This window comes from Halobacteriovorax sp. CON-3 (genome assembly GCF_043196995.1).
Taxonomy (GTDB): domain Bacteria; phylum Bdellovibrionota; class Bacteriovoracia; order Bacteriovoracales; family Bacteriovoracaceae; genus Halobacteriovorax_A.
The window spans coordinates 230,686-287,430 of the sequence record NZ_JBEBNA010000002.1 but is presented as its reverse complement, the minus strand read 5'-3'; the positions used below and the strand labels follow the sequence as shown (position 1 = coordinate 287,430).

Genomic DNA, 56,745 nt, shown 5'->3' with positions numbered 1-56,745 from the left:
AAGGCCATTGCAGATAGCTCTCTTGCACACAGTTTAAAAGAAGTTGAAAAAACTTTTGGTGTTGAAAGAAAGTATATCGCGGATCTTATTCGTGGTGAAACTAACGATCATGACTATTTTAAGATTGATGGTATTAGCTACTTCCCTCTTCTTCATCAACTTGTTTCAAGTGAACTTGACTGTGACCGCATGGACTATCTTCTAAGAGATAGCTACTTCTGCGGGGTGAGCTACGGTTCTTACGATCTTGATTGGTTACTTGATAATCTTGAAGCTGCAATTATTGATGGGAAAGCTACATTAGGAATTTCTGAGAGAGCTGTCATCACTTTCGATGATTTCCTGCTAAGTCGCTACCACATGTTCATCATGGTTTACTTCCACTATCGTGCAGTTTGCCTTGAAAAACTTTTACAACGTTATTTTAAAACATCTCCATATGAGTACTTAATCCCGGCCGATATTGAAAAATATATTGAGCACGATGATTATCATCTTATGAAGATTTTAAGACACTCAAATAATCCATATGCAAAGGCGATTGTTAATAATCAAACGCCAGAAAAGATTTTTGAATCTTTCAACTCTTCACAATTGGCAACTCTTGAGAAGGTTCAAGCCTACTTAGAGTCTATCAATATGGAAGTGATTCGCTCTTCTTCAACTGGACGTCTATCTAAGTACTACGCAGCAGATAGGCCAAAGAACAAGGGGCAATACACGATGAAAGTTGTAAGGAATTCAAAAATGGGTGGTAAAACAGAGTACTTCGATATTAACGAAGCAACTGACCTATTCCACAAATTTTCGAAGTCCCATGCTATTAATAGACTTCATTGTGATATGGAAAAACTAAGCAAAGAGAATTTAGCAGAAATTAATAAAATTATTTCTTCAAATTAATCTTTGATTCTTTGGACTAGGCTCGTCAAGGTCGTCTATAATAAATAGATATGAATAAGTTTTCACTTTATGTGCTATTAATTTTGCTTTACCTCGGTATATCGAAGAGTTTTTCTCCATCTGAGAAGAGAACAATCTTTGTTCCAAATGCAAATGCATACGCAAATATTTTTAAGGGCTCACCTATTTCAGTTATTCTTGAAAGAGAGTTTTCAACAGGTGCCCTCATTAAAACTTATCACCACCGCTATCAAATCATTCATGCCTTTAAGGCACCACAAAGAATTAATGTAAGAATTTCTCGTGAGTTCTTTCTTGAGAACCAAGCAAATATAGGAATGTCTCTTTTTAGAAGATATGAAAATGATGTAAGCTCAACAGTTCCTATGCCTCCTGGCTCAATTTATATTGGCTCACCTGCTTATGGAACTTGGAGAACTTCAGATTCGGGACAGAAGGTTTGGCGCTTTCACCGAACATACAAGAACTTTCCTCAGCTTTTCCACTGGGGAGACTTCACCCCAACTTATGACTTCTATCGTAGAATGATTGTTCTTGAAAAGGCAAACTCTCCATTCTATGGCCTAAATAATGAGTTCGGAACAAAAGGTTCTGTAACGACAGCACACTACGCATTTAAGAAGAAGAGCGAAAACAAAACAACACTAAAAGACATATTGAAGAAATATACTAGTTTACCTAAGTGGGAACAAAAGAATGAATGAGTTATACGATAAATTAATTATTCGAATTATTTTTGCACTAATTATTTGCTTTATTATTTATATATATAAGCAAGCTCATTTAATTCTCTTTCCATCAATCAAGCACCAAATTTTAAAAAAATTCTCTCCATCGAAAAACTCAACTGACACGATCCACCTCTTTGGACGAATTATTGGTATTGGAATTATCTATTCAAATATTGTCATCAATGTTTCTGATGGGATGTACTTTGCACTAGGACAACTTTTCTTAGAGTCGATAATGGTTATCGCCCTCTACCTCGCTTCACTCTATATCTTAGAAAGCATTGTTCTCTACAATTTTGAATATGCTGATGAAATCTTACGTCGAAAAAATTACGCCTACGCTATTATATGTTTTTCTCACTCAATCTCGTTGGCCTATATTTTAAAAACAGTTATTAAGGTATCAAATAGCTCTCTGATTATGACGCTATTCCTATGGCTTTTTGCCGTTGTTCTCATAGGATTCTGCTCTAAGACTTTTCAAATTATTTCAAAGCTCTCTTTTAACAGGCTTCTTGTTCAAAAAAGCCTAGCTGTTGCAATTTCATACATGGGATTCATCTTAGGACTTTGTACGATTATCTCTTCTTCTCTTGATCACTCTCTTCAAGATATTAAGTGGTATACAATTCAAGTGATTCTAAAGATCCTACTTTCAATTATCATCATCCCTATTATTAGAAAGGGTCTTATTCTGGTCTTCTCAATTCAAGACGATCTACAAATTAAGAAAGACGATACTGACGATGCAAACCTAAGCGTAGAACTCGGTTATGGAATTTATGAAGGTGCTATTCTTTTCACTTCATGCTTCTTAACAACGGTTATCACTGGGAATATTTATTATGGAAATTTTTACCCGCTCTTCTAATTAGGGCCCGTTTTCTCATTGCTCCTCTTGTTTATCCGATATGGAGTTTGAACGAGGAGGAATTTCGTGGATTTAAAATATTTTCAAATGCTTGATTTTATCAATACTAGACTAACTAATATTGAACGCAACCTTGCAAAGATTGACGAAAAAGTCGACTTCTCAGTTTCACTTCAAAGAAATCATTTAATTCGCGTAAAGAACGGTGAATTCATTGATGATAATATGATTCTAATGGGACTCCCATATAATGACCTATCTCCTCGTAAGGCATTTGATGTCTATGAAGATAAGGACATGGATTATATTATTTTAGATATCACTCCAAAGGATTATGAAAAGCCTGTTAAGCTTGAGGGTGCAATTCATATTCCTTATGAAGATCTCGATCACCGCTATGTTGAGATCACAAATAAGACAACGCCAATCTTAGTTATTAGCGAAGATGGACTTAAGTCAATTCAAGCATGTGAAAAGCTGGTAAAGAAAGGCTTCTTTAACGTGAATAACGTTTCAGGTGGCTACAAGTTTTGGCCAGCAACACAAGGTTCCGTTGTTGTAAAAGTAGCTTAAACTATTTATTAAAAATCGAGTGATAGGTTGAGTTGAATTCTCGACTCTAATGTATGCCTTTCAACATTATTTAATTTGTTGTGCATATTCTCTAGAGTTGATTGAATTCTTTCAAGCTCAACCTCTCCAATTCTTCTCGAATAATTTCCTTCAATTAACTCAAGAACATCAAAGAGAGAGAACTTAAACTTCTCACCGTACTCAGTTAAATAAACGCGTTGTTCACGCTTATCAACTTCAGAAGACTTGCGAATGATATAGCCACGTTTTTGTAACTCATTTAAGTGACTCGTCATTGTTTGCTTCTTTAGGCCGCAAGCAGAACCAATCTCTTTGATTGTTGGGCCTTCGTTTTCACAAATATAAATAAGAATTTCAAGAAAGCTCGGCCTTAAGTCTGTAAAGCCTTTCTCTTGTAGATAACTAAGAATGTGATTACTGTAGATACGATAGATCTTCTTCAGTAAACTTCCAATTGCAGATACGTTCTTCATTGCATACCTCACTAACACGAATATTGTAGCGAGAGTAAAAAGACATAGTCAAATATTAGTACTATTTTAATCAAATCTTAAAATGAGCGCTCAAATCGATGAATTAATTCATAAGGCACTGATTTCACAAGTAACTGTCCCTGCTCCATCTCTCCACCTTCATGAATGGCGTCAGTATTTGGTAATTTAAGATCAGCAGTATGCACATATTCAAAATCTAACCCTAGATTCCACATATCTTCCTTTAGACGATCGAATAACTCGAATTCACTACCAAAGCCGGCCCCAAAAGCCTGTGGTGCGGATAGTAATAAGACAAGTGTTAAAAGTTTGATCATCTTTTTTGGCATATTTGCTCCATATTAAGGTGTATTACCTATATTGATGCATTATCGATGCCAAAAGCCCCCTTTTTTAAAAGAAGCGCCTCGTGTTCGAAATTGAAGTCGCGACCCCTATACAAACCCCAAAGGTTAAAAGAGATGAACCTCCATAGGACATTAGAGGTAGAGGCAGCCCTACAACAGGAAGTAGTCCCATTACCATCCCCATATTGATAAAGGTGTGCCAGAAGAAAATACTCATAACTCCAATAATGGTGACGGACTCAAATATTCGGCTGACGTTAACGGAAAGCCAGACAAATCGGAAGAATAAAAAGAGATAGAGTCCGATGAGAAGGATGGCCCCAAAGAACCCATGTTCTTCGTTATAAATTGAGAAAACAAAGTCAGTGTGATTTTCTGGAAGATAGTTAAGAGAAGCCTGAGACGACTTTCTTAATCCTTTACCAAATATCTTTCCTGAACCGATTGCAATTTTTGATTGAATGGCATTATATCCAGTCCCCTTTGCATCAGCTGTCGGATTGATGAATGTTCTAATACGATTTCGTTGATATTCTTTTAGGCCAAACTGATACATCACACCCCCACTCACAAGGCCCACAAGAGCGAGAATAAGAAGAGTCTTCCACTTTAGTTTTCTAAAAAATACCATTGTAAAGAAGATCAGAAGGATTAGGAGCCCTGTTCCTAAGTCTGGTTGAACGATAATCAAAATCGTTGGGATAAAAGCTAGGATGGCAGGCTTAATTAAGTCTTTTAGTCCTAATTCATTATCTGGAGCATAATTTCTAAAGTATCTTGCTAAGACGAAGATCACTGATATCTTCATTAACTCAGAGGGCTGAAACCTAATAGGCCCAATCATTAGCCAGCGTCTTGCCCCCATCCCTTTATGACCAAGAACAATTACTAAGATGAGTAAAACGATATTAAATAGGTAGATAGGCCAAGCAAAGCGATAGAGGTTTTGAGGGTTAATAAAGCTAATAACAAAAGCAATTACAATTGAAAGAGCATACCAACCGATCTGCACCTTAAATAAATTAGCATGCGCAGTCGAAGCAGATGCGTGAGTTGCCGAATAGAGATTTAGAATTCCGAAGAAAAAGATAACCGTACTTAAAAGAAAGAACGAGAAATCATACCTTTTAAAAAATTCTTTAATATTAGATAAATCCATTAAGCTCTCACTTTTTAATCTTCCGTTTGACCTTCATCATCGCCGTCAGACTCTTCATTCTTTTTTTCTTTTTCAGCTTTTAGCCTTTCAGCTTCTTGTCTCTTCTTTCTTCTATCAGCAAAGAAGTCAGACATAATCTTACGATCTTCCTTAGCGTAAATCTTATGAAGATCTGGCATATACTTTTTCATATATGTTGTCAGGACATTACGAACAATTGGCCCTGCAGCACCTGAACCTGAACAACCGTGTTCAACAACGGCCGCAACTGCAACACGTGGATTCTCATAAGGAGCAAAGGCAACAAATAAACCGTGGTGTCTTTGATTATATGGCTTATCAGCACATCGAGAGAAAAGCTCAGTTGTACTCATTGAAATAACTTGTGACGTTCCAGACTTACCGGCCATCTTAACTCCAGTACCTCTTACCCACCAACCGGTACCTCTTGGATGGTTAGCAACTTCATAAAGTCCTTGCCTTACATCAACTAGAGTTTGTTCACTTACTTTGGCCGTTTGAACAAGGTCTTCTTTAAAGCTTTTAATAATATCACCTTTATTATTAAAAACTTCTCTTACGATTTGTGGTTTATAGACTTTCCCACCATTAGCAATGGCCGCATAAGAAACAGCTAACTGAAGAGGTGTCGTTAACATATAAGACTGACCGATTACACAACTTACAGTTTCACCGTCTTGCCACTTCTCTCCGAAACGTTTTTCTTTCCACTCACGAGTTGGAATTAATCCCGTTGTTTCTCTAGGGAGAGCAATTCCAGTTTTTTCACCAAGGCCAAACATTCTCGAGTATTTTGCAAGAATATCAATATCAAGCTCAACCGCAATCTTATAATAATAAACGTCTACAGATCTTCTTAAAGATTTATATAAGTCAGTAATTCCGTGACCTGATCTTTTCCAGTCATTATATGTACGACGGCCTAGGCGAAAGCGAGGGCCACACATAACTTCATCTTTGGCCTTAATAATGCCTTCTTCTAAAGCAGCAATTGCTGTAAAGACTTTAAATGTTGAACCTGGTGCATAGTGATCTTGAATCGTACGATCGCGAAGAGGACGATCAGGATTATTAATGAGAGAGTTCCAATACTCTGAAGTTAGACCTTTTGAGAATTGCCCTGGATCGAAAGAAGGACGTGAAACCATCGTAAGAACTTCACCATTTCTAACGTCCACGGCCACAACTCCACCAACTTTCCCCTCAAGAGACTTATAGGCCGTCTTCTGCATATCACGATCAATAGTCAGCCTTAAGTTATTTCCAGGCGTCGCCTTTTTATTTTCAATTCCGGCAAGAATATTACTTGTACCAATTGAGCGACGCATACGTCCTCTGGCATCAACTTCCATAATTTGATAACCATCTTCTCCACGTAGATCGCGATCAAATCTTTCCTCAACACCAGCTTGTCCGATAAAGTCTCCAAGCTTATAGTCGATATTATCTCTTTTGCGATAGCGTGGAAGCTGGTTTTGAGAAATCTCACCAATATACCCTAATAAGTGAGAGCCTACTTCCTTGTCTCGATATTCACGTGAAATAAATGTTTCAACCTGAACACCTGGAAGCTTTTCGTTTTCAGTCTCAATAATTGCAACTTCTTTATTAGAGATATTCTTCTTAATACGAACAGGACGATAGCGCGCCTGTCCACGATACTTTTTTAAAGTCGAATGAATTTCTTTCTCACTCATATCAAGAATCTTAGAAAGCTTTTTAATCGTCTCTTTTCTATTATCAAGATATTGAGGAATGATAACTAAGTCGAAGCGAGGAACGTTATCAACTAGTAGTTGATTATTACGAGAAAAAATCATTCCCCTAGGGGCCTTAACCGTTTCTTTTCTTAGTCGGTTTTGAATTGAGTATTGATACAGAAGATCACCTTGGTAAATCTGTAAGTACCATAAACGTATTAAAATAACCGCGAATGCAAGTGTGATTAATGTAAATAGAATGTCGGCCCTAGTCTTATGGGACCGAACTACTTCTTCTTCAGCAAACATTAGACATTATTCCCCATGAGGCCTTCACTCTTCGTTCTCCATACCTTATCAAGTAGTGAGAAGAAAATTGGAGCTAATAAAGATAAGATAATACTCTCAGGAATAAAGCGCCAAAATTTCTGTACAATATAATCGAAGCTATCAAACTTTAAGTAAAGTAATGATGAACTAATTAAAAACCAAAGTACTTGGAAGAGAAAAACTGTAAGCATTGTAATAAAGCTACTTGTAAAATGTAGAAGGTCTCTTAAGTAACCAATAACAATACAAATCAGAATTCCTGAAATCGTTCCATACTCCCATCCTTCAATAGAGAATAGAGAGTGTGTTAACTGAAGAATTAAAATGATAATTGCAAGGTATGGAGTCTCTAATTTAAAACCAATATACAGAACAAGAAGTACATTAAATGGAATCATATATTTGTTAAGGCCAAATAGCGGTAAGAACGCACTGGCCAGAACTTCTAATACAATAAGGATTAATACAGTAATCAGTAATCGAATTGGGATATCTGAAGACTTAATCATCTCCCATCTCCTTGTTGGGCATTATTCTCTAGAGCTTCCCACTCCACTCGCTTCTTATCTTGATCCTCAGAAGGAACAAGAACAGCAACTTCTTCTAGTTTTGAAAAGTCGACAGTAGGAGTTACCTCAAGGTGTTGAGTAATCCCATAACTCTCTCTTTCAATCTTTGTGATAATCCCTACTGGAATTCCGCGCGGATAAATATTTCCAAGACCGGAAGTAATAACTAAATCATTTAGACGAACAGGGTCCGTACGAACCACATATTTCATCACAGTTCGCCAACCAGAATACCCTTCTAAGATACCGTATGAGCGAGTGCGATTTACAATGACATCAACGCGGTTACTTGGATCAAGAATTGTTAAAATATCTGCAAAGTGATCTGTGAGACGATAAACGTAACCAACAATCCCATCAGAAGTGACAACTGTTGATTGCAACTTGATCCCATCTTTAAAACCTTTATCGATACGAATAACTCTGAAGTCACTTGATGAATCCCACGCAACGACTTGGGCAGAAATCATCTCGTGTTTGATTTTTTTACCAAAATTTAAGATTTGACGCAGACGTTGATTTTCTTGCTCTAATTGCTTTAACGCAAAGACCTCTTGCTTAAGAGAACCAATTTGTTCTTTAAGAGAGACATTTTCTTTCGACGCATTAACATTGAGCATATAGTCTTCAAAGAATGATGCAACATTCTTGTATGCATTTGAAATACCTCTTTGAAGAGGGGCCAAGGTGTCCATCATAACATTTTCAAAAATAGAGGCTTCTTTATAAGGGGCCTTACGCTTTGACACGCCGTAAAATGCAAGTGATAGGACAACTAGGTTAATGATTAATTTGGTTCGAGATCCTTCCGATGCAATTAGCTTCATTCTAATCCTAAGTTGCTATTTTTTTTTATATTAAAAGAGTACACAGGATTATTTAAACTGCCAATATTCTTTACGGAGTAGCATATTTAAGTGATAATAACGAAAATTAAAATTACATGGAGTGGTAAAATGTCATCTAATTTTCAGAAAAAATCATCGCAGATATTCCTGACTCTTTTTATCGGAATTATCGTTATTTCATTCATGGTTTCAGGCCCTTTCTTCAACACAGGTACACCAGACTCAATTGGTAGTGTTGCCGGTCATGATATCAAGGTACGTGACTTCAATATGGAAGTTCAAAGACAATCAGATTTTTATTCTAAGTTTATTGGTGGGGGACAACCTCTTACTTCTCAACAAATGAGCCAGTACAAAGTTTACGACAACGCGATCAGAAATTTAGTATTCCAAAAACTAAGAGTTGTTCTTGCTGAAGACCTTGGTGTTCTTGTTTCAAAAGATGAAGTAATTAACGACATTAAAAATACTTCATACTTTCAAACTAATAAGCAATTTGACATCAATAAGTACAAGACTCTTCTTTCATACAATAAATTCACTCCAGAAAATTATGAAGAAGAAACAAAAGAAAGAATTGCACAAAGAAAACTTCAAAATATTGTTCAACATGTACCTGTTTCAAAGGCACTTACTGAAGAACTGAACAAATTATATAATGAAAAGAGAAATGCAAAGATTATCACAATCAAAAATGCAAACGTTAGAAAGCTTGTAACAATCTCTTCTTCAGATATCACTGAGTTCTTAAAAGAAGAAGCTAACAAGGCAAAAGTTGAGTCTCTATTTAAAGACAAACTTCCACTACTAAGCCAACAAGAAGAAGTAAAAACAAGACATATCTTAATTACTTTTGAAAATGGTAATGAAGCAGATGCACTAAAAGAAGCAAATAAAATTAGAAAAGAAGTTAATAAGAAGAACTTCGTAGCACTTGCAAAGAAGTACACGCAAGAGCCACAAGGAAAGGCCAACGGTGGAGACCTTAACTGGGTTAAGCGTGGTCAAATGGTTCCAGAGTTTGAAAAAGCAACTTTCACACTTAAGAAAGGTGAAATCTCTCAGCCAGTTAAAACTTCTTATGGTTACCACATTATCTACGCTGAAGATCGCAAAGAAGCTGTTACAGCAAAACTAGCGGATCACCAAAAAGATATTGCAAAAGAAATTCTTCAAAAAGAAAAAGATGTTGCTCCTCTAATGAAGAAAGCAATCACAGAAGTACAAAAAGCTGCTTCAAACTCAAAAGCACTAAGTGCACTTGAAAAGAAGTACGGACTTGGTATTAAAGAAATCAATATCAATAAACTTGAAGGTGCTGGGCCAACAGGTGAACTTGATGAAAAACAAGTTGCTGAAGTTTTCACAAAAGACTCAGGTCTATTTACTTTTGAAGATGCAACACAAACAACAATTGTTGCAACGACACCTGCTAAGTCAACAGATTCAAAGGGTTATGATGTAAATTCACTTACTAATATTAGTGCTCAACAAACTCTAAAAACTCTGCTAGATAAGTTAGGTAAAGAATATACTTTCAAGCAAAATAAATACGCACAATTACCACAGTAATTTTAAATAATTTGGAGAAGTGAGATGGCCGACAAAAGCGCAAAATTTGATCAAAATGTAGATGGAAAATTCTATGTTGATGACCAATGCATCGCCTGTGATGCTTGCGTTATGGAGGCCCCTCGCTTCTTTGAAATGAATGACGATGAAGGACACGCCTTCGTAAAACTTCAACCTTCAAACGATGCAGAACTTGAAGAATGTATGTCAGCTCTTGAGGCATGCCCAGTTGAAGCAATTGGTGAGGACGGTTAAGTCCTCAATTTCTTTGCAACAACCTCTCCTCTCACCTCCTCCTAAACCACTAAAATCACATTAAATTAAATCAAATTGAATTAAAGTTATCTGCCTAAATAACCGAGTAGTATAATATGGTTATGAGGTTAAAAACCCTATTTATTCTTACTAGCTTAAGCCTTAGTGCCGTTGCCAAAAATAGCAACGACAATGCGGAGGCACGCTACCTTCAAGTTCTAACAAGTCAAAACCCAATGTTTGAAAGTGCCATGAGTGTACCAGGCGTTCAAGATATGTACTCTGAATGCTATCGATTGGAATCTGAAAAGAACACCTTTAGTGGAGTTGATCTTGGTAATTGTCTTTGGGGAAGAATTCAGGCCGATGAGGGAACCCTTAAACAAATCAATAAATTAGTTGAAAAGCAAAGTGGTAAGAAAGGCTCTGGCCGTTACCGCACAACGATGGATACAACGAAAGGAACATCTAAGGGACTTGAAACCTTAAAACAATTTCTTATCGAAAAACTAGAAAAGGCACTCTACGGGGAATTTGATAGTACAAAAGGTAAGTTTGATAAAATTGCCAGCCAGAAAACTTTCTTTGAATTATACAAAACACAATTAGGTAAGAATATTATCTCAGCGGCCACAAGCTACTGTATCGAATCAAAGAACTATGGCTACCCTCTTATCTCTGAAGATGAAGCAGAAAGAGAAAGAATCAAAAATGAAAACCTTGCAGGCCTTAATCAAACAGTTGTTAAAACAGACCCAAACACAGGTGAGCAGAAACAAGTTCTTAAATCGGCCAGTAATTGGGAAGCTTGTATTGGAAATATTAATGCTGTCTGCTACGCAGGTGCGGCCGGAGGTGAATTCAAAGTCTTCAGCCCCGACCCAAGTAACGCTCAAGGTGGGCGCAAGGTCGTTCGTGCAGATATCGTCAATGAATGTGCCAAACATGTTAAAGGCAAAGACAGTGATGAAAAAGTTGATAAGTGTGATTCCCTCGTTCGCTACTCATACCCTAGAGCGTGTAATGTTATTCAATATATTGAGTTAGCAAGACAGAGTATTACGACAACTGATGGAATCGCAAAGAAGTTTGAAAAACTGCAAGGAGCAGACAGTTTATCAAACGTAAAAATGTACGACTCAAGAGAAAACTCTGACGAGAGTATTGATGCTCTCACAACAATCTCTTCTGGGGATGCGATGGAAGCAATGGCCAAAGGTCAAAAAGAAGAAATCGCAGCAATGGAAGAATGCTACAAAGACGGCAAAATTGTTGACGGCGAAGCTTGTCAGAAATTCCTTTCGTCAAATAGAGAAGAACAATACTCCTTACTTGGAGAGCTTAAGGTTCAAGAAGAAGTCACACTACAAAAACTTAAGGATATCGAAGATAATCCAGAAGAAGTTGCAAAGCTATTAATTGAAGAAGGTTACACTGAAGATGAAGCAAAGAATCTTGCTACAGTACAAGGTGTAAAGGATCAAATCGCCAAGCGCTACGAAGCGAAGAAAGATGCTATCCTTCAGTCACTAAGTGATGAAATAAAGAAGCATACAACAAAGGGTGATGAATTTAGCGAAATCGAAGACCTTGAGACAATAGCAGCACTTGCTGAAAAAACGCAAAAGAGAGCGGAGAATTTTTCAAAGCTCGTTCACTTCAATAATATTGTTTCTTCATACCTTGAAATTCGAAGTGGTGATGAGAACGAAGACACTCAACGAAACACTCGTGCACTTGCCATGGAAATGAAGAACTCAATTCTGTCAGAAGAAAATCGTGAAAAGTATCAAGAGATGGGAGTTGACCTAGGCTCAATTGGCTACTCTGCTGATGAGCTTAATGAAAAGTTTGCATCAACTGGTATGGATTATTCTGAATCTTCAAATGATGATGCCACACTTGATGTTGGTGACATTAACACTTATCTTTTAAGTTTATTTAAGGGTGAGTAGTTTAGGTTCCAGCAGACTTTTACGTAAGCACTGCGCTGTACCCTACTTCCAATTTAAATGGGGATTGTTGCTAACTTTCACTTCGTAAAAATGTCGCTTTTGGTTATATGAGAAGTTTTGTTGCTAACTTTAGCGAAGCTAAAGTGTCGCTAAGTACAAAGTTTTTTTTCTCCTGAGACACATCCTGCGGCAAAAGTGCCCCAAAGGGCAGTTTTGAAGCAGAGATGAATGTGACCCAAGAAACAAAGAGCATAGCTCGCGTGTTTCGGTCATGTAAGAAAGATTGTTTACTCATTTTCACTTTGTGAAAATATCGTTTTTCTTTGCGGTTTCTTTCCCATTGCTCCTGAGACACATCCTGCGGCAAAAGTGCCCCAAAGGGCAGTTTTGAAGCAGAGATGAATGTGACCCAAGAAACAAAGAGCGTAGCTCGCGTGTTTCGGTCATGTAAGAAAGATTGTTTGCTAACTTTCACTTCGTGAAAGTGTCGCTTTTTTTGCGACATCTTTCCCATTGCTCCTGAGACAACAAAGCCGGGCTTGAACCCGGCTTGTTGAAATAATTTTTTAGCTAAAGATTGGGGAGCTGGCGTAGCGTCCAATAGTTTGCCTGTGGGCAAACAATGACGCTACTCCTCATCCATAATAGCTTTAACAGATGACTTAGTTTCGAAAGCGATATCTTGATCGTCTTCTGCATCAATATCATCAACTTCGTCAAAGCTTTCATCCGCTTCGATATCCATCTCACGAAGAACATCAACGAATGACTTATCATCACTAAGATCTTTTAAGACCTCATCGATTACTTTTACAGGATATTTACCAATAATCTCTTTTACGTATTTCTGAAGCATTCCCTCTTCAAGAATAGAGATTTTGTTTTTGATCTCTTTCCAATACCCAATATAGTGAAGACGACAGAAACCAGCTGTTGTTGCAGGGTTATCACATCCCTTTGCTAAACACTCGTCTGTATCACCAAGGAAGTAGTCTAAAGTTTCAGCAAGTCTAAATACTTCTTCTACCTTCTCTTCTTCTGTCGATGGAAGTGGAGTCTTTTTAATAACAACTTCTTCTTCCTCTTCTTCAGGAACAACTTTTTCCTCAACCTCTTCGACTTCTTCAACTTCTTCTTCAAAAAGTTCAGGCTGAAGCTCAACAACTTCTTCTACTTCAACTACTTCTTCAACAATCTCTTCCTTCTTAGCTTTTGCTTTAGTTGGTTTCGTCGTTGCTTTCTTAGCAGTTGTTTTTGCAGCAGCTTTTTTAGTTGTTTTCTTTGCAACTTTCTTAACAGGTGCTTTAGTCGCTTTCTTTGCTACTTTCTTTGCTGCAGCTTTTGTTGTTTTCTTGGCTACTTTCTTAGTCACTTTCTTAGCTGCCTTTTTTGTAACTTTCTTAGCTACTTTCTTTGCTGTTTTTGGGGCAGCTTTCTTAGTTGTTTTTTTGGCTACTTTTTTGGCCGCTTTCTTAGTTACTTTCTTTGCAGATTTTTTAGCTGTCTTTTTCGTAACTTTCTTTGCTGCTTTCTTAGCTACTTTTTTTGCAGTCTTTTTAGCTGTTTTTGGAGCTGCTTTTTTAGTAGTTTTCTTAGTTGTCTTTTTTGCAACTTTCTTCGCAGCTTTTTTAGCTGTTTTCTTCTTAGTAGTTTTTTTGGCCATGCCTACTTTCTCCAAGATTTTCTTTAACATAACAAGTTAAAACCGTATCACTTCTCTTTCAATTGAACAACTATCTACTTTAAGCTCTTAAGCTCATTAGCAGCGATAACCACTCTTTGAATCTCTGAAGTCCCTTCATAAATTTCTGTAATTTTAGCATCACGGAAGAATCTCTCAACCGGATACTCTTTTGTATAACCATTACCACCACAAACTTGAATTGCTTGAGTTGTAATCCACATTGCAGATTCAGCAGCAAAAAGCTTAGCTTGAGCTGATTGTAGTGAGTATTCTTCACCATTATCTTTTCTGCGAGATGCTTCCCAAATCAGAAGACGAGATGCAGCAAGTTTTGTACTCATATCAGCAAGTTTAAACTGAATTGCTTGAAGAGCATGTAGAGGCTTTCCAAACTGAACTCTTTCATTTGAGTAGTGCTTAGCATAACGGAAAGCAGCTTCACCAATACCTAGGGCTTGAGCAGCAATACCAATACGTCCACCATCAAGAGTATTCATGGCAATTTTGAAACCTTTTTCATATTCACCAAGTAAATTCTCTTTTGGAACTCTTACTTTGTCGAATGCAATTTGAGCTGTAGAAGACCCTTTGATCCCAAGCTTTTCTTCACATTTCATAACTTCGAAACCTTCCGAGTCACACTCAACGATGAATGCAGAGATTCCTTTGTAGTTATCTGTCTTTGAAGTTTTTGCAAAAACAACTGCAATATTTGCTTCTTTACCATTTGTAATAAAGTTCTTAGTTCCAGTGATTTCATAGTAATCACCTTTATCTTCTGCATAAGTTGTTAATGAACCTGCATCTGTCCCAGCGTTTGGTTCAGATAGACAGAAACAACCAATATGCTCACCTGAAGCAAGTTTTGGAAGATATTTTTTCTTTTGCTCTTCATTACCAAAGTTTAAAATCGGGTAAACACAAAGAGATGTGTGAGCTGAAATTAAAACACCAGTTGAAGCACATGCGCGAGAGATCTCTTCAACGATAATTGAATATGAAACGTAGTCCATACCTGCTCCACCATACTCTTCTGGAACATATGAACCTAGGAAACCATTTTCACCAAGCTTACCAACAAGCTCAGTTGGAATCTTTTCATTCTTATCAATAGAAGCAGCAAGTGGTGCAACTTCACTGTCTGCAAATTTAGAAACGAGGTCTCTAAGTTCTTGGTAGTCACTTAACATCATTTATTATTCCCCTTTAAATACAGGTTTTCTTTTTTCAACAAAAGCCGCACTCCCTTCTTTCATATCGTAAGAAGAGAAAATATCACCAAAGTGGCGAGCTTCAATATCTAGACCTTGTTCAATAGTAAGGTCATTACCTTCATTCATAATTTGTTTAGAAATTGCGATAGCATTTGGTGAATTCTTAGCAATGCTTTCTAAAGTTTTCATTGCCTCATCAAGCATTTCTTGTTGTGTTTCAAAAGAGCGAACAACAAGACCAATTTCTTTTGCTTCATTAATATCTACATTACGTCCAGTGTAGATAATTTCTTTAGCACGATTGCGACCAATAAGCTTAGCAAGTCTTTGTGTTCCACCAAAACCAGGAACAAGACCTAACTTTACTTCAGGCTGACCAAATACTGCAGTATTTGTTGCATAGATAAAGTCACATGCCATGGCCATCTCGCAACCACCACCAAGTGCAAAACCATTTACACAAGCGATCACTGGAATATTTAAACCTTCAAATAGAAGCGTTACATCTTGACCAAGAGTTGAGAAGTCATGTCCTTCATCAACACTCATATCACTCATTTCTGCAATATCTGCACCAGCAATAAATGCCTTCTCACCTGCACCTGTAAAAATCATCCCCTTAAGGTCATGACCTTCACTTAGTGAAGATAGGAAATCCTTTAGCTCGTGAAGAACTTGAGAGTTAAGAGCATTATATTTCTTTTCACGGTTAACTTTTAAAACACCAAAGTCACCCATTTTTTCAAATGCGATTGTTTCGAAATTAGTATTCATAAACACCCTTTCCAACTTTACGCCCAAAACGGCCAGCTGTTACGTATTTCTTTAGAAGTGGACAAGGACGGTACTTAGTATCTCCTAGGCCATCGTGAAGAACTTCCATAATTGCTAAACAAGTATCAAGACCAATAAAGTCAGCTAACTCTAGTGGACCCATTGGCTGGTTACAACCAAGTTTCATGGCATCATCAATTCCCTTAGCTTCAGCAACGCCTTCATATAAAGTGTAGAAAGCTTCGTTAATCATTGGCATAAGAATTCTATTAACAGCAAATCCTGCTACATCGTCTGCACGTACAACAGTTTTTCCCATTTTAGTTGCAGCTTCTTCTACTGCATTAATTGTTTCAGCACTTGTCTCAAGTCCCGTGATTGTTTCAACAAGCTTCATTACTGGAACTGGATTCATAAAGTGCATTCCTGCTACTTTCGCTGGGCGAGAAGTTGCAGCAGCAATTTCAGTAATTGAAATTGAAGAAGTATTCGAAGCAAGAATCGCTTCCGGTTTTGCAATTTCATCTAACTGCTTAAAAATTTTAAATTTAATTTCTTTGTTTTCAGTTGCAGCCTCGATGAATAGGTCACAATCTTTAAGATCGTCCATATCCGAAGTTGCTGTTAGGTTTGCAAGAGTTGTCTCAACATATGACTGCTCCCACTTTCCTTTAGTAACACCTTTGTCTAATTGCTTTTTGATAAAGTTGTAACCGAACTCAAGGCCCTCGGCCGAGATATCATACATAAAAACTTTATAGTCATTCATGGCGGCAACTTGAGCAATCCCACGCCCCATTTGCCCTGCTCCAATAACGGCAATTTGTTTAATCATTGTGTCTCCTTTGTATTGGCATTGAAAGTACCTAATTTATAAGGGATCGTCCATTAAATTACTGGTAAATAGGGCCTTATTTGGTCCTATGGACCACCCAGTGCATACAATAAATTATAGTGACTTATCGTGTAAATTTAACTTTTCCCTTGCAAAAGGGCCCTTGGCAGATTATAAAAAGGGGCTTATTAATTAGATGTTGAACAAGTTAAACGTAGGAGTCGATTGTGGCAAACCACAAATCTGCAAAGAAAAGATCTAGACAATCAATTGTTAGAAACGAAAGAAATACTGCAAGAAAAACTGCTGTTAAATCAGCTGTTAAGAACGTAAGAAACGCTATTGAAGCAGGTAAAAAAGAAGAAGCATCATCTCTTCTAGTAACTGCACAAAAGCTTCTTTCTCGTCTTTCTAAGCACGGTGTTATCAAAGGTAACGCTGCTGGTAGAAAAACGTCTAGACTAGCTAGCCAAATCAACAAACTTTAATCTTTTACGAAAGTTTGAATATATAAAAAGCGGAGAGACTTCTCCGCTTTTTGTGTTTGTGCTCATTTTTCAATATTCTTAATAAATTCTTATATTTCTAAAGACCTAAGTATTCTCTTCTTAGACAGTCTCTTAGCCAAAAGTCCTTAGACTTGGCCATAATCTCAAAGTTAATCATCTTTTGCTGAAAATCGATCAATTCGTTAAAGTCCCACTTGCGAGCAGCAAGTTGAATTCCTCTATCGTACTTGCTTGGCGACTTCTTAGCTGCCAAATACGAAGGATCAATAACTTTATTCACGTGTCCCTGAAAAGAACGGAAGAAATCGAGGTAGAGTCCAAAATCATCTTCAATTAGAAGTAGGTTTAAATAAAACCTTTTAAGATTTGATTGATTGAATAAATCGGCCTGATCAAAGAAGTCTAACTTCTTAACCTTAATTAATGACTTCGCCTTTTCAAGAGAGATTGCTCCCCTTTCATCAACATGGTGAGAAAGAATATGACAACAATTGAAATAGTCACTGGCATTATCTGGAACCGACTTCTCGATAAAGTTTTTAATTTGCGGTGAGATTTGAAAACCAAAGTACTTTGCGAATACATCGAGGTATTGGCCAAAGTGCCACGGCTTTGGAGCACTTAAAGAAAGTGCAGTTAAGTCATCTTTTGGAAAACCTTTTGGAAGCCTTCCCTTCGTTATAAAAATAATCGACTCATTAATTAAATTGCGATTATTATTAAAAGTTTCGAATGCATTTGCCTTAATATCTTGAGCATCAATAATGATGAATGGGCCAGAAGGGCCAAATAAACCACCTCCAGCTAAAAGCTCTTGCTCAATAAAGTCGAGACTAAACTCATGCGGCCAAAGTTTTTTTGCTTTCTTGGCCAAACTGTCACAAATAATTTTTGAGGTAAATTCATCTGGGACACTTAAGTGGTAGACACCTTCAAAAGCTTCCAAAATAGAAACAATCTTATCAATTCCGCTAAGTTCAAAGCTTTGCTTTTTAGAAGGCATAAAGAAGTACCTCTCTAAAATCTTCTCCAAAGTCCTTCGCATCATCTGCTAGAGACTTTTTAAATGTTCCTCTATTCTTAACACTTCTTAAAGGCGCAGAACTATCGATTCCTCCAACAGTGTTTTCAATGATATATGAACTATTGATAGAGAACTTCTTTGAGAAGATACTACGTGGAAATTGAGAATGATCTAATTTATAAAATGATTCATAGAATTTAATTTCTTCAAAATTTGGTTTTTTAAAGACACTAACTTCAACTTCAAAATTATAAGCACCTTCCGTTGAAAGATAGAAGGCATTCCTATTTCCACCAAGTTGATTCTTTTGATCATCACTCATCAGGGTATCACCCTGCTCTCTTACTTCCTTACCGGCCATTTTCTTACTTGTAATTTCCGCAAGTAAAATAGCATCACTGCGATAATTCTTTCCGGTACGAACTCTTAAGTTACTAAATGAAGATAATGTTTCAACGATTTGATCGGTATAGATTTGCGAAAGGCCAGTAATTCCCGTGTGATTCTTAACAACAAAAACTGTTACACTGTGAACACCTTGTGCCTCAAACGGATTACTTGAGTCACTAAAACGATACCCCGCACAAGAGCTCAATAAAACGACGCTGATAAGTATAAGAAACTTCATATTACTAATATGCCTAGGATTAATGGAATCGTCTATTACTTTGACTGTAAGAGCCTATTTAATATATGATGCATGCTGTGAAAAACCTCAAAGACATCCTCAAAGATATTGATACTGACGGGCAATTAGCACGTTACAAGAACTATGCTCCAAAGAAAAAAGGACTTGGAAGTGTGGATCTTTTTGACTTCCTCGATCTTTCAAATTCATGGGATAAAATTGTTGGTCCGAGGCTTTCACAATTTACAATTCCACTAAAGCTTAAGCACAAGTCACTGACAATTTTAACTTCTCACCCTGTCTATGCTCAACAACTAAAATATATGGAAACAGAAATTATCAAATCGATTGGTAATGTTCTGCCACAAACAAAAGGCCATATCACAAAAGTATTCTTCCAAGTTGATAATCAATATTTCACAAAGAAGAAGTCTGCAGTTGTTAAGAAAGAGCAAGTAAAGAAAGAAGTTGAAAATAGACTGCACCCTCAATCGCCCGAATACAAGGCCATTATGCAGGCAGCAGAGAATGAGTTTAGAGATATTGGTGACAAGGACCTTAAAGAATCGCTAAAGTCTTTATACTTTCAATTACGAACGAAGAAGTAAATAGATTGAAAAGGAACTGGCCTCACTTACCTTCTCAACTTGATACTTAAGTGAAAGCTCATCAATAACTTTGATACTGTCTTTATCCTCACGGCAAACAAAGAAGAATTTTCCATTAGCAGATAAAAGCTCAACACCTCTATTCAGAAGGCCCTTTAGTTGTCCATCTTTATACTCTCGGCAAATTCTTGCTCTTTCATCTTTTGGTGAACGGCCACTGGCGTGATGAAAGTATGGAGGATTCATTACAATTAGATCAAATCGATCTTGAGACTGTTCTAAGTTTTTTAGAATGTTACAAATATTGATATTGAAATCTGTATTAGGAAAGTATTCACTTACTTGGCCAATATTATTTTCAAGGTGCTTTCTGTAATCCTCTTGTAGTTCATAGAAATCAATAGAGCTCACCTTGAGAGAAGGGTCATCCATTAATTTTTGAATAATCTCAAGAGAGATAACACCACTGCCACAGCATAGGTCTGCAACTCTTCCAGGACTAATAGAGTTTTCAATAAGATAGTTAACGACGAGATTTGCTAGTTCAATTGAATCACGTGAAAAACGATAAAACTCAGGTTGAGAATAATTAGTAATTAATTCCATGCCTATCTAAAGTTTCGAGAATACTTTGAATATCCTCACCTTCACGAATAATCTTTGCACTAAGGCCAGAGATAAATACGATTGTTGAAGATTTACCACTTGGAACTAAAAACTCTGAACTAATGAAATTAGTTTCGGGACAATGTTTTTGCCAAAAAAGATTTGCCTCATCAGTATCACTAATTGGATCTTCTCCAGTTAGATTTAAACTCGTAGAAGTAATAAAGCCGGGAAAATCCTTTATGCATTCATCTATTATTTCATTTTGAATTACTCGAAAACATATATAATTTGTTTCATCAAATGGGCCTGATGGAAAACTAATCTTCAAACTGGCCTTAGGAATACCTACCGTAATTTGATACTTAAAAAGCTCGTCAAATAATTCATCTAAGCTTTCAGATCCGCTAAAGCTTTCTACTAGATTCTGTATATCATTTGTTAAGATACTTAAGGGCTTATTTATTGAAGTTCCCTTAATTTTAGCGATTAGCTCATAAGTCTCAATTTCAAATGGGTTTCCACCAATTCCCCATACTGTATCAGTGGGATAGATAAAGATATTTTTCATAGATCGACCATTATATTCTTAATTATATTTTCGTCCCTTTGACCTAGATATAGTAAATGAAACGCAATCCAGCTACTATTTTTTTCACTTAGCCTATTGGCCAAATATGTTCTTTCAATGCTAAATATTGGCCTTTCAAAAAATGAATCTTTCTTAACAAGCTCTCTTTTAAAAACAGGATTTCTTAGTCCCACCATTAACGCCATCATCTTCTCAAAATTATAGGACTTATATGAAGTTGCGACTTTATTAATTAAATCATCTCTCTTCTTACCAATATTGGGAATATTATATTCAAAAAGAATAATCCCATAATCATCGAAGCCTTGCATAGCTGGTGTATTAAAATAACGCTCAACAAGTTTCTGCTTCATCTTAAAGTCGTCAAGCTCTTGAACCCAAAATGGAGCGAGCTTAATTCCAAATTTATAACTTGATAGATCAAACTCCAGAGCAGATCCAAATGTTTGATTAAGAAGCTGTGTTAACTTTAATCGACTATCTCCTGTCGAGATATGAGTAAATTTTTTAAAAAGCATTAATTTATAAACTTCATCTATACTTGAGCTATTTACAATATCAAACACTCTCATCAGAGCGGCCTCATAACGAGCTCTGACCTGCTTTGGAATATTATCATTGATCCATACAGGGTAAAGTTCAATATTCCTCTTTAGGAGGTCAATGATGACTCCAGTGAGCCACTCTCCCTTATTAAGAGAAGACGCTATTACAATCTCTAGCACAAGCTGATGAAAATTACTTCTTTCTAATTTTTTTAAAAACTTTTGATGAGCAATATTTTTGCTATTAAATTTAATTTTGAGGGCCTTTTCTAACTCTTCGACCTGCTTAATTGAGCGGACCTCGCTCTTATTCTGCATAATAATATCAGAATAGAATAACTCCTGACATTTGGCCTGAAACTCAATCCACTGATTTGAAGACTGACCAGATGTTGTAAAGGCATAGATTAAATTAAATTCAAACTTTGAGATATTTGAACAATTAGCTGGCGGTGATTTTACAAACTCCGGTTTATATTCAACACCACTCAAAGATAAGTTGTAAGAAATATTAACGTAGTTTAAAAATATCTTTTTTTTTTATCTGCTTGAAACTCTTGTGCCAAAACTGTTGTTGTTGGCATCTTGAATTGCATCTGAGAGAAAAGATCTTTCCCTACTAATTTCGAATAAAATTTTGAGATAAAGAAAAGTAAAATAATAAGAACACCAATGGCCACATAAACGAAGCTATAGTCACTTTTTCTTTTCTTCTTTTTGGATTTACCTGATTTTTTCTTAGTTTTCTTTTTCTTAGGTCGAGGCATTTCAACGGCCTTCATTGGCTGTATATCGTCCTCTTCTTCATTTAAAACGGGTGCTGACTTAGGTAGTTCGGCCAGTTTTTCGCTCTCAAGAGCAAGTCTAGCATCTTCAGCAATATCATCAAGGTCCGACTTAAATTCAGAATCTTTCTGCGCACTGGCCTCTGCTTCAGCTTCCGCTACTAAAAGATCAATTTGGCTACCAGTTGAAGCCTCTTCTTTAACAAGAGAGATTGTAGATTGAGTGCTACCAATATCAGGAAAATCGAGATCATCATCACTTGGTAGAACAATTTCTTCTTCCTCTTCAACATTCATGGCCTGGGCAACCTCTGACATGCTTACGCCAGTGTCCATATCCTTTAGAGGACTTGTGCTTGCAGGAGCTGCAGGAACGTCATGCTGTGGAAGAGTGTTATTGCTATAATCAATTGGCTCAGGAAAATCGAGATCACCATCTTCAGGTAATACAATTTCTTCTCCATCTTCATTTGTATTAATTGAAATTATTCCACTCGCTGAAGTTTCAACTTCTGGAGTCGCTGGAATTACCTCTTCTGAGTCTTTCATTTTATCAACGATACCAGTGGTCTTTACTAGCTTTGTTACACTAGAGGCCACTTTCGTCTTTGCTTCAGAAACTGGATTGAAATTCTGCTCTTCTTCGCCAAATAAGTAACGATTCAATAAGTCGTCTTCTTTAATCCAAAACCAATAACCATTCCCACTACAGATTTCATCTTCGTCTGTAAGTGTTCCGTCTTGAACAAATTCGATAACTTTTTGTTTCGAAAGTGGGCCAAGAATCTTATTTGATTTTGTGCGAATTAGCCAATTTCTATTGTCCATCATCATCTATTTACTACATCCTATAGAAAAATTCCTATGAATCCTTTTAAGTCCTCGTCATTAAACTTAAGCCCAAGACTGTAAACCGCATGTGGGTCATTAATTAAATCCTCACCTTCGATTTTACCATAAAGTACGTTCCAAAGTTGTAAATCTAGACCGACACGAATATTTGGCCCTACATCTTCACGATAATCAAAAACTTCTAGTGTCGATACCAGACCATAATCATCAAAATTATAATCCACAGCAAATCCACCATAAGATTCAATTAGACCACCACGGAACGTCCAATTATCAATTCGACGTCCAAGCTGAAGGTTAAGAAGAACATCATTATACTTTCTCTTCTTCTCATCAACGGTAGTTGTTGTTCCACCAACTGTTGTTTCCGTAACTTTTCTTCTCTCTGGCCCAAACTCAGCCGTTGTTACACCAAGTAAGTAGAAGCGACCAGGTGAAGGAAAGATTCTAAGTTCAGCAGTTGTGTCAGTTTGCCCTGTCCCTGTATTTGCACCAGTGTAAACAGAGAATTGAGTGCGGATACTATCAACACGTCCAATAACTTTTTGAACACTTGCTAGAGTTGTTTTAACTTCATCAGCAATCTCTTCTTCAACTAAGAGCTTACCAACAGTCCCCTTTCCATCTTTAATATCTCTTACAAGATCTTGGAGGTCGGCCATCATGCGATCTGTTTTCTTTAAGATTTCCTTCACGTCTGCTACAGCACTTTCTGGCTCATTAGCATCTGTTTGAAAAGCAATCTGATCAGAGAAGGCTTCTAAGTTATTAACAATATTTTGAATTTTTTCATTATTGCGTCCAACGATATCATTTAGCTTGGCCGTCATCTCACGAGTATTTTCTAGAGTAAGTTGAACATCGCGAATGATCTTCTTCATGGCCGGCTCGCCACCTTCAGGAACAAATGACTCTTTAATACTACCAACAAGAGTCTTCACATCATGCATAACTTCAGTTGCATCTTTTAAGAGAGTTTCAATCCCCGCTTTTTCTTCTGCAATAATCTCTGAACCATCTGGAAGTATTTCTTTTGAGTTTTCAATATAAATCTCTAGATACTTATCACCAAGGAAACCAACAGAACGAATCTTAAGCTTTGATCCTCTTGTAATCCCTACTCTTGAAAGAACTTCAAAAGTAATTTCTGCTTTATTTCCAATAAGGCGGATATCCTTGATACGACCGGCATTAATACCGGCAACCTTAATTGGTGTTTTTGGAAAAATACCAGATGCATCGCTAACTGTTGTGTAGTACTCATTATATGTTCCAAATCCCGATTGATTTGAAGTTACAACAAGTGACATGACAACAACTGCTATCATGGCAGTTAGGGCCATCAGCCCTACTTTAAATTCATTCATTTTAACCCTCTTCCCTAGGCTTAGTACTTACAGATTAATAAACTCTTGCACGAGTGGGTGCTTTGAATTTCTAAACTCTTTTGCAGGTAAGTACTCAACAATATTACCACGATTTAGGAAGGCAACGTAGTCGGAAATTTCCAGCGTTGCTTTTACATCGTGAGAAATAATAATTGACGTTAATCCTATATCTTTATGTTTATGGCTTGTATCGACGATTAAGTCGTTGACCATTTTTGTCGTAATTGGATCCAGACCAGTAGTTGGTTCATCATAGAGCATTACTTGTGGACTCAAGGCAAGTGCTCTTGCAAGACCTACCCTTTTCCTCATCCCACCTGAAAGCTCACTTGGTAATTTATCAAATGAAATTTCTTGAAGGCCCACTGATTTAAGTAAACCAAATACCTTCTCTTCAATTTCCTTAGGACTCATTTTTGTGAACTCTTCTAATGGAAAGGCTACATTTTCATAAGTAGTCTTAGAATCAAATAAGGCCGCATATTGAAAAAGCATTCCGTAATTTTGGCGAAACTTTCTGAGCTCATCTTCTTCTAAGAGAGAAAGGTCTTTACCTAAAACTTCAATCTTTCCAGAAGTTGGATGATGGAGTCCTAGGATATGTTTTAAAAGAGTCGACTTACCAGCTCCTGAGAATCCCAGAATTGTTGTAATACTTCCTCTTTCAATATCAAAGCTAAGATCATTTAAAACTGTATGCTTTCCAAAAGTCTTAGTTAAGTTAGATATTTTTACTGACGAATCTTTAAAGTGTAACATTTTACATCACCTGCACTAAAAAGCTCGTTAAGAAATAGTCAAGAACGAGTACGGAGATCATTCCCCAAACAACAGCTAAGTTTGTTCCCTTACCTACACCTTGGGCCCCTTTCGTAACAGAGAAGCCAAAGTATGTTCCAATAACAGAAATAACAAAACCAAATACAGTTGCTTTAATAACTCCTTGGAAAATGTCTGAGACATACATGAACTGACCAAGCTTTGAGAGATAAATTGCATCATCAATTTTTAGCGCAATTGTTCCGACGATATAAGAACCAATATTTCCAACGAGTAAAAAGAAAATCGAAAGAAGCGGAAGAGAAAGTGTTCCTGCAACGATTCTTGGAACCGCAAGAAATTGAACACTACTAATTCCCATAACCTCAAGAGCATCAATTTGTTCTGTTACCTTCATCGTTCCAATCTGTGCGGCCATTGCGGCTCCAGCACGTCCTGCAACGATGAGCCCTGTTAAAACAGGTGCAAGCTCTTTTGCTAAAGTAATAGCAACAACCGGTCCAACTAATGAATCAACATTAATTAACTTGAAACCGAAATAGGTCTGATAGGCCATAACCATTCCTGTAAATGATCCGGCCAAGAAAATAATGAATAAACTTTTATTGCCAATGAAGTCCATCTGCTCAAAAAATAATTTAAAGCGATAAGGCCTTCTTGTTGCCCAATAGAAAAAGCTAACGATAAAATTCATTATCGTACCAAGGCCCGCTATATTTTTAATAAAGATGCGACCTAAGTTTTCATTAAAGATTACAAAACTTCTAAGTAAATAATTCATTACTGAAATTTTAAAGGAAAAAGAGTGAAACTGCTACTTACTGTCGATAAATTTTGGGAATTCTTTCTGTTAAGTGAATGAACACTTCATAAGGAATTGTCTTAGACTCAAGGCAAATATTAGAGAAGTTCTCACCTTCCTGATCCCAAACCACAAACCTCTCCCCATTTTTTATTTCGAGGTCTTGATTATTAAACAAAATTTGTCCCATATCCATATTCACTCGTCCCACAATCTGGCCGACTTCACTACCGTGTCTTAGGTGAACATTTTGATAACGAGTTGAGAACCCATCACCATAACCGAGGGCAAATATTCCGACGACCCCATCCGTTGGACATGGAGTTGCTCCATAGCCTATTGGGGTTCCACGATCAACTTTAAAGCTATTAATAAAAGTTGTTTCGAGCCTTGAAATTAACTTTCCTTGCCAGCAGCTTAAATGACTATATTGAGGAAGAAGTGAAGTTGGCCCATACATCATAAGCCCTGGTCTTACATGAGTTTCTTCTAGACCTACTTTCTGCTCGATTGCACCAGAGTTTGCTAGTGAGGACTTATCGATTTCAATTCCTGCGGCAGTTAATTGAGATTTTAATTCTCGCCAATTTTCCTTCTGCGCAAGATTTCTCTTATTCTTTATCATTGATAAACTTGAACTCGAGAAGTGAGACATTAAATGATAAATACTTTTTCTTCCGGATGCTTTAATTAGTTTAACCACTTCATCAACTCGATCAAGCCTTAAACCAAGACGATTCATTCCCGTGTTAAATTTTAAACACAGTGGAAAGTATCTAAAGTCTTCCTGCTCTAAGAAGTACTTCAAGTTTGATTCATTAGATAAAACTGGAATGATGCGGTTATTGAGATATATATCAGCTGCTTCTTGAAGATCGAGATTCACGTCAGAGAAGACGTAAACTTCAAACTCTCCGTTTGGTATTTCTTCACGAAGCCTTAAGGCTTCACCAATACTAGCACAACCAAATTCTTTTATTCCCAATTCAAAGTATGCAAATTTAACGATAGGAACCATTCCATGGCCATAGGCATTTGCCTTAACCATAAAAAGGGCCTCATTACTTGGACAAATTTCTTTTAGTAGTTGATAGTTACTTGCAAGATTTGAGACGTTAATCTCCATGCAACTTTTTATTCTCATAACGTGCTTTCTTGAAACGATCTCTTAGTTTTCAATTTCCTTGCAGTTGTTACCATTGAGTATTGAGAATATGGAACTTCAAAAACATTTAAAGACATTGAAAGAATTAAACTCTTATCTTTACCTGAGAAATACTTTGCTAAACGGATATTCTTACAAAGATCCTTCGTTGCCGCAAAGCTCTCATCAAAGAAGTCATTTTCAACATCTAAAATAATTGATTCAAAAGAGATATTATAAATATTTGATAAATTAGTTACCTGCGATAAGTTAATCTTCATATCGCGCCAAAATGTTTCCCAATCAAAATCAAAGTCAGATCTTAATTCTAGAAGGTCTGTAATTTCAGACGTATCGACTGCAATTAAGTTTCTCCCATGAGTTGTTTGAGAAATTTGCCCTAATAGCTCAAATGGCCCTTGAGCACTTGCGACTGCTGCCGAGTGAGTATTTGCATTCACGAGTTGAGAATAAACGCCACTTAACAGAGACTCCACCACTTGCCAGTTAAAATTAAATAAATAATCGCGGTCCACTTCAAGTGCGACAACAGTTGTAATATCTTCAGCGTTAGCAGACATTGCAAGAGTGACAACAGGATTATGAACAAGGTTAGAAACAATATTCTTAACCATATTCATTCCATTCTCATTAACACCGTTTAGTTTAATATGACCTAGCCAGATATCTGGGACATTAATATTTTTCATCCCATCGTACTTAACAGCACATAATTTATTTGTTTTACGATTAAGATCAAAGACTGTAATGCTTGTTACGAATTCTTGTGGTTCAAATACATTTGCAACTAATGATTTAAAGTCACTATTATCCTTATTAAAGTTTATCGAATCACAAACTTCAAAAAAGTCCTTTCCGTATAGAGTCTTTGTTCTTTCACTTTCAAGACTAGCAACTAATGCTTCTTGCTTATGACGATACTTATCGTGGAAAGTTTCAAATTGACTCACCTGTCTCATTAGTGCTGTTTTGCGATTGTATTGATCGAGAACACCACGAACCTGAACAAGCAGATCGAGTTCTGTAAAAATTGAGCCAAGACTTTCAATTTTTGCAACAGACTTAAGGTCAGAATTTGAGGCTACGATGAACACCCTTTGAACTTTCTTTAGCTCTGGGCGATCAAATAGAGATTGGCCTTCATAGTCCACATCTTGAGCGCGCACTAAAACTAAGTCATATTCTCTTTGAATATGAGATATTAGAAATGCATTAGCATCATCAAATGAATCGATAAGAATATTAATATTTTTAAAGATTTTAGAAAATCCCTTACAATCTTCAATCATTGAAGAAAGAATGGCTACTTTTGGACTAATCATTGTCATGGCGCAAAAACTCCTTCTAAGGACATAACATCGTCTAAAATCGTATCAAAATACAAGGCTTATAGCAATTTTAAGAGCTCTTCTACTGTATTTATTTCTTGAATTTGGGCCTGAGTTAGAAATAGATCACTTTTTTCATAGCGTGGAATTCGTTTTTCATAAAGATCCTTCATGAAATCCATACCATTCTTTGCCAATGGGCGATTACCATCTTTTTTAAGCCTCTCCCAGCACTCTTCAAAAGTACTTTGAATATAAACAAGTTTTCCGCCAATTTCAGAGATAAAATCAACAACATCTTGCTCATCAAGTGCACCGGCCCCTAGTGAGATAAGGTAGTCATCTTTCATATTCTGGTGAAGAAGCTTAATCATATCAATTTCGTCTTTGCGAAATTCATCGATTCCAATGTCTTGGATATACTCAGCTAGTGAGTCATACCCAGTCCCCATGCGATTAAAGATTTCCTCATCTAAGTCAAATACTTGAAATTGATCATCCTTAGATAATTTCTCACCAAATGTTGTTTTGCCGGCTCCAGAAAAGCCCGTTAGAAAGATTCTCATAAGTAAAAAAGTACACGATTACGTTCATAATGTCCTAATTTTCTTGCCTTTTGGCCCTTCGCAATATAAACAGAGAGTTCAAATGACAGAGGATAAAATGCAAATCGTAAATAAAGATAATACATTCTTGAAAGACTCAACGATTCTTATCTCTCGTGTTGGTGACGAGTTTGAAACTTACCAACTAACTGATAAGAATAATGAATGGGTAAAATCAATTCTTGATGGCATCACAAAGGACTTCGATCCGGAAGTTAAGCCTGAAGGCTTTGAGCACTTAAATGTTGAGCTTCAACTAAAGAATGCTCGTGACTATACTTTTGGAGAGCACCTTATTGTAAAAGGAAAAGCTTCTGGAGCCTATACAGCAACTTGTGTTCGCTGTTTACTAGACACTCCACAAGAGTTTGAAACTGAATTTACATGTGCTTTCATTAATAAGAGATATGAAGACGACCCAGAGTATGAAGAAGTCGACGAAATTTATATTTCAGATGAAACGGCCGATATGTTTTTTCATGACAGAGGTAAGGCAGATTTAAGAGAAGCAGTAGCTGAAAACTGCTTTTTGGCCATAAATCACTACCCAGTTCATGACGCAGATTGCAAAGGTCTTTGCCAAACTTGTGGAGTCGACCTAAATACAGACAGTTGCGGACATAGCAATTAATTTGGCCTAACTTTTAGGCTTGTAATAATGAAGTGAGTAAGGTAATAAAGTAAGCTCATAATTGTAGTTAAAAATTGAAGTTGAATATAACGGAGTAGAAAATGGCAGTACCTAAGAAGAAGACAAGTGTTTCAAGAAAAGGCCTAAGAAGAGCTGGACAAACACACAAGCTTTACGCGAACAATGTAGTTGTAGCTGATTCAACAACTGGTGAACTAACGAAGAAAGGATGTATCTCTCCATCTGGTTATTGGAAAGGTAAGAAAGTCTTCGCTACGAAAGCAGATAGAGAAGAAGTAGAAGAATAAGATAATTTATTATTTTTCATATAAGAAAGCCCACTCGTCGAGTGGGCTTTTTGCGTTTTTACAGGGTTCCAGCAGACTTTTACGTAAGCGATGCGTTGTCTCAATAATGCCGTGCTTACGTAAAAGTCTGCTGGAACCTAATAAAAATCAGTTTGACCCATCAAACTTTCTTTTAGTATAAACTAACTACACAAACTAAGAGAGAGACACATGAGATTACTTTTAACAATTGCATTCGTTTTTAATACATTTGCACTATCACCTCTAGATGAAGCACTTTCCAAGCTCATCAAAAAACACAACTTAACTTCCCTACCTCAATCACAATTACAAAATCAAAATGAAGTGATTCTAGGTTCAAGATTATTTGCAGAGGTTCGCCTTAGTGGAAATAAAGATATTACATGCATGCATTGTCATCATCCAATGCTGGGAACAGGAGACAATATTCCATTCTCGATTGGTACAGGTGGTGCAGGACTTGGAAAAAGTCGCATTCAAGACGGTAAAGGCCTCATTATCAAGCGCCATGCACCAGCATTAATCAATCTTGGCTACGATGAAATCACAGATATGTTTTGGGACGGAAGAGTTCATGTTGACTGGACTAAGGGAGAATTCAAAACTCCAAGTAAGGAACTTAATGCTAAGACAGAATTAAATAAGAAAATTCGCAATGCTCTGGCCGCGCAAGTTATCTTTCCACTTCTTTCAGTTGAAGAGATGTTAGGAAAGAATAATGAAATCGCTTCTCAAAAAGGTGACCTTGCAAAATGGGATGCATATGTTGATCGTCTTTTAAATGGCTCTAAGAATGCCATGTACCAAAACCTTTTTAAGAGAGCATATCCGAAAGACTTCAAGGCCGGTAAAATTGATATCTCACACGTCGCCAACGCACTTGCGGCCTTCATCACAAGAAACTTCAATCTTGTTGATACGCCTTATGATGAATACTTAAATGGTGATCTTAGTGCATTAAATGATTCTGAAAAAAGAGGGCTTAAAACTTTCTTAGACAAAGGCGCTTGTATCAATTGCCACAGTGGCCAGCATTTAACAGACTGGGATTATAAATCAATTGGGTTGCCTCAGATTGGGCCAATTAGCGCAACGTCCACTCTAAATGACAAAGGACGATTTGAAGTAACAGGCAATAAAGCGGATCAATATAATTTCAGGACACCACCCCTTAGAAATATACACTTATCTGCTCCATATATGCACAACGGTGTTTACGAGACCCTAGAAGAGGTTGTTGATCACTATAATCACACTCGCCCAGCAATAAAAAACTATATTGTTAACGAAGTAACTCAAGGTCATTACGAAGAAAAAATCATTAAAGATGAAAATTTTATTAACAATAAATTGCGATATCAGTTAATAAGCGATGACGATATTAGGCGTCCTCTACAGCTAACGGAGGATGAGAAGGCAGATCTTGTTCAATTCCTAAAGACAGGATTGTCTTCACGCCGTCTACAAAGGCTTGAAGAAGCTTCTAAACTTTTAAAATGAACATAGGGCCACAAACGTGGCCTTTTTTTGTAAAATTGACCAAAAAACACACAGTGTCAAATAATAACGCCCCTGCCCTTCCCCATCATTGTTATACTCAATAAAATAGGCGCAATTTTTTATTACCAAGATTAGGAATTTAAATGGATATTAAAGTAAAAATTAAAGGAACTGGAATCTACGCTCCAAAAGAAGTTAGAACAAATGTCGATCTAGAAAGTATGGTCGAAACAAGTGATGAATGGATTTATGAAAGAACGGGAATTCGTCAACGTCATATTTGCTCAACAGAAGGCGGCGAGTGGCCAAGTGATATGGCCTACCATGCAACTCAAGATGCATTAAAAGCAGCAAACCTTGAACCGAATGATATTGATATGATTATCTTCGCTTCAGTTACTCCAGATTATAAACTTCCAAATACAGCTTGTATTCTTCAACAAAAATTAGGAATCACAAATAAGTGTGCGGCAATTGATATCGCAGCAGCTTGTTCTGGATTTGTTTACGGTTTAAATATGGTAACAGGACTGATTCGCATGGGTGCAATTAAGAATGCACTTGTTGTTGGCTCTGAAATGCTATCAAGAGAAGTTAACTGGGAAGATCGTAACACTTGTATTCTTTTTGGAGATGGTTGTGGTGTTGCTATTGTTGGTGCAAATGAAGATGGTGATGATTCAGATATCCTATCACTTGAACTAGGTGCAGATGGTGCAGGGAAAGAATTCTTTGACCAACCAGTTGGTGGAGCAGTTGATCCAATCACAGCTCAACACTTAAACGAGAGAACTCACTATATGCAAATGAAAGGTAAAGAAATGTTCCGTGTAGCAACGAGAACTCTTGCCGAAAATGCAAAGAAAGTTTTAGAAAAAGCAGGTAAAGACCTTGAAGAAGTTGATTGGTTAATTCCTCACCAAGCAAACGTGAGAATTATCGAAACAACTGGAAAGCTTCTAGGAATTAATCCTGAAAAAGTTATTGTTAATATTGATAAATATGCAAATACATCAGCTGCAACTGTTCCAATCGCAATGCACGAAGCAATTGTTGATGGAAGAATCAAGCGTGGTCAGCTATTATTGCTAGATGCATTTGGTGCAGGTTTAACTAGTGGAGCAACTCTACTTAGGTATTAATTAAGGTTTTATATTATGAAAAAAGTTGTTTTGATTTTCCCTGGTCAGGGATCACAATACGTAGGAATGGGAAAGAGTCTTGAAGGACACCCATCATTTGAATTACTTGAAAAAGCAAACAGTGCTCTTGGCTACAATCTTTCAAAGATTATGCTTGAAGGCCCTGAACAAGAGCTTACACTTACTCAAAATACACAACCAGCAATCCTAACTTACTCAATTGGTCTTTTTCAAAAAGCTAAAGAGATTTTAGATGAAGCTGGCGTTGAGGTTTCATGTGTACTTGGACACTCTGTTGGTGAGTACCCTGCTCTTGTTGCAGCAGGTGCGCTAAGCTTTGAAGATGCTCTAAGATCTGTTCACAATCGTGGTAAATACATGCAAGAAGCTGTTCCTGCGGGAATGGGAAAAATGTATGCCGTTATGAGAGTTCCTGCTGAAATCGTTGAAAAGGCATGCAAAGAAGTTTCAACAGAAGGTAACGAAGTTATGCCTGCCAACTTTAATGAGCCAGGGCAAATCGTTATTTCAGGACATGCAGATGCCTGTGACAAGGCCGTTGCTTGGATCTCAGAAAACTTCTCAGACCCACATAAGACAGTTGAATTAAAAGTTAGTGCACCATTCCACTCTAGCCTAATGAAGCCGGCCAGAGAGAATATGGCAGCATTTTTTAATGACGTAACTTTTAATAAAACGACAATTCCTTATATTGCCAATATTGACGCCAAAAAGTATCAAATTGGTACAGACGGTGAAGTTGTAAAAGAGAACCTGATCAAGCAAATTGATGGTTCAGTTCTTTGGACTCAAAGTTTTGCAAGCCTAGACGATGACACTCTTTGTGTTGAGGTTGGGCCAGGACGAGTTCTAATGGGACTAGCAAGAAAGATTAACCGTAACATCAAAGTTATCTCACTTGATAAAGAAGGTGCTTTTGATGAGCTTAAGGAAGCTTTAAACTCATAGGAGCAAATATGATTGCAACTTATAATGATTTAAAAAATAAAAGAGTATTAGTAACTGGCGCAAGCCGTGGTATCGGGCTAGATATTGCAAAATCACTAGCTGCCCAAGGTGCTCACGTAATCTTCAACTACCGTGAAGGGAAAGAAGATGTAGCTAAAGAAGTAGAGTCTCAACTTAAAGAGCTTGGTGCTTCAAATGTAACGGGACTAATGTTTGATCTTAATAATGAAGAACAAATGAAGACTGCCGTAAATGACTTCGTAAAAGAGTTTGGTCCAGTTGAAGGTCTTGTAAACAACGCTGGTGTTTCAAAAGACACTCTTCTTCTAAGAACAAGAAAAGCAGATCTTGACGCAGTAATTGATACGAACCTTAAGGGTGCAATCATGCTAACAAGTATCTGTTCACGTGGATTCTTAAAAGCTGAAAATGTATCGATTGTTAATATGAGCTCAGTTGTTGGTCTTATGGGAAATGTTTCTCAAACGGCCTATGCAGCATCTAAGGCAGGTTTAATTGGTGCAACGAAGTCAATTGCGAAAGAATTAGCTAGCCGCAACATTCGCTGTAACGCAATCTGTCCAGGTTTTATTCAAACTGATATGACTGATGCCCTTGAAGAAAAAGCGAAAGAAGCCTATATTGCTTCGATTCCAACTTCACGCTTTGGGTCAACTGAAGATGTATCAAATCTTGTGTGTTTTCTACTTAGCCAAGCGTCAGGATATATTACAGGTGAAGTTATTAAAATTGACGGTGGACTTTATATCTAGAAAAATATTAATATACTAAAATTAAATTTTTATATAAGAGAGAGAAATTGAGTTTATAACTTAATATATTTATTAGGAGACAAATATGGAACAAAAAGTAATTCAACTAGTAGCGGATCAAACAAAAATCGATATCGCAAAAATCAATGCTACAACTTCATTCGTAGACGATCTAAACCTAGACTCACTAGACATCGTTGAACTTATGATGAAAATGGAAGACGAATTTGATATTCAAATTCCAGAAGAAGATGCAGAAGGTCTTAAGTCTGTTCAAGACGTTGTTAAGTACCTAGAGTCTAAGCAATAATCAAAAATTAATTCTTAGATAAAAAAAGCCTGCGTATTGCAGGCTTTCTTTTTAAAAATTTTTACAACTTTTAATCTGAAAAGTTTTGTAATCGTACTTAATCTCAACCTTCTCTTTTGACTTAATTGCCTTTTGAAAGCACTTCGCATCTTTTTTACTCGCTCGGTAAAAGGGAGCACTCTCCACGAAGCTAACAGTAATTTCATCTTTCTCTAACTTAAAAGTTGAGACATGGTATTGTGATGTGGCCAGATTGGCCGCATAAGTAGATACAAAGCTTAGTAATGTACAAAGAATTATTTTTTTCATTTTACTTATTCCTAAAGAATTCTCTTCTCATAATTTGCTAGTAGTTCCTTAGCTGCCTTTGATCTTGCTTCACGGCTCATCATATTGGCCGCAGTTTGTGGGTGATATGATTCCCTACTAGCAATTCCAAAAGCAGTCTTACCTACACTCACAGCATCTAAACTTGGAGGAAAGCCCACATGATCGACCTTAGAAGCATCTGCTCCCATTGTCTCTAGCCACTCATTAACATGAATCGGTTTTGAAGCAATAGCAGGATCAATGATCATCTTTGAAACTCCGCCTCTTCCATTATCAACATAAACAACAGGTGCCGTATGATAACTCCAGTAAGGATATTGCTGATTAGGAATTTTAAGTTTTCCTGATGCCCAGGCCTTATCTGCGATAACACCTTCTTCTTCAAACATATTAACCATAAGTTCTGAACGAGCATAGCATCCGTCTTGTACGTACTGCCAGGCCATCCCTTCCATTGCACGGGCCTTCTTAAAAAGCTCATTTGCTTTTTGAATCGAGATAACACCACTAGCACGTGGACGATAGTCTTGAACTTTTTCATATGAATCAGCAGCATAGTAACTATCACCATCGCGACAGCTATTCTTTGGTAAGAACTGGCGATTGATATACTGGCTATTGATATTTCCGTTTACGACATCAACAAGATGAACGAAGTCTAAATTATCTCTTTCGCGCACCGATTGCCTTCCAAGGCCGATAATATCTCCCTGAATCTCTTTTGGACAATGAGGAAGAACTGTTTTTAGGTAGTCGCTAAATCCAGCATCCTGCATGCTGAAGAAAGTTGTGGAGTTGTGCCCCATCGCTTCAGGTGCCTTTCTTTGAACAGTAAGACGTGACTTCTCATACTCTTCATTTCTCTCAATAACAGCACCACCAAGAGTACGAGCATACTTGATATAACTATCGTTCTTAGTGAACTGAGCATTACCTCTCGTATCGCGAGAGTAATTGATAGGCATATACACATTACGAGCTGGATCAAAGATTATGTAGTGATTATCGCCACACTTTTTAATAGTACACTTAGTGGCCATCTCACACTGATGATTTTTGTTATTATTATCTTGGACCCACATCTTTGTGTATGCTTGAGTCACCTTTTCATTTTGATTTTCAATATCGTCTTCAACACCTTCTAAGATATTCTGTAGGCTATCCCTAATTTCTTCTTGGGAAGGATCAATATTTCTAATAAGTGAGAAGATAGATTTTTGGGCCTCATCCATTGCTTGGATACGAGCGGCCGGTGTATCAAATTCTTGTACTGCTCTTTGAGAAACAAATTGCTTACTATTGGCATTATGAAAAATAATTTCTTTTCCATCGCTAATCGTCCTAACAGGAAAAAGCTCAGTTTCCTTGGTGCTTCCATTGCGATAAATCCCAAATAGGTGACCACTTTGATTTCGCTGAAGAACGACCTGTGAGTCGCCATCTTCACAAATGACAACCGGAACTTCTGCGGGAGCATTACAGCTGTCAAAGCGCATATCATTGGCAAATTCAACGGAAACCTTTGCGCCAAAAGTGTAAACAGATAAAATTGATAAAATTAATAGGTTAATCTTTTTCATGGCAGTCTTATCGTATAAGTCGTTAAAAATATTAAGTTATTAATGATAAAAATAGATATAGCGTTCAACCTATTGAAATTGCGTTAAATATTAAACAGTAATCCTTGAAAAGCGTAAAAATTAAGACCCTCTACGCCTTGTCAAAATGCCTGCAAAATTATCAAATACTAGGAAAAAAACTTAGAAGAATTGAATAAAAAATAAAGGAAGATAAAGGAATATATATGAGTAACAGAAGTAATAAACGTGTTGTTATCACAGGCCTTGGAACAATTTGTGGTTTAGGTCAAAACACGCAAGAAGTTTGGAATGGTTTAATCGAAGGTAAGTCAGGAATCTCAGAAGCTGAAAGCTTCCCTATTCCAGACCTTGCAATCAAGATTGCCGGTGAAGTTAAGAACTTCGAATTAGATGAAAGTATCATGGAAGCTCGTGAGGCAAAGAAATATGACCGCTTCATTCACTTTGCACTTCATGCCACAGAAGAAGCGCTAAAAGACTCAGGTGCAAACCTAGAAGATTTTGATAAGTACAAAGTTGGTGCAATCCTAGGTGTTGGTATTGGTGGTTTCCCAATCACAGAAGAAACAGCGAAGACATTTGTTGAGCGCGGCCCACGTCGTATCTCACCTTTCTTCATTCCAGCAATTATTCCAAATATGGCATCAGGTGTTCTAAGTATTAGACACGGCTTTATGGGAGTTAACTACACAGTTTCTTCAGCATGTGCATCTTCATGTCACGCTATTTCAAATGCAGTTGAGGAGATTCGCTCAGGACGTCACGACCTGATGATTACAGGTGGTACTGAGGCTGTTATCTGTAACCTTGGAATGGGTGGCTTCATTAATATGAAAGCTTTCTCAAAGCGTACAGACGAGCCAACAAAAGCTTCTCGTCCATTTGATATAGATCGTGATGGTTTTGTTATGGGTGAAGGTGCTGGTGTTCTAATTCTTGAAGACTATGATAGTGCCGTTAAACGTGGTGCTAAGATCTATGCTGAGATCGTAGGTCATGGTGCAACTTCTGATGCTCACCATATTACAGCTCCACATCCAGAGGGAGACGGCGCTTATGGTTGTATGAAAAAAGCAATCGAAGACGCTGGGATAAGACCGGAAGATATTGATTACGTAAATGCACACGGAACTTCGACTCCACTTGGAGATGTTGCTGAAACTGGTGCAATTAAAAGAGTTCTTGGAGAAGAACACGCTAAAAAAATTAACGTCTCTTCAACTAAGTCAATGACTGGTCACCTCCTTGGTGCAGCAGGTGGTGTTGAAACTGTTTTCACAGCTCTTGCCCTTCACCACGGGATCATCCCTCCAACAATTAACTTAGACAATCAAGATCCAAAATGTGATCTTAACTACACTGCAAACACTGCAGTTAAGAAAGATATTAAATACGCCCTAAATAACTCATTCGGTTTTGGGTCGACTAACTCTTCACTAGTTCTGAAGAAAATTGAGGATTAATAAATGTTTCATAAAAACGCCAATAGCTTAGAAAAAATGGATGAGGAAATTTTCTCATTAACAAATAAAGAATTAGCAAGACAAGAAGAAGGATTAGAGTTAATCGCTTCTGAAAACTATACATCAAAAGCTGTCATGGAAGCACAAGGTTCTGTGCTAACAAATAAGTATGCTGAAGGTTTACCAAATAAGCGCTACTACGGTGGTTGTGAAGTTGTTGACTCTGTTGAGCAACTTGCAATTAATCGCCTTTGTGAGTTATTTGGATGTAAGTTTGCCAACGTACAACCACACTCTGGTTCTAGTGCGAATATGGCCGCATATTTTTCAATCATTGCGCCAGGAGATAAAATTCTTGGAATGGATCTTTCTGAAGGTGGCCACTTAACTCATGGCTCACCTGTTAACTTCTCAGGAAAATATTTTGACGTGAAGTTTTATGGATTAAATCCTGAAACAGAAATGATCGATTACGATGACGTAAGAAGAGCTGCTAAAGAGCATCAACCAAAAGTAATCGTTGCTGGTGCATCAGCATACCCAAGAACAATTGACTTCGCTAAGTTTAGAGAAATTGCAGATGAAGTTGGAGCATACCTAATGGTCGATATGGCACACATTGCAGGACTTGTTGCTGCTGGCCTTCACCCTTCACCATTTCCACATGCCCATATTGTGACATCAACAACTCACAAAACATTACGTGGACCACGTGGTGGGATCATCCTGACAAATGATGAAGAACTTGCAAAGAAGATTAACTTTAATGTATTCCCAGGAATTCAAGGTGGACCTCTTGAGCATGTTATTGCAGCAAAAGCAGTTTCATTCAAAGAAGCACTTGATCCACAATATAAGGATTACCAAAAGCAAGTTATTACTAATGCTCAAGCACTAGCAAAGCAACTTACTGATCTTGGAATGGAGATTGTTTCTGGCGGTACTGACAACCACCTAATCCTAATGAAGACAGACCCTGCCGGTGTAACTGGTAAGGTTGCTGAAAAGGCCCTAGAAGAAGCTGGGATTACTTGTAATAAGAATATGATTCCAGGTGACAAGAGATCTCCATTTGTAACAAGTGGGATTCGTCTTGGAACACCAGCTCTTACAACTCGTGGAATGGGTGTAGAACAAATGAAACAAATTGGAACTTGGATTGTTGAGGCACTTAAAAATGCAGAAAATGAAGCTGCCCTAAAAGACATCAAAGGCCAAGTTGAAAAACTTTGTAAAGAGTTTCCTGTTTACTAATTTCAATACTTTATGGAGGGTAGTTTCCTGCTATCCTCCTATATTAAAAAAATCTTACTAATCTTCCGATAACTAAATGTGATTTAGTATATGGGGATATTGTGAGAAAGTTTCATTCAAAATTTATTTCGGCCATTTTAGTTTCAACTCTTTTGTCGTCTTGTGCTTCAACAGTCGATCAAATTGAAATGGCGTACGATCAATACTCTGCCGCAGTTTCTCGCTATATCGCTTCAACGACAACAGATTACAATCCATCTAAGTTTGAAATCAACAAAGACAACTTGTACAAGCTACAAGAATCTGTTGAAAAGAATCTCGTGTGGCGTATGGAATTTGCTAAGGCCGAGAAGAAGAAAGGGCAGAACTCCTTAAAATTTATCTCTCCATACTTCGATTCAAATCAAAAGATCACTGCTGAACTTAATACATTTTTAAAAAATATTTCATGGGTAACTGATCCTACAACTCGCTTTGAGATTCGTACAAATCAAATGACTCAAGTTGAGCAACGTCGTGAAATTTATTTCACAGGAAATCGTAAACTAAAAAGACGTGAACGCGATGTGGACTATGCCATTGTTAACCCTTACGACCTTAAAGGGAGTGAGATCATCAAGGCCTTAAAAGTTGGTTATATTGCTAATATTGCAATCTATGAAAATCATCTTCTTTTAAAAAATAAAATTCGTGAAACACTTAAAAACGAAAAAGATATAACATTACATAAAGAATTAGGTGATTATCATAAGCGTCTCGTTCAAAAACTTGTTAAGTCCCCTTCTCATAAAAGGCTTGCTAGACTTGCAACAATTTATCGAGATATTAAAATTTTTGAAGAAGTAAAAAATAAAACGAGAATTTCTTATTATATCAATCCGCTTATTGAAGAAACACTTGTCTATAATGAATTGATTAAGGCCTATAATAAAAAGAAGAGATGGAATGAAATACAACCTTCAATCCAAAACACAATTTCTTCAATGGCCCTAAAAGATAAGAGCTACTATGTGGGTTATTTTAACAAGGCCATTAAATTTGAGAATTTAAAAGGTGGCCAGGTAACTTACATTGGAAAAACAGAGAAGGCACACTTGGCCTATCAGCTGCGACCAATGGATATTGTCTTTACCCATAATAAGAATAGCTTTAATAACGCTGTTGTAGATCGTTTTTGGGATAATGTTGGTATTTGGATTGGCTCTTGGGATGAAATTGTAAAGCTTGGCCTATCTAAACATCCCCTCGTCATCAAATATCGAAAAGAGATTCAATCTAAGAAGCTTAATTTTATTACGACAACACGAGAAGGCATTAAACTTAAAAGCATCGATTCAATGTATAACCAAGATGACCTTGCAGTTATCAGAAAGAGAAAGCTCTCTTATCAGGAAACAACACAAGGTATTGTTTTGGCCCTGAGTAATATTGGCAAGCCATATGACTACAAGATGAATCCAGCAGATACAAGTCGCGTCTCTTTTGCGCAGCTCGTCTTTGAGTCCTTTCCACAGATTAAATGGGATAAGTCTCATGCCTATAAACAAGAAGCTGTTTCTCCATATAAAATTACACAGCGCACAGGAGAGAATCAAGACTTCTTCACTGTTATGTTGTATCGCGACGGTATCGAGGTACTAGAAGATCTTGAAGATAACTTTAGGCAGATCTCTTCCCTGCAGTAATTATTCACACCTCTAAAATGAGAATATGCAATGCATTCATAATATGCTAGAAATAGATATGTATTGCCCAAGTTGCCAAACACCAAACACAAAAGTTATTGACTCGAGACACCTTTCCGATGGACTGGCAGTTCGTCGTCGTAGAGCATGTCTTAACTGTGACTTTCGTTATACGACTTATGAGAAGCTCCAGCTTCAAGTACCGGCACTTGTAAAGAACGATAAAAGACGTGAGCCTTATAACCGCGAAAAAATTTCGAAAGGGATCAACAAGGCCTGTCAAAAAAGACCTTTAACTACGGCGCAAATCAACCGATTAATTGACGATGTCGAAATGACTCTTTCGCAAATGAACAATATTGAAGTTCCTGCTAAGATCGTTGGTGAAGTTGTTATGGAAAAGCTCTATGAGTTAGACCCAGTTGCCTACGTTAGATATGCTTCTTTCTATTGGAACTTCAAAGATATTGATGGATTCATTGAGAGTTTACAAAAGAGCATCGGTCAATTTGGAAATTTAAAAGAAAAGTTTTTATTAAATAAGGATTCAACTAGTGAAAAACCAAGCATTCAACAATAAGTCAGCAGCACGTCGTTTTGCTTTTAAATTTATCTATAAATTATTTTTAAAGGACTTCAAAGCAGAGCTTGAAGAGTACAAAAATGATATTGGAAAACTGAAAGCCGATATTGAAATGTTTGAAGAATCTTATATGAAAGAAGATGAAGAACACCATGACAATGATATCAACCCAAGTGTTCAAAACTTTGGTAACAAACTTATCACTGGTGTTATTAAAAACTTTCCAGAGATCAAGGAAACTGCTTCAACTTACATTCTAAAAAGAAGCTTTGACTCTGTTGATGCTATTGAAAGAGCTATTCTTTGCCTTGGTACTTACGAAATCAAATTTGAAGAAACTCCAAATAACGTAGCAATTAATGAGTATATCAATCTTGTTAAGAGTTACGGGAAAGAAGAATCAAAAAGCTTTGTTAACGGTATCCTAGATAAGATCAGTAAAGCGCAATAACAATGGCATTGAAACACGAACTCTTCACATTGATAAATGAAAGGATTGGCGCAGTCATTTGCCTTTATGATCAACAACAAGAGAGTTCGTCCCAAGTCCTTGAGGCCATGAATCACCTCGTTGATGGCACACTAGAAGAAAGAATCTTAAAATCAAAGAATAAGGACCTAATTAAAGATGGGGCAAGTCACTTCTTCTTTTCAAAGAACTATGGTGAGCAACTCAATATCATCTTTAGCTCAATCCCTAACACTCCATCTCAAAACGAGTTAAAGCAATTTATTAGTGTGCTAGATGCTCAGAAAAAAACTCATATTGAGGAAAAAGAGATTGTCGTGATAAAACCAAAAGGACACGCCTTTAAGTTTCATCACCCATCATTTCAAGTAAATCATTTTGAATACTAGCGAATAACAACTGTCGCTTGAGAGATCTTAGACCAGAAACGCTTCTTTTCTTTAAGGTTACCATTTGGTGCTTTTCGGCCAGTAATCTTCTCTAGAGTTTCAGAAATTTCTCTGTGAATATCAGAATACTTATCTTTTTGAATCATTGATAAAAGAGGCTTCTTAGCTTTTTCAAATTTTAAATCCCCTATTGTCGTAATAATCTCTTTTACAATATGGGCCCTCTTAGTCGATTTAAGCTTTTCATTAATATGATAATTTCTCTTATCATATAACATTGCCCAAATATTTGGAGCAAGATCAGTAAGGTTCATTCTCTTCACATTCTCAAGTGCTTGATAGCGAACGATTAGAGAATTATCTTTTAAAGACTGCTTGTACACATCTTTATAGTCAGTTTGGTTTAATGCTAGAAGTGACTTTAATGCGGCCATTCTCATGACCCAATTAGGGTGCTTTGCAAACTTAGAAATAAAAGGTGCTGACTTCTTGCCCATAACTCTACCAAGTAAGAAAGTGGCCATCCAACGATTCTTCTCAGGATACTTTTCGTCTTTCATTACATTGATAAGGGCAGCAACAGACTTACCTTTAAGCTTTAGAACTTGCTTCTTAAGCTTGTCCATATCAGCTGATTTTAAATTGTATTTGAATTGTCTTTCGAGTTTCTGCGTTAGCACCGCTTGATGCGCTTTATGATTAACAGCAGAAAACGAGTTAAAACTAACAATTAATGTTGCAATAAGAAGTAGTTTTTTCAAAAGACATCCTTGTCTAAGTTATTCTATTTTTTTAAAGATTAATTTTAACCAAGCATTTTTTCAAATTCGCTCAATAGCTCTTCTGCCGACTTTTGCTCTGCCGCTTCATTTTCAGGAGCTTTCTCCCCTGCAACTTCAGCTGCAGCCGGTGCAGGAGCAGTAGCCTCTGCTTCTTCAATTGGCTCAGGTGCTGCTTCCATTGTCGCTTCTTCAATTGGCTCTTCAAAGAACTCAGGAGCTTCGTCCATTAAATTTTCAGGCGCAGGTTCTGGAACCTCAACAGGTTCAGGAGCTTCAACTGGTGCTTCATCAGGAGCAACAACTTCTTCTGGTTCAGGAGAAAGATCGACTTCAGGTTCAGTATCAGGAGTTAAGTCAATTTCAGGAGCTGGCGTCGATGGAGTTCCTCCACCTTCTGCTAATTGTGCCTTAAGTTGTTCGTTTTCTTGTTTAAACTTTCTTAGGTCAGCAAGATCACCTTCAATCATTTCATATTCTTTGAGTCTTGCCAGTAGCTCATCTCTTTCAGATGAAAGAGCAGATAATTCTGCACTACTATCACCTGCTGATGCACTTGCAGCTTTCAATGTATCAACTTGCGACTTAAGCTGGGCAATTTCAGAATTTAGATTCGTTATGATCTGAGCAGAGTCAGAATTATCTCCCGATTGCTCAACTGCACCTAGTTGTGCTTCAAGATCTCTAATAAGAGAATCTTTATTTGCGATCTGTCCATTTAGTGCAGCGATTTCAGCATTCTTACTTGCTAACTGAGCACCATCAACATTACCAGTTGGTAGGCTTCCACCAGGAACAACAGAAGGAATCCCCTCTCCTGTCTCAAGTCCACCACCTCTAAACAGAGAAGACTTTAATGCATTAGAGTTTTGAATAACTGAGTCGAGATAGCTTTTTAAAACATTCGCTGGAATTTGATGTTGTAATTCCTGCATACGTTTTCTTGTATAAAACCAATAAACGACGATGACACAAATTAAAAGTATAAGAATAGAGAATAAAATATAAAAAACGTTGTCACTAACGTACATCATTTCTCTTGATAATCTCGTGATAGAATTCGTCACTTTTTAATCCTTTTAATATATAAACCTTTGATTATTTTAACATAATCAGCGCCATTTAAAAGATATGAAAAAATAGCAAAAATGAACCTATAATGTAGGAAATAAATAGAGTCTTTTAGTCGGAAACCATTTCATTTAGCTTCTCATAAAGTGGATTTCTGCCCACAATAATTGTCTTTGAGAAGATATTATGATCATGACCATTATACTCAGTTACTTTAGCACCTGCTTCTGAACAAATGATTTTTCCTGCAGCAACATCCCAAGGAGCAAGTCCCTTTTCCCAGAAGCCATCAAAAACCCCACGAGCGACATAGCACAGATCAATCGCCGCCGAACCTAGTCTACGAACAGCAGAGATATTAACCATGACTTTTTTAAATTTTTTGAACTCATCATTGAATGGCTTTCCCTTTTCGGTAGCAAAGCCTGTTGCTAAGAGAAAACCACGGTCTCTCGAACGAGTTTTCTTAAGTCGAGTTTTTTCTTTCCCTTTAATGAGATAAGCCCCATTACCCTTTGTTGCGCAGTAGAACTCCCCTTTTTCAGGAATATAGATGACACCAACAACAGGTTGTAACTTGTAAGTTAGAGAAAGGCATACACAGTAGTGCTCTAATCCGTGGACAAAATTATTTGTTCCATCTAGTGGATCAATAACCCAAAGGTAGTCACTATCTTGATATTCTTTAAGGTGCTTATAATCACCTTGGTACTTATGGTAGAAGTCTTCTTCGGCCAGCACAGGAATATCCGCTCGAAGTTTATAGAGTTGATTAATAATATAGCCTTCTGACGCATGATCAGCTGCTGAGACTGCTCCTTGAGCATCTTTGTAGCTAATCGAAAGATTTGAAAGATCTTTTTGAAAAGGTTTTAAAATTCTTCCGGCACCACGTGCAATTTTTATTAATTCGCCTTCAATGGCAATAAGTTCACTCTTAGTAATCTTCTTCATCCTGTCTCTTTTTAATGACGGCCTCTAAGTCAGACTCAGAAAGAGGCTCCTGACTAGCAACGGTATAATTTTCTGTAAGCCACATTCCTAAATCAACCATCTTACATTTTTCACTACAAAATGGGCGGAACTCACTTGAATAATAATCAAACTCTTTTGAGCATTCAGGACATTTAACCTTTAAAACTTTTGTCACCAAATTTCTCCGTAAAACTCATTAACTAATTTTTTAATCTCTATATCTTCAGTATATGCTACTTCGTTGATAGTTGAAATATGCCTAATGCCATTAAATGAACTTGTAGTGAAACAACTATCAAACTCATGTAACTCGGCCGCATGAACACGCATCTCTTTTAGGGGGCGTCCTAGCTTTTCTAGCATGAATTTTACCCTCTCAAGAGAGATTCCATCAAGTACACCAAACTCCGCAATTGGAGTTATATAATCATCCCCTTTCTTGAGAATGATATTGGCCGTCGGAAGTTCCAAGATATAAGACTCAGGATCAAGCAAGAGGACATCATCATAGCCTTGTGCAAGACTCTCCCTTCTTAACTGAAATTGGTATTGATAATTACTGCGTTTTAAAAAGTCGGGAAAGTTTTGATCTGGATAATAGCAATGGGAATTCAACTTTAATGAACTTTTAAGCTGATCCTTTTCAACGGCCCATATCCAAAACTGTATTGCTCCAGAAAGCTCTCGATAGAAAGTAATCCTTAAGTAGGCATAAGGGATTGAACTGAAGTCTCCAAGTATTTTTGCCGTGGCAAGCTGAACTTCATCAATAATTGAGCTATCAAAATCTTTAGGCCAACAATATTGAAATGACTTTTCCAGTCTTTGACGATGCTGATCCCAAAAAATCGCCTTGCCACCTTTAACAAGAATTGTCGTAAAGAAAGAATTCCCCCAAAGATTTCCCTCATTAATTAATGCATCACGTGCAGTTAAACCTTTCTTAGAAAAATAGATTACTTCCTGTGCCATAACTTCCCTTATTGTTTCAATCCATGATATCTAATTTTTATGATGAAAAATAGTAGCGATAATATTTCTAATGATATTTTAATTATTGGTTTTGGCTCTCAAGCAAAGTCTTGGTCATTAAACCTTAGAGACTCTGGTAGAGAAGTTACTATCGGCCTACGCCAAAATAGTAGCTCAATTTCTTTAGCAAATAAAATGGGTCTACCAACAATTGATATTACAAATAGCAAAATTGCTAATTTCAAATTTATCATCATCCTTACACCAGATGATACCCATGAAGAAATCTTAACTTCTCTTCAATTCTCTGATACGAATTTTAAGCAAAGATTGGTTTACGGTCACGGCTATAGTGTTATGTACCAAGGCCTACGATCAAAGCTTCCTACACATGAGCACTTTCTTTTGGCCCCAAAGGCCATTGCAAGTGAACTAAGATTTGGTTATGAAACGAAGGCCCCTCTAACAGCAGTTGTAAATTGTGATGATGAGAGCCTCTTAGATCTTGCAAAGGATCTAGGGATTTCTGTTGGCCCAATCGTGAGTAGTTTTGAAGAAGAAACAATCTGTGATCTCTTCTCTGAGCAATCAATTCTATGCTCGGTTATTCCACAGGCCGCAAGACTGTCTTTTGAGACTCTTGTAGATAAAGGCCATTCGCCAGAGATTGCCTATATTGAATGCTGGCATGAAGTTAAACTCATTGCCGATGCCATGATTAAATTTGGACCTACAGAGTTTATGAAACTAATCTCTCCAAATGCCTTCATGGGTGGTGAAATGGCCAAGTTATTGATATTTGATGACGAGTATCAGAACAAGCTCAATAAAATCTATGAAAATATTGAAAATGGCTCATTCGCACGTGAAATTCTTCATACTGATTTCCAAAAGCAGCTCTCTCAGGTTATAAGTGAGTGGAATAACTTAGATATCACCAAAGTTTACAATAGCTTTGGAAAGAAATTGGTTCATGGGAATGAAGAAGCTAACAACTCGAAAAATTAGAAAATCAAAACTTTCTGAAACAAGAAAGTCACTTCAAGTTCTTACTTGTTACGATTATCAAACTGCTCAAATGTTAAATGAAACACAACTTGATATGATTCTTGTTGGCGACAGCCTTGGTAATGTTGTTCTTGGTTACGATACGACAGTTCAAGTTAGCCTAACAGAGATGGCCATCTTTGGAGCAGCAGTAAGAAGAGGTGCACCAAATAAATTTGTGATTGTTGATATGCCTTTTGGTACTTATACAACTTTTGACAAGGCCCTTGAGAATGCGACTAAGCTCTTCCAAGACACTCAGGCCGAGGCCCTTAAACTTGAAGGAGCCTACCCTCACCAACTTGATATCATCAAAAGATTAACTCAATCTGGAATTCCAGTCATGGGACATATTGGTCTGACTCCTCAAAGTGTTCACGAGCAAGGTGGCTACTACACTCATGGCAAAGATGACTCAGATAAAGCAAGGCTATTAGCAGAAGCAAAGCTTTTAGAAGAGGCCGGCTGCTTCTCGATCGTTCTAGAATGTGTAACAGATGAGATTGCCACAATCATTACAAGAGAGCTTTCAATCCCGACAATTGGAATTGGCGCAGGAAAGAATACTGATGGACAAGTTCTAGTTATCAATGACCTTCTGAAAATGGGGCCTGGAAAATATCCAAATTTCTGTACACCTATTGCTAATTTCTTTGATCAAAAGCTTAAGCTAATAAGTGAATATATTTTAAAGAATAAGAACGCGGATAATACAGACGATGCTGACCTACACCATTGATAGTGGTAACACATTCTTAAAAATTGGTGTATTTCAAAACAACACTCTTACAGATGTTAAGAAGTTAAGCATTCATAATTTCGATTTTACCTTTAAAGAGAATTCTTCTGTCATCTATTCAAATGTTTCTAAAGAAATAAACCAGCTTCTTCCATTATGTGCAATTAATGCAAACGATCTAATTAAAGATTTCAAAACATCTTATGATCCAAAAAAACTAGGAATTGACCGTAAAGTTATTTCTTACTTTCTTCAAAAGAGGTTTCCAAATGAGAAGCTACTTCTTGTTGATATGGGAAGCTTTATCACATTTGATGAGATTAATAATGGAACTCACCTTGGTGGCCCAATTTTTCTAGGTTTGAATAATTACTTAAAGTCATATCCTAAATTTTCTGCCAATCTCCCACTACTTAACGAGATCAAACTAGAAGATATCGCCAATACAGAGCAGGCCATTTCACATGCCTATGTAGCCTATAGTGAAATGATTATCACTCAAGTGAAAAAATATAATCAACATCGAATTATTCTCACGGGTGGAGACTCTGAAAAACTAAAAGACTACGGTGAAATTCAGAATAATCTCATTCACCAAGCTCTATTTAGCCTACAAAATTCTTTTTAAAATTTGCTGGAATTTCGATGGCACGATACTTCTTGCCATTAGATAGACGTAGCCAATAACCTTCCTTAACGTCACCATCCATAACGATATTAATAGGCTTCATTGACACGATATGATCGTAATTTATGTAGATTAGTTCTAGTGTATCACCTAGTGCTTGAACGTCACGTTGTGAGATGATTGAGAACTTACCAAATTTCATAAACTTACCTTTGTTACTTATTACACAGGCCTTCCGAATACCTTCAGATATTTCAAATTCAATGGCCTAAATCCTTAAAAACATATATAAGATAGACACATAGTATTAACAACCAGAAAGTTAAATATATGAAAATATTAGTAGGTGTATGTGGCTCAGTTTCCGCTTACAAGTCAATTGAATTTGTAAGAGGACTGGTAAAGAAAGGCCACGTGGTAAAGGTTATCTTAACAGGCGGAGCAACGAAATTTGTTCAGGCAGACCTCTATACTTACTTAGGTGCAAATGAAGTTTATAGTGCTCAGTCTGATTTCAGTGGCAGTGTGGAGACTAAATCAGTTCTTCATATTGAACTAGCGAAATGGGCCGACTCTCTTCATATCTACCCAGCAAGTGCTAATACTATTGCAAACCTTGCCATGGGAAAAGCCGATGATCTACTAACATCTGTTTTCTTAGCTGGATGGGATAAGTTTCAAACTGTTATTTATCCGGCCATGAACACATCGATGTGGACCAATCCAATTACGCAAGAAAATATTGACCTTCTTGGACGTTTAAATAAGCAAAGTAATATCTTTATCTATCCTCCAGCTTCTGGAGAACTCGCTTGTGGAGATATTGGAGCTGGAAAGATACCAGCGGTTGAAGAGGTCTTAGCAAATTTTGATACTATCAACCCTTCAATTAATCAAGAATCAAAACACGTAGTGATTACAGCGGGTGCAACAGTTGCCCCAATCGATCCCGTTCGTTTTGTCACGAACCCATCATCTGGAAAAACAGGATATGAGATTGCGAAAGAATCCCTTCGCTTAGGATATCAAACCACAATCTTACTTGGGCAAAACTCTTGTCCGGAGTTTCAATACCTAAGAAGTCTACCAGGAGTTAAGATTATCTCTGTTCGTACAACAGATGAAATGTATGAAGCAGTTCTTGCTCTTGATAATCAATTTGATACTTATATCTCTACGGCGGCCATTAGTGACCTTAAATTTAAAACAGCAGAAGGTAAGCTTAAGAAAGAGGCACTCTCTTCAAGTCTCGAGTTTGAAAAGGCCCAGGACATTCTTGCACATGTTGTTGCCAATAAAGAGGATCACCAAACGATCGTAGGGTTTGCCGCAGAGACAGATCTTTCAAAAGAAATTTTAGAATCAAAGTATAATCGCAAGCCAACAAAGCTCTTAGTGGGTACACATGTAAATAGTGGCCTTTGTAAAAGCGCAAGAAAAGGCTTCGGAAATAATGAAGCTAACTACACAATCCTTAACGATGGTGAAATTGCCTTTACTGGTGAGCTATCAAAAATCGAGTTAGCAAAAGAAATATTTAAAAGGATTAAAGCTTGAAGTTAATTCAAACGCGATCAGATTTAATAGCAACAATGAAGGAAGTGTCTCACGATTCACTTGGCCTTGTTGCGACAATGGGTAACCTCCATGCAGGCCATATGAGCCTCCTGACAAATGCTCTTGAAACTTGTGAAAAAGTTGTTGTGACAATCTTTGTTAACCCAAAGCAATTTGGAGAAAACGAAGACCTCGATAGCTACCCTCGTACCCCGGAACAAGACCTTGAACTGATTAGAGAAACTGCTGGCGATCGTGTTAACGACATCATGGTTTTTCTTCCAAAAGATAATAGTGAAGTTTATCCAACAGGTTTTAATACGACTGTAACTGTTGAAGGAATTACCCAGAAGCTTTGTGGACAAAGTCGCCCTACTCACTTTAGTGGCGTAACGACTGTTGTTTACCAACTCTTCACTTTAATAAAACCAAGCCAGGCCTTCTTTGGGCAAAAAGATTACCAACAAGTTTGTGTCATTAGAAAAATGGCCCATGACTTAAACCTTGAAATTGATATTAAAACCGTACCAATTAAGCGTGAAGAAAGTGGCCTCGCCCTTTCATCTCGTAATGGTTACTTAACAATAGAAGAAAAAGAATACGCTCTTCTTCTTCCTAATAAACTTGATGAATTAGAAAATCTTCTAATGAGAACAACTTGGGTCGATGCTCAAGCTCAGTTAAATGAAATCCTTGAAGAAACACTAAAGGATTCTAAATGGGACTATCTTGAAGTTCTCGATAGCGCCAATCTAGAAGATGTTGAATCAAATACAAAAGAAGTTGTTATCGCAGGTGCTTACTTTGTAGGAAGTAAACCAACACGTCTCATCGATAACAGATTAGTGGAAATTACTTATGCTTGATAATGAATTTTTTATTTCACGTGAGGCAAAGGCCTCTCTCGTCTCATTAGTTTGTCCAAAGTTCAAAGAACATGCGACAGAAAAAGATACTCTCCGCTCACTTGGAGAGCTTAGAGAACTAATGCGTACACTGGATATTGAAACTGGTGAACAGTATATTCAAAACAAGAAGACTGTTGATCCTGGAACAATCCTTGGAACAGGTAAACTTGAAGAAATCGCAATGGATGCAAAGGCAGAAGGCTCAACGCTACTCGTTTTTGACTGCGAATTAACTTCATCTCAAATTAGAAATATTAAGAAGCTAACTGGAATGTCAGTAGTTGATCGTTGCCATATTATTCTTGAAATTTTCTCTGAACATGCACGAACGAAAGAAGCTCGTATTCAAATTGAAATCTCACGTCTCCAATATATTCTTCCACGCCTTGCTGGTTTCTGGTCTCACCTTGGCCGTCAAAAAGGTGGTATTGGTGTTCGCGGTGGTGAGGGTGAGCAACAGATTGAGCTTGACCGTCGTATCATTCGCGAGCGCATTGAGTTCTACAAGAAAGAACTTAAGGAAGTTGAAAAGTCTCGTATTGAGCAAAAGAAAAAACGCTCAAAGAAGGCAATTACAACGGCCCTCGTTGGTTATACCAATGCTGGAAAGTCGTCTCTTATGAATCGTCTATGCCGTGTAAATGTACTTGAAGAAGATAAGTTATTTGCCACTCTTGATTCAACATTTAGAATGCTAAACCCAGATACGAAGCCACCAATGATCCTTATCGATACGGTAGGTTTCTTATCAAACCTTCCAAACACTCTTATTGATGGTTTCAAGACAACTCTTGAATCAGCACTTGAGGCGGATCTACTTATTATCACTTGTGATATCAGTGACCCTAATTACGAAAAGCATCTTGAAGTAACAAATAACGTACTTGATGAACTAGGCCTAAGTGATAAAGAGCGTTTCATTGTCTTTAATAAGAAAGATAAATTAAATGATAAAATCACAGAAACGATTATTAAGAGAAAGCATCCAAATAGCTTTGTGATCTCAAGCTTTAATACAGAAGAGATCGATGAATTACGTGAATATATCGTTAACTTCTTCCTTGAAAAGCAAAATAACTACGATCTCTTTATTCCATATGATGCAGGAGCGGCCCACTCAATTGTCGTTTCAAAAACTAACGTCATTAGAACAAGTAATCACGAAAAAGGGATCTACTATCAAGTAAGAGTACCTGACTTTATTTATAACCCATTAGGGTTACAAAAATTCGAACTAGGACCTCACGATCCCCTTCTAGACGAAGTCTAAGTAAAAAATTAAATATAAATTTTACTATTCCGAAGAGCGAGTATGAACAAAATCATACTCGCACTAATTCTATCTATGTTATCTTGGTCTGCTCTTGCTGGAGTAAAAACGATCGACGTTGAAGCTTACTTTAAAACAGATATGGACTTCATGTTTTCCATTAAAAATAAGAGTTACGATAAAGTTATTCTCGACTGTCAGGGTTTTATCAATGGGCTAAATCTTTACAGCTCTCGCGGACATGATATTTTTACACTTCCAGGTTATGGGCATTGCATGGCCATTCATAATGAAATTATTAAGAATATCAAAAATGAGAAAAAGTCTTGCTTGGTATTAAATGATAAGGAAGGGCAAATTGTTGTTCTGGACAACAAGTGCCCAGAACAAAAATAGAAGACGCTTAAGAAATTCTCTTAATTAGGTGGTAACCAAATTGCGTGCGAACGACTGGAGAAAGCTCTCCTACTTCTAGAGCAAATGCAGCCTTTTCAAATGGTGCCACCATCATCCCCTTACCGAATTCACCAAGATCTCCACCCTGCTGACCTGAAGGACAATTAGAAAAGTCTTTTGCAAGCTCTTCAAAAGTTTTTCCATCTTCTAACTTCTTTAATAAATCTTTCGCTTCATACTCTTGATCAACAAGAATGTGAGCACAACGAATCTTAGACATAGTTTTTCCTTTGAATATATTTTTTAAGAATGAAATCGCCAATAGTATGTTCCTATGATTACGAGAAGTATGATGGCCAGGCCAAGATACATGTATAACTCATCCCTCTCCATTAAAGTCTCCACAAATTCGATCAAGATTTGAAAGAAGATTTGCAATATCGAGAGGTGCCTCAATAACACGCAGAGCTCCCTCTTCTCCTTTTGTCACAAGCTGAACCACAGGAATATTCTGACAGAATTCTGATTCGATTTTCCCTATTGTATCGGCCGTAATAGTTGAAAGATCCACGAGAATGACTTCAGGCACAATATCTCTAATAAAGTGAAAGGCCTCTTCTTCATTAGAAAGAGTGAAGAAATCTCCGCCAACTTCCTTACCTAACGCCTCGATAGCTGTGATCATCATTTGGTTATTAGACAAAAAGAATAGTTTTTTAATTTTCACGATTAAGCCTTCATATGTTACATTTAATCAATAAGAGTAATGGGAGTCCACATGTCTAGCCGCATTAAAATTATTGATAACCTATCCAATTCTACCTTATATGAGTTTTCAATGGAAGACGCAGATCGTGCTTATCAAAAATCTGAAGAGCTAGAAGAGATGGGGCTTGATATCAAGCTAGTTATCCCTTCTGTATCACAGACTCTTATCGAATCCCTTGGCGCCTCAAGTGAAACAATTGAGAAATTAAAAGAAATGATGGATGAAGAAATTGCCTCTCATATCAACGAAGAAGATGGTGGTTGTTCAATTTGTCTTCCCGATGGAAAGATCCACCAATAAAGATCGTCTAAAATTCTTCGTTTAGAAGCGCTTCCATCTTCTTTGTGCTCTCTTGCAGAGACTTAAGAGATTCCATTGCCTTTTTTAGCTCAGGATTATTATCCACGGCCTTGTTAATATCTTCTTGTGATATTGCCTGCCCTGTTTTTTGAGCGGCCTCATTAACTGAGTCTTCAAACGCTTTATTGTAATCACTCTTCGTCGACAATTCATTATTTACGGACTCTGAGCTGGTCTCTTTAGAACCATCATTATTAGAACCTGAAGTGGAATTAGAACTAGCTGTTTCAGAAGAGCTTGAAGAGGTATTCATAAATGGAATCTTAGGAAGATATAACCCTCCAAGAACTCCACAGTCTTCAACTCGATTTGAGTCATTAACAAAGAGGTCAACTTCAAAGCGTTTAATGATAGTCTTCCCACCATATGCATTATCACTCATACGACTAAGTTCAAGATTTAACTTAAGCTCTGCACGATGGAAGTCTTGTCCCTCAACTTTATTCACATAGAAATTTGTAATATACATTGATGAAAGAACGAAACTCGTTGAGCTAATCTTATCCCCTATTGTGTACTTGGCCTTACCATCAGGTCTTACAATCTCATCCAAGATAAGGTCATTCTCTAACTTACCTAGCTTAGCTAGAGACCTCTTACAGGTCCCAGGTTTTCCCATATAGGCCTTAATAGCATTGGCATAATTATTTAACTCTGTTTGATTAATTGCTGTTTTTGTCGACTTCATTTGAGTCTTCATGAAACGTGCGAAACCAAGGGCAATGATGGCCAAGAGGCCTGCGGCCATAACAATTTCAAGCAGGGTAAAACCAGAGTTATTTTTAGTTAATTTATGCATAAATATATTTTAGGGGAATACCGGATTTAATGGAAGAATGAATATTAGTCCGTATTAGGCGTGTGTTTTCGAGGGGTTGGCGTATCCGCGACTGGGTTCGGTTCGTTGATCTGTGCCTTCTTTCGGAAGTTTCCGCGATCGGCTTCGCCTACGCGGGCTATTTCTGAGAGTTGCTTACAGCGATCGGCTGCGCCTACGCGGGTTATTTTTGAGAGTTGCTTACCGCGATCGGCTTCGCCTACGCGGGCTATTTTTGAGAGTTGCTTACCGCGATCGGCTTCGCCTACGCGGGTTATTTTTGAGAGTTGCTTACCGCGATCGGCTTCGCCTACGCGGGTTAATTTTGAGAATTGCTTACCGCGATCGGCTGCGCCTACGCGGGTTATTTACCACAAATAAAAAAGGCCACTCTTTCGAGTGGCCCTGTATATCTTTTTTATGAAGATATTCTTTTTGCACATCCTGCGGCAAAAGTGCCCCAAAGGGCAGTTTTGAAGCAGAGATGAATGTGACTCAAGAAAGCTAGCCGAATGGCGCGGCTTTTGGTTATTTACCACAAACAAAAAAGGCTACCTTTCGGTAGCCTTATATATCTCTAATTTAAGATATTCTTTTTGCAACCACTTCGTGATTGCGGTGCTCCTGTTGCGAACCGCTCGGGCCTGAACCCTCGCTCTCGACACCAATCTCTAGCTAAAGAGATGGGGAGCTAGCATAGCGTCCAATAGTTTGCCTGTGGGCAAACAATGACGCTATTCTTTACCTAGGTTGAAGCCCTTAAGAACGTCACCAAGAGTTGCAGACTTAACTACTTCTTGTTGCATTCCCTGAGTATCAGAGTTTAGAGCAGACTTCATAGAAAGAGCGATTTTCTTCGCATCTTTATCTAGAGAGATAACCATAGCTTTAACTACGTCACCTTTCTTAACTACGTCTTCTGGCTTCTCAACTCTATCTTCAGATAGTTCAGAAATGTGAACTAGACCTTCGATACCAGTTTCAAGTTCAACGAAAGCACCAAAATCAGTTACTCTAACGATTTGAGCTTCAACGATTGTACCAACTGGAAGTCTTGTTTCAATTTTCTTCCAAGGATCTTCTTTAAGTTGTTTAACACCTAGACAGAATTTTTGGTTTTCTTTATCAACTGAAACTACAGCAGCTTCAATCTCGTCACCAACTTTATAATCGTCGTTTAGGTTGATATTTTTCTTAGTCCAAGAGAAATCAGATACGTGAATTAGAGCATCAACTTCTTCACCAAGGTCAACGAAGATACCAAATTCTACGATTGATTTAACTTTACCAGTAACTTTTGAACCTACAGGGAACTTAGCTTCTAGAGCATCCCATGGGTTTTCTTGAAGTTGCTTGATACCAAGAGAGATTCTCTTGTTTTCTACGTCAACTTCTAGTACTTGAGCTTCAACGATTTCACCTACAGTGAAGTGCTTCGTTGGGTTCTTGATAGAGTTTGTCCAAGACATTTCAGAAACGTGGATTAGACCTTCGATTCCGTCGTCAAGTTCAATGAAGATACCGTAATCTTTAACAGATACGATTTCACCTTTAACTTTTGTACCAGCAACATACTTCTCGTGTGCAGCTTCCCAAGGGTTTTCTTGAACTTGCTTAAGACCAAGAGATACTCTTTCTTTTTCTTTATCAAACTTAAGGATCTTAACTTCGATTTCGTCACCAAGAGTAAGGATATTTGATGGGTGCTTAACACGTCCCCATGACATATCAGTGATGTGTAGAAGACCGTCAATTCCACCTAGATCGATGAATGCACCGTAATCAGTGATGTTTTTAACGATACCTTTAACAACCATTCCTTCTTCAATTTGAGAAAGAACTTCACCACGTAGTTTACCTCTTTCTTCTTGAAGAATAGCTCTTCTAGAAAGAACGATGTTTCCACGTTTCTTGTTGAATTTGATAACTTTGAAT

65 protein-coding genes (2 of these 65 cut by a window edge) are annotated in these 56,745 nt (G+C 37.3%); 30 read left to right on the top strand and 35 right to left on the bottom strand.

The window, feature by feature from the left end; genetic code table 11:
- The 4 genes from ABMA72_RS12045 to ABMA72_RS12030 form a co-directional block, all read left to right on the top strand.
- On the top strand, positions 1-903 hold the 3' portion of the coding sequence (locus tag ABMA72_RS12045) for an HD domain-containing protein (RefSeq protein WP_392858553.1). 411 nt of this gene lie to the left of the window's left edge; the window shows 903 of its 1,314 coding nt (coding positions 412-1,314); its start codon lies off the left edge, out of view; its stop codon occupies positions 901-903.
- Positions 904-953: 50 nt separating this feature from the next.
- Entirely contained in the window at positions 954-1,628 is a 675-nt protein-coding gene (locus ABMA72_RS12040) for a hypothetical protein (protein ID WP_392858550.1), read from the top strand.
- Positions 1,621-2,526: a hypothetical protein gene (locus tag ABMA72_RS12035; protein ID WP_392858549.1), complete on the top strand. Its 906-nt coding sequence runs from the start codon at positions 1,621-1,623 to the stop codon at positions 2,524-2,526. Before ABMA72_RS12040 ends, ABMA72_RS12035 begins: the two co-directional genes overlap by 8 nt.
- 66 nt (positions 2,527-2,592) lie before the next feature.
- The gene (locus ABMA72_RS12030) at positions 2,593-3,099 is read left to right on the top strand and encodes a rhodanese-like domain-containing protein (RefSeq protein WP_392858547.1); all 507 of its coding nucleotides are present in this window, start codon (positions 2,593-2,595) and stop codon (positions 3,097-3,099) included.
- Positions 3,100-3,107: 8 nt separating this feature from the next.
- On the opposite strand, the gene ABMA72_RS12025 is transcribed toward ABMA72_RS12030, so the two are convergent.
- The 6 genes from ABMA72_RS12025 to mreC all read right to left on the bottom strand — a co-directional run bounded on the left by ABMA72_RS12025 (position 3,108) and on the right by mreC (position 8,567).
- Complete coding sequence (locus ABMA72_RS12025) at positions 3,108-3,593, bottom strand: MarR family winged helix-turn-helix transcriptional regulator (protein WP_392858546.1); 486 nt, start codon at positions 3,591-3,593, stop codon at positions 3,108-3,110.
- A 77-nt stretch (positions 3,594-3,670) separates the two neighbouring features.
- Positions 3,671-3,943 carry a hypothetical protein gene (locus ABMA72_RS12020; protein ID WP_392858544.1) on the bottom strand — a complete coding sequence of 91 codons (273 nt, stop codon included), beginning with the start codon at positions 3,941-3,943 and terminating at the stop codon, positions 3,671-3,673.
- Positions 3,944-4,007: 64 nt separating this feature from the next.
- On the bottom strand, positions 4,008-5,120 hold the full coding sequence (gene rodA, locus ABMA72_RS12015; protein ID WP_392858542.1) for a rod shape-determining protein RodA: 1,113 nt from the start codon (positions 5,118-5,120) through the stop codon (positions 4,008-4,010).
- Between the two features lie 14 nt (positions 5,121-5,134).
- Positions 5,135-7,150, bottom strand: a complete 2,016-nt coding sequence (mrdA, locus tag ABMA72_RS12010) for a penicillin-binding protein 2 (protein ID WP_393057257.1) — start codon at positions 7,148-7,150, stop codon at positions 5,135-5,137.
- Positions 7,150-7,680 carry a hypothetical protein gene (locus ABMA72_RS12005; RefSeq protein ID WP_021268664.1) on the bottom strand — a complete coding sequence of 177 codons (531 nt, stop codon included), beginning with the start codon at positions 7,678-7,680 and terminating at the stop codon, positions 7,150-7,152. The genes mrdA and ABMA72_RS12005 overlap by 1 nt, the downstream gene beginning before the upstream one ends.
- Positions 7,677-8,567: a rod shape-determining protein MreC gene (gene mreC / locus ABMA72_RS12000; RefSeq protein WP_392858539.1), complete on the bottom strand. Its 891-nt coding sequence runs from the start codon at positions 8,565-8,567 to the stop codon at positions 7,677-7,679. The genes ABMA72_RS12005 and mreC overlap by 4 nt, the downstream gene beginning before the upstream one ends.
- A 129-nt stretch (positions 8,568-8,696) precedes the next feature.
- Here mreC and ABMA72_RS11995 point away from each other — a divergent pair, with 129 nt between their 5' ends.
- From ABMA72_RS11995 to ABMA72_RS11985, 3 genes are all read left to right on the top strand, one after another.
- Positions 8,697-10,160: a SurA N-terminal domain-containing protein gene (locus ABMA72_RS11995; protein WP_393057256.1), complete on the top strand. Its 1,464-nt coding sequence runs from the start codon at positions 8,697-8,699 to the stop codon at positions 10,158-10,160.
- Between the two features lie 24 nt (positions 10,161-10,184).
- Entirely contained in the window at positions 10,185-10,415 is a 231-nt protein-coding gene (locus ABMA72_RS11990) for a ferredoxin (protein ID WP_021268351.1), read from the top strand.
- Positions 10,416-10,537: 122 nt separating this feature from the next.
- Positions 10,538-12,370 (top strand): hypothetical protein, encoded by a 1,833-nt coding sequence (locus ABMA72_RS11985; RefSeq protein WP_392858534.1) that lies wholly within the window; start codon positions 10,538-10,540, stop codon positions 12,368-12,370.
- 103 nt (positions 12,371-12,473) lie between these two features.
- Here the strand turns inward: ABMA72_RS11985 and ABMA72_RS11980 are convergent, their stop codons facing one another.
- The 5 genes from ABMA72_RS11980 to ABMA72_RS11960 all read right to left on the bottom strand — a co-directional run bounded on the left by ABMA72_RS11980 (position 12,474) and on the right by ABMA72_RS11960 (position 16,877).
- On the bottom strand, positions 12,474-12,971 hold the full coding sequence (locus tag ABMA72_RS11980) for a hypothetical protein (protein WP_393057254.1): 498 nt from the start codon (positions 12,969-12,971) through the stop codon (positions 12,474-12,476).
- A gap of 27 nt (positions 12,972-12,998) precedes the next feature.
- A complete protein-coding gene (locus ABMA72_RS11975; RefSeq protein ID WP_393057252.1) occupies positions 12,999-14,033 on the bottom strand; it encodes a hypothetical protein in 1,035 nt (344 codons plus the stop codon).
- Positions 14,034-14,107: 74 nt separating this feature from the next.
- Positions 14,108-15,247, bottom strand: coding sequence for an acyl-CoA dehydrogenase (locus tag ABMA72_RS11970; protein WP_392858529.1), 1,140 nt, complete (start codon positions 15,245-15,247; stop codon positions 14,108-14,110).
- 3 nt (positions 15,248-15,250) lie between these two features.
- On the bottom strand, positions 15,251-16,042 hold the full coding sequence (locus ABMA72_RS11965; protein WP_392858528.1) for an enoyl-CoA hydratase-related protein: 792 nt from the start codon (positions 16,040-16,042) through the stop codon (positions 15,251-15,253).
- Positions 16,032-16,877, bottom strand: coding sequence for a 3-hydroxybutyryl-CoA dehydrogenase (locus ABMA72_RS11960; RefSeq protein ID WP_393057250.1), 846 nt, complete (start codon positions 16,875-16,877; stop codon positions 16,032-16,034). Before ABMA72_RS11960 ends, ABMA72_RS11965 begins: the two co-directional genes overlap by 11 nt.
- 227 nt (positions 16,878-17,104) lie before the next feature.
- On the opposite strand from ABMA72_RS11960, the gene rpsT reads away from it, so the two are divergent.
- Positions 17,105-17,365 (top strand): 30S ribosomal protein S20, encoded by a 261-nt coding sequence (gene rpsT, locus ABMA72_RS11955; RefSeq protein WP_021268462.1) that lies wholly within the window; start codon positions 17,105-17,107, stop codon positions 17,363-17,365.
- Between the two features lie 97 nt (positions 17,366-17,462).
- Here the strand turns inward: rpsT and ABMA72_RS11950 are convergent, their stop codons facing one another.
- Positions 17,463-18,419 (bottom strand): hypothetical protein, encoded by a 957-nt coding sequence (locus ABMA72_RS11950; protein ID WP_393057248.1) that lies wholly within the window; start codon positions 18,417-18,419, stop codon positions 17,463-17,465.
- Positions 18,379-19,038, bottom strand: coding sequence for a hypothetical protein (locus tag ABMA72_RS11945; RefSeq protein WP_392858522.1), 660 nt, complete (start codon positions 19,036-19,038; stop codon positions 18,379-18,381). The genes ABMA72_RS11950 and ABMA72_RS11945 overlap by 41 nt, the downstream gene beginning before the upstream one ends.
- 77 nt (positions 19,039-19,115) lie before the next feature.
- Between ABMA72_RS11945 and ABMA72_RS11940 the strand changes: the two genes are divergently transcribed.
- The gene (locus tag ABMA72_RS11940) at positions 19,116-19,646 is read left to right on the top strand and encodes a DUF721 domain-containing protein (protein WP_198011897.1); all 531 of its coding nucleotides are present in this window, start codon (positions 19,116-19,118) and stop codon (positions 19,644-19,646) included.
- Here ABMA72_RS11940 and ABMA72_RS11935 read toward each other — a convergent pair.
- The 10 genes from ABMA72_RS11935 to ABMA72_RS11890 are packed head-to-tail and all read right to left on the bottom strand — an operon-like array spanning position 19,629 to position 29,055.
- On the bottom strand, positions 19,629-20,252 hold the full coding sequence (locus tag ABMA72_RS11935; protein WP_393057246.1) for a methyltransferase: 624 nt from the start codon (positions 20,250-20,252) through the stop codon (positions 19,629-19,631). The two genes, ABMA72_RS11940 and ABMA72_RS11935, sit on opposite strands and share 18 nt — an antisense overlap.
- Entirely contained in the window at positions 20,236-20,823 is a 588-nt protein-coding gene (locus ABMA72_RS11930) for an L-threonylcarbamoyladenylate synthase (protein WP_392858517.1), read from the bottom strand. The genes ABMA72_RS11935 and ABMA72_RS11930 overlap by 17 nt, the downstream gene beginning before the upstream one ends.
- Entirely contained in the window at positions 20,820-21,881 is a 1,062-nt protein-coding gene (locus ABMA72_RS11925; protein WP_392858514.1) for a hypothetical protein, read from the bottom strand. The genes ABMA72_RS11930 and ABMA72_RS11925 overlap by 4 nt, the downstream gene beginning before the upstream one ends.
- A gap of 29 nt (positions 21,882-21,910) precedes the next feature.
- Positions 21,911-23,008 (bottom strand): hypothetical protein, encoded by a 1,098-nt coding sequence (locus ABMA72_RS11920; RefSeq protein WP_393057244.1) that lies wholly within the window; start codon positions 23,006-23,008, stop codon positions 21,911-21,913.
- Between the two features lie 14 nt (positions 23,009-23,022).
- Positions 23,023-24,393 carry an MlaD family protein gene (locus tag ABMA72_RS11915; RefSeq protein ID WP_392858510.1) on the bottom strand — a complete coding sequence of 457 codons (1,371 nt, stop codon included), beginning with the start codon at positions 24,391-24,393 and terminating at the stop codon, positions 23,023-23,025.
- 27 nt (positions 24,394-24,420) lie between these two features.
- Positions 24,421-25,173: an ABC transporter ATP-binding protein gene (locus ABMA72_RS11910; protein ID WP_392858509.1), complete on the bottom strand. Its 753-nt coding sequence runs from the start codon at positions 25,171-25,173 to the stop codon at positions 24,421-24,423.
- Between the two features lies 1 nt (position 25,174).
- Positions 25,175-25,975 carry an MlaE family ABC transporter permease gene (locus ABMA72_RS11905; protein ID WP_392858507.1) on the bottom strand — a complete coding sequence of 267 codons (801 nt, stop codon included), beginning with the start codon at positions 25,973-25,975 and terminating at the stop codon, positions 25,175-25,177.
- Between the two features lie 37 nt (positions 25,976-26,012).
- The gene (alr, locus tag ABMA72_RS11900; protein ID WP_392858505.1) at positions 26,013-27,140 is read right to left on the bottom strand and encodes an alanine racemase; all 1,128 of its coding nucleotides are present in this window, start codon (positions 27,138-27,140) and stop codon (positions 26,013-26,015) included.
- Complete coding sequence (locus ABMA72_RS11895; protein ID WP_392858503.1) at positions 27,137-28,489, bottom strand: hypothetical protein; 1,353 nt, start codon at positions 28,487-28,489, stop codon at positions 27,137-27,139. Before ABMA72_RS11895 ends, alr begins: the two co-directional genes overlap by 4 nt.
- Positions 28,490-28,548: 59 nt before the next feature.
- Positions 28,549-29,055, bottom strand: coding sequence for a shikimate kinase (locus ABMA72_RS11890; protein ID WP_392858501.1), 507 nt, complete (start codon positions 29,053-29,055; stop codon positions 28,549-28,551).
- 82 nt (positions 29,056-29,137) lie between these two features.
- Here ABMA72_RS11890 and ABMA72_RS11885 point away from each other — a divergent pair, with 82 nt between their 5' ends.
- From ABMA72_RS11885 to acpP, 7 genes are all read left to right on the top strand, one after another.
- The gene (locus ABMA72_RS11885; RefSeq protein ID WP_393057242.1) at positions 29,138-29,725 is read left to right on the top strand and encodes a YceD family protein; all 588 of its coding nucleotides are present in this window, start codon (positions 29,138-29,140) and stop codon (positions 29,723-29,725) included.
- A gap of 101 nt (positions 29,726-29,826) precedes the next feature.
- Positions 29,827-30,033, top strand: a complete 207-nt coding sequence (rpmF, locus tag ABMA72_RS11880) for a 50S ribosomal protein L32 (protein WP_103217831.1) — start codon at positions 29,827-29,829, stop codon at positions 30,031-30,033.
- 210 nt (positions 30,034-30,243) lie between these two features.
- Positions 30,244-31,554, top strand: coding sequence for a cytochrome-c peroxidase (locus ABMA72_RS11875; protein WP_393057240.1), 1,311 nt, complete (start codon positions 30,244-30,246; stop codon positions 31,552-31,554).
- Positions 31,555-31,697: 143 nt separating this feature from the next.
- Positions 31,698-32,696 (top strand): beta-ketoacyl-ACP synthase III, encoded by a 999-nt coding sequence (locus tag ABMA72_RS11870; RefSeq protein WP_392858494.1) that lies wholly within the window; start codon positions 31,698-31,700, stop codon positions 32,694-32,696.
- A 15-nt stretch (positions 32,697-32,711) separates the two neighbouring features.
- The gene (gene fabD / locus ABMA72_RS11865; protein ID WP_392858493.1) at positions 32,712-33,665 is read left to right on the top strand and encodes an ACP S-malonyltransferase; all 954 of its coding nucleotides are present in this window, start codon (positions 32,712-32,714) and stop codon (positions 33,663-33,665) included.
- 8 nt (positions 33,666-33,673) lie between these two features.
- Positions 33,674-34,438: a 3-oxoacyl-ACP reductase FabG gene (gene fabG, locus ABMA72_RS11860; protein ID WP_392858491.1), complete on the top strand. Its 765-nt coding sequence runs from the start codon at positions 33,674-33,676 to the stop codon at positions 34,436-34,438.
- Positions 34,439-34,523: 85 nt separating this feature from the next.
- Positions 34,524-34,748 carry an acyl carrier protein gene (gene acpP, locus ABMA72_RS11855; RefSeq protein ID WP_021268262.1) on the top strand — a complete coding sequence of 75 codons (225 nt, stop codon included), beginning with the start codon at positions 34,524-34,526 and terminating at the stop codon, positions 34,746-34,748.
- Positions 34,749-34,799: 51 nt separating this feature from the next.
- Here acpP and ABMA72_RS11850 read toward each other — a convergent pair whose 3' ends face one another.
- Positions 34,800-35,057, bottom strand: coding sequence for a hypothetical protein (locus ABMA72_RS11850; RefSeq protein ID WP_393057238.1), 258 nt, complete (start codon positions 35,055-35,057; stop codon positions 34,800-34,802).
- Between the two features lie 11 nt (positions 35,058-35,068).
- Positions 35,069-36,658, bottom strand: coding sequence for a protein-glutamine glutaminase family protein (locus ABMA72_RS11845; RefSeq protein WP_393057236.1), 1,590 nt, complete (start codon positions 36,656-36,658; stop codon positions 35,069-35,071).
- 224 nt (positions 36,659-36,882) lie between these two features.
- On the opposite strand from ABMA72_RS11845, the gene fabF reads away from it, so the two are divergent.
- The 6 genes from fabF (at position 36,883) to ABMA72_RS11815 (ending at position 42,522) form a co-directional block, all read left to right on the top strand.
- Positions 36,883-38,142 carry a beta-ketoacyl-ACP synthase II gene (fabF, locus tag ABMA72_RS11840; protein ID WP_392858485.1) on the top strand — a complete coding sequence of 420 codons (1,260 nt, stop codon included), beginning with the start codon at positions 36,883-36,885 and terminating at the stop codon, positions 38,140-38,142.
- A 3-nt stretch (positions 38,143-38,145) separates the two neighbouring features.
- Complete coding sequence (gene glyA, locus ABMA72_RS11835) at positions 38,146-39,396, top strand: serine hydroxymethyltransferase (RefSeq protein ID WP_392858484.1); 1,251 nt, start codon at positions 38,146-38,148, stop codon at positions 39,394-39,396.
- A gap of 101 nt (positions 39,397-39,497) precedes the next feature.
- Positions 39,498-41,081, top strand: coding sequence for a YiiX/YebB-like N1pC/P60 family cysteine hydrolase (locus ABMA72_RS11830; protein WP_392858483.1), 1,584 nt, complete (start codon positions 39,498-39,500; stop codon positions 41,079-41,081).
- A 25-nt stretch (positions 41,082-41,106) separates the two neighbouring features.
- Positions 41,107-41,661 (top strand): transcriptional regulator NrdR, encoded by a 555-nt coding sequence (gene nrdR / locus ABMA72_RS11825; RefSeq protein WP_392858482.1) that lies wholly within the window; start codon positions 41,107-41,109, stop codon positions 41,659-41,661.
- Positions 41,636-42,115, top strand: a complete 480-nt coding sequence (nusB, locus tag ABMA72_RS11820) for a transcription antitermination factor NusB (RefSeq protein WP_392858481.1) — start codon at positions 41,636-41,638, stop codon at positions 42,113-42,115. Before nrdR ends, nusB begins: the two co-directional genes overlap by 26 nt.
- A 2-nt stretch (positions 42,116-42,117) precedes the next feature.
- Positions 42,118-42,522 carry a hypothetical protein gene (locus ABMA72_RS11815; RefSeq protein WP_392858478.1) on the top strand — a complete coding sequence of 135 codons (405 nt, stop codon included), beginning with the start codon at positions 42,118-42,120 and terminating at the stop codon, positions 42,520-42,522.
- Here the strand turns inward: ABMA72_RS11815 and ABMA72_RS11810 are convergent.
- The 5 genes from ABMA72_RS11810 to ABMA72_RS11790 form a co-directional block, all read right to left on the bottom strand.
- The gene (locus ABMA72_RS11810) at positions 42,519-43,283 is read right to left on the bottom strand and encodes a HEAT repeat domain-containing protein (protein WP_392858477.1); all 765 of its coding nucleotides are present in this window, start codon (positions 43,281-43,283) and stop codon (positions 42,519-42,521) included. The genes ABMA72_RS11815 and ABMA72_RS11810 overlap by 4 nt on opposite strands.
- Positions 43,284-43,327: 44 nt before the next feature.
- A complete protein-coding gene (locus ABMA72_RS11805; RefSeq protein ID WP_393057235.1) occupies positions 43,328-44,368 on the bottom strand; it encodes a hypothetical protein in 1,041 nt (346 codons plus the stop codon).
- 115 nt (positions 44,369-44,483) lie between these two features.
- Entirely contained in the window at positions 44,484-45,326 is an 843-nt protein-coding gene (locus tag ABMA72_RS11800; protein ID WP_392858472.1) for an inositol monophosphatase family protein, read from the bottom strand.
- The gene (locus tag ABMA72_RS11795; RefSeq protein WP_392858471.1) at positions 45,310-45,522 is read right to left on the bottom strand and encodes a DNA gyrase inhibitor YacG; all 213 of its coding nucleotides are present in this window, start codon (positions 45,520-45,522) and stop codon (positions 45,310-45,312) included. Before ABMA72_RS11795 ends, ABMA72_RS11800 begins: the two co-directional genes overlap by 17 nt.
- Positions 45,519-46,319, bottom strand: coding sequence for an aminotransferase class IV (locus ABMA72_RS11790; RefSeq protein ID WP_392858470.1), 801 nt, complete (start codon positions 46,317-46,319; stop codon positions 45,519-45,521). The genes ABMA72_RS11795 and ABMA72_RS11790 overlap by 4 nt, the downstream gene beginning before the upstream one ends.
- 39 nt (positions 46,320-46,358) lie before the next feature.
- Here ABMA72_RS11790 and ABMA72_RS11785 point away from each other — a divergent pair, with 39 nt between their 5' ends.
- The 3 genes from ABMA72_RS11785 to ABMA72_RS11775 are packed head-to-tail and all read left to right on the top strand — an operon-like array spanning position 46,359 to position 48,733.
- A complete protein-coding gene (locus ABMA72_RS11785) occupies positions 46,359-47,327 on the top strand; it encodes an NAD(P)-binding domain-containing protein (protein ID WP_393057233.1) in 969 nt (322 codons plus the stop codon).
- Positions 47,299-48,105 (top strand): 3-methyl-2-oxobutanoate hydroxymethyltransferase, encoded by an 807-nt coding sequence (panB, locus tag ABMA72_RS11780; protein ID WP_392858467.1) that lies wholly within the window; start codon positions 47,299-47,301, stop codon positions 48,103-48,105. The genes ABMA72_RS11785 and panB overlap by 29 nt, the downstream gene beginning before the upstream one ends.
- Positions 48,086-48,733, top strand: a complete 648-nt coding sequence (locus ABMA72_RS11775) for a type III pantothenate kinase (protein ID WP_392858465.1) — start codon at positions 48,086-48,088, stop codon at positions 48,731-48,733. Before panB ends, ABMA72_RS11775 begins: the two co-directional genes overlap by 20 nt.
- On the opposite strand, the gene ABMA72_RS11770 is transcribed toward ABMA72_RS11775, so the two are convergent.
- Positions 48,711-48,935, bottom strand: coding sequence for a hypothetical protein (locus ABMA72_RS11770; protein ID WP_021268407.1), 225 nt, complete (start codon positions 48,933-48,935; stop codon positions 48,711-48,713). The genes ABMA72_RS11775 and ABMA72_RS11770 overlap by 23 nt on opposite strands.
- Before the next feature lie 128 nt (positions 48,936-49,063).
- Between ABMA72_RS11770 and coaBC the strand changes: the two genes are divergently transcribed.
- The 4 genes from coaBC to ABMA72_RS11750 are packed head-to-tail and all read left to right on the top strand — an operon-like array spanning position 49,064 to position 52,864.
- Entirely contained in the window at positions 49,064-50,290 is a 1,227-nt protein-coding gene (gene coaBC / locus ABMA72_RS11765; protein WP_393057231.1) for a bifunctional phosphopantothenoylcysteine decarboxylase/phosphopantothenate--cysteine ligase CoaBC, read from the top strand.
- The gene (panC, locus tag ABMA72_RS11760; protein WP_392858462.1) at positions 50,287-51,156 is read left to right on the top strand and encodes a pantoate--beta-alanine ligase; all 870 of its coding nucleotides are present in this window, start codon (positions 50,287-50,289) and stop codon (positions 51,154-51,156) included. The genes coaBC and panC overlap by 4 nt, the downstream gene beginning before the upstream one ends.
- On the top strand, positions 51,149-52,468 hold the full coding sequence (hflX, locus tag ABMA72_RS11755; protein WP_392858460.1) for a GTPase HflX: 1,320 nt from the start codon (positions 51,149-51,151) through the stop codon (positions 52,466-52,468). The genes panC and hflX overlap by 8 nt, the downstream gene beginning before the upstream one ends.
- A gap of 42 nt (positions 52,469-52,510) precedes the next feature.
- Entirely contained in the window at positions 52,511-52,864 is a 354-nt protein-coding gene (locus ABMA72_RS11750; RefSeq protein ID WP_392858459.1) for a hypothetical protein, read from the top strand.
- A 7-nt stretch (positions 52,865-52,871) separates the two neighbouring features.
- Here ABMA72_RS11750 and ABMA72_RS11745 read toward each other — a convergent pair whose 3' ends face one another.
- Positions 52,872-53,144 (bottom strand): peptidylprolyl isomerase, encoded by a 273-nt coding sequence (locus ABMA72_RS11745; RefSeq protein ID WP_392910354.1) that lies wholly within the window; start codon positions 53,142-53,144, stop codon positions 52,872-52,874.
- Between the two features lie 99 nt (positions 53,145-53,243).
- Positions 53,244-53,591: a hypothetical protein gene (locus ABMA72_RS11740; protein ID WP_393057229.1), complete on the bottom strand. Its 348-nt coding sequence runs from the start codon at positions 53,589-53,591 to the stop codon at positions 53,244-53,246.
- A 51-nt stretch (positions 53,592-53,642) separates the two neighbouring features.
- On the opposite strand from ABMA72_RS11740, the gene ABMA72_RS11735 reads away from it, so the two are divergent.
- Positions 53,643-53,933, top strand: a complete 291-nt coding sequence (locus ABMA72_RS11735; RefSeq protein ID WP_392858454.1) for a hypothetical protein — start codon at positions 53,643-53,645, stop codon at positions 53,931-53,933.
- Positions 53,934-53,940: 7 nt separating this feature from the next.
- Here the strand turns inward: ABMA72_RS11735 and ABMA72_RS11730 are convergent, their stop codons facing one another.
- The gene (locus tag ABMA72_RS11730) at positions 53,941-54,792 is read right to left on the bottom strand and encodes a prepilin-type N-terminal cleavage/methylation domain-containing protein (protein ID WP_393057228.1); all 852 of its coding nucleotides are present in this window, start codon (positions 54,790-54,792) and stop codon (positions 53,941-53,943) included.
- A 752-nt stretch (positions 54,793-55,544) separates the two neighbouring features.
- Positions 55,545-56,745, bottom strand: the 3' portion of a protein-coding gene (locus ABMA72_RS11725) for a 30S ribosomal protein S1 (protein ID WP_392858450.1). 530 nt of this gene lie beyond the right edge of the window; 1,201 of the gene's 1,731 nt are visible here — the last part of the coding sequence; its start codon lies off the right edge, out of view; its stop codon occupies positions 55,545-55,547.

Excerpts from the sequence above, each read along its gene's own strand:
- acpP (WP_021268262.1), top strand. The coding sequence starts at position 34,524 with ATGGAACAAAAAGTAATTCAACTAGTAGCGGATCAAACAAAAATCGAT.
- ABMA72_RS12005 (WP_021268664.1), bottom strand. The coding sequence starts at position 7,680 with ATGATTAAGTCTTCAGATATCCCAATTCGATTACTGATTACTGTATTA.
- ABMA72_RS11895 (WP_392858503.1), bottom strand. The coding sequence starts at position 28,489 with ATGACAATGATTAGTCCAAAAGTAGCCATTCTTTCTTCAATGATTGAA.
- ABMA72_RS12020 (WP_392858544.1), bottom strand. The coding sequence starts at position 3,943 with ATGCCAAAAAAGATGATCAAACTTTTAACACTTGTCTTATTACTATCC.
- rodA (WP_392858542.1), bottom strand. The coding sequence starts at position 5,120 with ATGGATTTATCTAATATTAAAGAATTTTTTAAAAGGTATGATTTCTCG.
- ABMA72_RS12035 (WP_392858549.1), top strand. The coding sequence starts at position 1,621 with ATGAATGAGTTATACGATAAATTAATTATTCGAATTATTTTTGCACTA.
- ABMA72_RS11800 (WP_392858472.1), bottom strand. The coding sequence starts at position 45,326 with ATGAAGAAGATTACTAAGAGTGAACTTATTGCCATTGAAGGCGAATTA.
- ABMA72_RS11875 (WP_393057240.1), top strand. The coding sequence starts at position 30,244 with ATGAGATTACTTTTAACAATTGCATTCGTTTTTAATACATTTGCACTA.
- ABMA72_RS11915 (WP_392858510.1), bottom strand. The coding sequence starts at position 24,393 with ATGAATGAATTTAAAGTAGGGCTGATGGCCCTAACTGCCATGATAGCA.
- panB (WP_392858467.1), top strand. The coding sequence starts at position 47,299 with ATGAAGAAGCTAACAACTCGAAAAATTAGAAAATCAAAACTTTCTGAA.
- ABMA72_RS11965 (WP_392858528.1), bottom strand. The coding sequence starts at position 16,042 with ATGAATACTAATTTCGAAACAATCGCATTTGAAAAAATGGGTGACTTT.
- ABMA72_RS11890 (WP_392858501.1), bottom strand. The coding sequence starts at position 29,055 with ATGAGAATCTTTCTAACGGGCTTTTCTGGAGCCGGCAAAACAACATTT.
- ABMA72_RS11870 (WP_392858494.1), top strand. The coding sequence starts at position 31,698 with ATGGATATTAAAGTAAAAATTAAAGGAACTGGAATCTACGCTCCAAAA.
- fabD (WP_392858493.1), top strand. The coding sequence starts at position 32,712 with ATGAAAAAAGTTGTTTTGATTTTCCCTGGTCAGGGATCACAATACGTA.
- ABMA72_RS11885 (WP_393057242.1), top strand. The coding sequence starts at position 29,138 with ATGACAGAGGATAAAATGCAAATCGTAAATAAAGATAATACATTCTTG.
- rpmF (WP_103217831.1), top strand. The coding sequence starts at position 29,827 with ATGGCAGTACCTAAGAAGAAGACAAGTGTTTCAAGAAAAGGCCTAAGA.
- fabG (WP_392858491.1), top strand. The coding sequence starts at position 33,674 with ATGATTGCAACTTATAATGATTTAAAAAATAAAAGAGTATTAGTAACT.
- ABMA72_RS11745 (WP_392910354.1), bottom strand. The coding sequence starts at position 53,144 with ATGTCTAAGATTCGTTGTGCTCACATTCTTGTTGATCAAGAGTATGAA.
- ABMA72_RS11945 (WP_392858522.1), bottom strand. The coding sequence starts at position 19,038 with ATGAAGTTTCTTATACTTATCAGCGTCGTTTTATTGAGCTCTTGTGCG.
- mrdA (WP_393057257.1), bottom strand. The coding sequence starts at position 7,150 with ATGTTTGCTGAAGAAGAAGTAGTTCGGTCCCATAAGACTAGGGCCGAC.
- ABMA72_RS11785 (WP_393057233.1), top strand. The coding sequence starts at position 46,359 with ATGATGAAAAATAGTAGCGATAATATTTCTAATGATATTTTAATTATT.
- ABMA72_RS11735 (WP_392858454.1), top strand. The coding sequence starts at position 53,643 with ATGTCTAGCCGCATTAAAATTATTGATAACCTATCCAATTCTACCTTA.
- ABMA72_RS11970 (WP_392858529.1), bottom strand. The coding sequence starts at position 15,247 with ATGATGTTAAGTGACTACCAAGAACTTAGAGACCTCGTTTCTAAATTT.
- nrdR (WP_392858482.1), top strand. The coding sequence starts at position 41,107 with ATGCAATGCATTCATAATATGCTAGAAATAGATATGTATTGCCCAAGT.
- ABMA72_RS12040 (WP_392858550.1), top strand. The coding sequence starts at position 954 with ATGAATAAGTTTTCACTTTATGTGCTATTAATTTTGCTTTACCTCGGT.
- ABMA72_RS11975 (WP_393057252.1), bottom strand. The coding sequence starts at position 14,033 with ATGGCCAAAAAAACTACTAAGAAGAAAACAGCTAAAAAAGCTGCGAAG.
- ABMA72_RS11845 (WP_393057236.1), bottom strand. The coding sequence starts at position 36,658 with ATGAAAAAGATTAACCTATTAATTTTATCAATTTTATCTGTTTACACT.
- ABMA72_RS11995 (WP_393057256.1), top strand. The coding sequence starts at position 8,697 with ATGTCATCTAATTTTCAGAAAAAATCATCGCAGATATTCCTGACTCTT.
- ABMA72_RS11910 (WP_392858509.1), bottom strand. The coding sequence starts at position 25,173 with ATGTTACACTTTAAAGATTCGTCAGTAAAAATATCTAACTTAACTAAG.
- ABMA72_RS11935 (WP_393057246.1), bottom strand. The coding sequence starts at position 20,252 with ATGGAATTAATTACTAATTATTCTCAACCTGAGTTTTATCGTTTTTCA.
- ABMA72_RS11930 (WP_392858517.1), bottom strand. The coding sequence starts at position 20,823 with ATGAAAAATATCTTTATCTATCCCACTGATACAGTATGGGGAATTGGT.
- ABMA72_RS12025 (WP_392858546.1), bottom strand. The coding sequence starts at position 3,593 with ATGAAGAACGTATCTGCAATTGGAAGTTTACTGAAGAAGATCTATCGT.
- ABMA72_RS11985 (WP_392858534.1), top strand. The coding sequence starts at position 10,538 with ATGAGGTTAAAAACCCTATTTATTCTTACTAGCTTAAGCCTTAGTGCC.
- ABMA72_RS11775 (WP_392858465.1), top strand. The coding sequence starts at position 48,086 with ATGCTGACCTACACCATTGATAGTGGTAACACATTCTTAAAAATTGGT.
- ABMA72_RS11960 (WP_393057250.1), bottom strand. The coding sequence starts at position 16,877 with ATGATTAAACAAATTGCCGTTATTGGAGCAGGGCAAATGGGGCGTGGG.
- coaBC (WP_393057231.1), top strand. The coding sequence starts at position 49,064 with ATGAAAATATTAGTAGGTGTATGTGGCTCAGTTTCCGCTTACAAGTCA.
- ABMA72_RS11850 (WP_393057238.1), bottom strand. The coding sequence starts at position 35,057 with ATGAAAAAAATAATTCTTTGTACATTACTAAGCTTTGTATCTACTTAT.
- ABMA72_RS11990 (WP_021268351.1), top strand. The coding sequence starts at position 10,185 with ATGGCCGACAAAAGCGCAAAATTTGATCAAAATGTAGATGGAAAATTC.
- ABMA72_RS11920 (WP_393057244.1), bottom strand. The coding sequence starts at position 23,008 with ATGATGATGGACAATAGAAATTGGCTAATTCGCACAAAATCAAATAAG.
- ABMA72_RS11790 (WP_392858470.1), bottom strand. The coding sequence starts at position 46,319 with ATGGCACAGGAAGTAATCTATTTTTCTAAGAAAGGTTTAACTGCACGT.
- ABMA72_RS11730 (WP_393057228.1), bottom strand. The coding sequence starts at position 54,792 with ATGCATAAATTAACTAAAAATAACTCTGGTTTTACCCTGCTTGAAATT.
- hflX (WP_392858460.1), top strand. The coding sequence starts at position 51,149 with ATGCTTGATAATGAATTTTTTATTTCACGTGAGGCAAAGGCCTCTCTC.
- ABMA72_RS11905 (WP_392858507.1), bottom strand. The coding sequence starts at position 25,975 with ATGAATTATTTACTTAGAAGTTTTGTAATCTTTAATGAAAACTTAGGT.
- fabF (WP_392858485.1), top strand. The coding sequence starts at position 36,883 with ATGAGTAACAGAAGTAATAAACGTGTTGTTATCACAGGCCTTGGAACA.
- ABMA72_RS11815 (WP_392858478.1), top strand. The coding sequence starts at position 42,118 with ATGGCATTGAAACACGAACTCTTCACATTGATAAATGAAAGGATTGGC.
- mreC (WP_392858539.1), bottom strand. The coding sequence starts at position 8,567 with ATGAAGCTAATTGCATCGGAAGGATCTCGAACCAAATTAATCATTAAC.
- glyA (WP_392858484.1), top strand. The coding sequence starts at position 38,146 with ATGTTTCATAAAAACGCCAATAGCTTAGAAAAAATGGATGAGGAAATT.
- ABMA72_RS11750 (WP_392858459.1), top strand. The coding sequence starts at position 52,511 with ATGAACAAAATCATACTCGCACTAATTCTATCTATGTTATCTTGGTCT.
- alr (WP_392858505.1), bottom strand. The coding sequence starts at position 27,140 with ATGAGAATAAAAAGTTGCATGGAGATTAACGTCTCAAATCTTGCAAGT.
- ABMA72_RS11770 (WP_021268407.1), bottom strand. The coding sequence starts at position 48,935 with ATGAAATTTGGTAAGTTCTCAATCATCTCACAACGTGACGTTCAAGCA.